This is a genomic window from Acinetobacter sp. YH12218 (assembly GCF_013417925.1).
Taxonomy (GTDB): domain Bacteria; phylum Pseudomonadota; class Gammaproteobacteria; order Pseudomonadales; family Moraxellaceae; genus Acinetobacter; species Acinetobacter amyesii.
In genome coordinates this window covers 1-54219 of the sequence record NZ_VPDB01000017.1, presented here as the reverse complement: position 1 = coordinate 54219, position 54219 = coordinate 1, and the positions used below count along the sequence as shown (strand labels likewise).

Below are 54219 nucleotides of genomic sequence, written 5' to 3'. Positions count from 1 at the left end.
GTGCTGACATGGCGAGTACAGCGTGGTACAGATGAGCAGAATATAAGAATTCGGGCATTTCTCACCCGAATTTCAGGTAGGCAACAGAAAAGGGGAAAATTAGAAAGTGCCCCTGCCATACTGGCAGTGCTTTCAATACTATTGAACACTCTTCAGTTGTTGTCAGAGTATTCGTCTGATGAGCTGAATGCGATTGCTCAGATCGCATTCAATTTATAAAAAATGTGTAGATACCTATGCTTAAAAGGAGAGGGAACGATTTAGTGTTTAAGCCAATTCATCATCTTGTGGGCGAGGGGTTTTTCCTTCAGGCAGTGGCTTTTCGGAATGCTTGTCTCGAATAACCGAAGGGTAAGTCCAAGAGGCATAGCGCACAATCAAAATGGCCACAGCAAGAATGAGGATCGAACCTGTAGTAATGACCAAGCCCATATCTGCTTTATGGTCATGTTGAATGTCCGAAATCAGTAAACGGGTCAGGGCAGTAATGGCAATATAAATCAGGAAGCGTACTGGCATGTGGTTGGTTTTAAAATAAATACCGACCATGGCACCGAGTTCAAGGTAAATAAACAATAATAAAATATCGTCAATCGTGGCGAATTGTTTAACCGTAATAATTTCAAAAATGGTATGACCCGCAGACCATAAAATCATACAGCCGATGATAAACAGCGCAAGATAATGAAAACCTTCTACAGCAATATTGCCAAGTCGGTCGAGGAGGGCTTCGATTTTTTCTACTTTGGGATCACGATGTGTCATATATATTCCTCCTGTGTAAATTGCGTAAATATTCAATGAAGAACGAGTCATTAAATACCAAGCAAATTTCATGCACATGAAGCGCATATGACAAAAATATTTTTTAGGTTCAATAAAGGTTTTAATGTTAAGTTTGAGCTTAAATTTTGTCCTATAAGAATGAAGCGACGATGTATCAACCAACGCATTTTAAACATGATGAACTCCCTGATCTGATTGATCTTATGCGTAAGTATGCTTTGGGGACAGTAATACTGACTGCACCCAATGGTGAGTTGGAAGTGAATCATTTACCACTAGAATATGACGCTGAGTCAGGCGAATTGGGCATATTGCGCGGTCATATTGCCAAGGCCAATCCAATGTTTGAATTGCTAAATCAGTCAGCACAAGCCTATGTGATTTTTCATGCCGACGAAGCATATATTTCGCCAAGCTGGTATGAAGGAAAGCAGGAACATCATCGCGTTGTGCCGACATGGAACTATCGCGTGGTACATGTCAAAGGCACAATTCGTAAAGTTGACGATGAAAAATATTTACGAGGAGTTTTGGCTCGGCTGACTCGACAACATGAAGCTAGCCAACCCGTGCCATGGAAAATGGGCGATGCGCCTCATGATTTTATCGCGGAACAACTGGAAAAAATTATAGCGATTGAAATCGAAATAGACTCAATTTTGGGTAAGTTTAAAGTGAGTCAAAATCGCAGCGTTGTAGATGCAATGAATGTGGCAAAAGCTTTGGAAATGTCGAATGCTGAAATGGTTGAGTCGATCAAAAAATTTTATCCCATGAAATAACAGGCTAAAGAATCATGCCCAATAGGATTGAAACTGAACGTTTATGCCTGAGAAAGTATCAGTTAGGAGATGAAATTTCATTATTTGATACATATTTTTCGAATATAGAAGCAACTCGTTATCTGCAGCGGTTACCACATTTAACGATTCAACAGACGAAGAGTATTTTAGAAAAGTGGGCAGATCATTGTTGGTCGACACATAATCCTGATTTTGCATGGGTGATTAGTGATAAGAATACGCAGTTAGCGATGGGCTTACTGTATTTCTTCAATCAAAAAAACCATGGAGAAATACATTTTGGGTTAGGGGTGAATTTTCATGGTTGTGGTTATATGACTGAGGCCTTAATTGGGGTAATTAAGTATTTAAAGCAGAATCATGTCACGAAGGTTGTTTCATCTTTTTGTGCTGAGGAATATCTAGCATCACAAAATGTCTTAATGAAGGTAGGATTTAAACAAGATAAAGAGAAAATGCATTGGGCTACATTTCCAATGATAGACGATCAGCTCCATCCTTGTTTTACATATCGAATGGAATTAGGAGATTGTGAATAAGTAAGTATGCTTATGATTTTTTGAAAAAGTTGCACTCAGTGTTTATGTAATAAGAGCAGTAAAATAAAAAAATGCCCGATAAATCGGGCATTTTTGATTTTGTACGGCTAATTAAGCTTGGTTGGTAAAGTAATCTTCAGAGAAGTTCATGATCACTTCAGAACCTGCTTTTACTTTAGCAATGCGTAAAGCCAATTCAGGTAAAATACGCTGCGTGAAGTAAAGAGTCAGTGCAAGTTTGTTTTGGTAGAACTCGCCATCTTTGTCTTTTGCTGCATCTGCAATGCGGGCAAACATATAGGCAAAGCTGAGTAGGCCTACAGCATGTAGGTAATCAACTGCTGCTGAGTTCGGGAACTCAATGTTTTCACGAGCAGCTTCAAGTACATATTGAGTCACCGCTTCAACTTCAGCTGCTGCATCTAATGTTGCATCTTTGATGTAGTTCAAGCTGGCATCTAAGTTGTTGGCAAAATCACGAATTTCTTGGATATATTCAGCAATGAATTCACCATTGCACTTAATGGTTTTACGACCAATTAAGTCTTGAGATTGAACGCCGTTGGTCCCTTCGTAAATCTGTGCGATACGCAGGTCACGAATACATTGTTCCATACCCCATTCACGAATAAAGCCGTGACCACCGAAGACCATTTGGGCATCTAGCGTTGCTTGGAAAGCTGTATCTGTCAAATACGCTTTCGCAATAGGTGTTAACAGCGCAACACGGTTATTGGCTGCTTTGACTGCTTCTGGGTCAGTAGAGAACTTAGTAATGTCCAGTTGTTGACCAACATAAACCGCAAATGCACGAGACGCTTCATTGTTGGCACGTGCGTTCAGCAACATACGACGTACATCACCATGAACTAAGATGCTGTCTGCAGGTTTTGCAGGCGATTGAACGCCAGAAGCGCTGCGACCTTGTAAACGATCAGTCGCATATTGCGCTGCATTTTGATAAGCAAATTCAGAAGCACCTAGGCCTTGAATACCCATAGACAGACGTTCGTAGTTCATCATGACGAACATCGCTGCAAGGCCTTCATTTTCTTTACCAACCAGGTAGCCTTTCGCGCCATCAAAGTTCATCACACATGTTGCAGACGCTTTGATCCCCATTTTATGTTCAATAGAACCAGGGCCTACAGCATTACGCTCTCCCAATGAACCATCTGCATTCACCAAGAATTTAGGTACGATGAATAGTGAAATACCGCGTGAGCCCGCAGGCGCATCCGGCGTTTTCGCTAAAACTAAGTGAATGATATTTTCAGAAAGGTCGTGGTCACCGCCAGTGATGAAAATTTTCGTACCTGTAATGTTATAAGTACCGTCTTCATTACGTTCAGCTTTAGTTTTGATAATACCTAAATCTGTACCTGCATGCGGCTCAGTTAAGCACATGGTGCCTGACCATTCGCCTGTATACATTTTTGGCAAATAAGTTTCTTTTTGCTCTTGTGATGCATAGCTGTTTAAGGCCATGCCTGCACCTACAGAAAGAAGCGGGTAGAGCATGAAGGATGGGTTGGTTGCAAACAGCATTTCGTCAGACAGAACAGTCAGCATTTTTGGCATGCCTTGACCGCCCCATTCTTCGTCTGCGCCTAGACCAATCCAACCGCCTTCTGCATATTGTTTGAATGCTTCTTTGAAACCAGCAGGAGTCGTGACATTGCCATTGCTATAGGTTGCGCCCTCTTCATCACCTGTGCGGTTTAAAGGATGAGTGACGTTTTGCGCAAATTTTGCCATTTCTTCAAGAATGGCTTCTGCAGTTGCAGCATCAACGTGAGCAAGATTTTCGTTGTTTTGCCAGAATTGTTCTGCTTTAAAAACATCATTTAAGATGAATTTCATATCTGCAAGCGGCGCATTATAAATTGGCATGTTCGTTCACCTGTTTATTGTTTGAATCTGTGGACTTGGGGCAATTTGTATCGACACAAAGCGTGGAGAAAATTGACCAAAGTAAAATTATGGGACTATTTATAAAGAAAAAGGACTGCCAATGCTATGACCGTCCTTTCTCTATTTCTGCACTCAAGAGTACAATTTTTTGAATATGTTTTAGATATTCACATTAGAATGCAAAGTGTTCTGCATCCAATGCCATAAGAGGATCTAGGCCACCTGCGATCACTTCTACATGAGAGCGAACGCGCGGTAAGATTTTCTTGAAGTAGAAGCGAGCAGTCGTTACTTTCGCATTGTAGAAATCAACATCTGTTGTTCCTGCAGCTAAAGTTTCTTGTGCAACTAACGCCATACGAGCCCATAGGTAAGCAAGCGTTACATAACCAGAGAAGTATAGGTAATCGACTGCAGCAGCACCCACTTCTTCAGGGTTTTGCATTGCTTTCATACCAATCTGCATGGTTAAGTCGCCCCATTCTTTGTTTAGCGCAGCAAGCGGCTCAACAAATTCTTTCATGGCAGCGTTGTCTTTGTTAGCTTCAACAAATTTATGGATGATCTTGGTGAAGTCTTTCAACATTGCACCTTGAGTACCCAATACTTTACGGCCTAACAAGTCAATTGCTTGAATTTCAGTCGTACCTTCGTACAAGCAAGAGATACGTGTATCACGTACAATTTGTTCCATACCGTGTTCTGAAATGAAGCCGTGGCCACCAAATACTTGAACACCGTGTTTTGCAGATTCAGAACCTGTTTCAGTCAAGAATGCTTTAGCAATTGGAGTTAATAATGACAAGATATTGTCAGAGAACTTACGTTCTTCTTCAGTTGCACCTTGTTCCACGATATCGGCATGGAAAGACAATAAGTAAACCAGAGCACGACCAGCTTCAGCAAATGATTTTTGCGTAAGCAGCATGTTGCGTACTGCAGGGTGAACGATAATTGGATCTGCTTCTTTTTCAGGTGCTTTAGGGCCTGAAAGTGAACGCATTGCCAAACGGTCTTTTGCGTAAGCAAGTGCACCTTGGAAAGCGCCTTCAGAAGCTGAAAGACCTTGTACAGCAGTACCGATACGTGCAGTGTTCATGAATGTGAACATGCAGTTTAGACCGCGGTTTTCAGGGCCAATCAAGAAGCCTTTTGCGTTATCAAAGTTGATGACACAAGTCGCGTTACCATGGATACCCATTTTGTGTTCAATCGAACCACAACGTACCGCATTGCGCTCACCAATTGAGCCATCAGCATTTACATTGAATTTAGGTACGATGAATAATGAAATACCTTTCGTGCCTTTTGGTGCACCTGGAAGACGAGCAAGGACGATATGGATGATATTTTCAGCCATGTCGTGTTCACCAGCAGAGATAAAGATTTTCTCGCCAGAAATTGCATAGCTACCGTCTGCTTGTGGTTCAGCTTTAGAGCGGATAATACCTAAGTCAGAACCTGCATGAGATTCTGTTAAGCACATCGTACCAGTCCATTCACCTGAAACAAGTTTAGGAAGGTAAGTATCTTTTTGCTCTTGAGAACCGTGATGTTCTAATGTACGGACAGCACCATGAGATAGACCAGGGTACATACCCCATGCCCAGTTCGAAGTACCCACCATTTCTGAAATGATGTTGCCTAAAGAAACCGGTAAGCCTTGACCGCCGTATTGTTCTTCAGCAGATAAAGATGGGAAACCGAGTTCGATATATTTTTGATACGCTTCTTTAAAACCAGTTGGTGTTGTTACAACGCCATCATTCCAAGTACAACCTTCACGGTCGCCGACTTGGTTAAGAGGAGAAAGTTCATTTTCACAGAAGTCAGCAGCAGCTTCTAGATATTGGTCAACCAACTCACGGCTTACGGTGTCTGAAAATGCAGGCAGTTGTGCATAGTGATCTTCTGCTTTTAAAAGTTCATGCAGAACAAATTGCATATCACGTAAGGGCGCTTTGTATTGTGGCATATCGTTTTCCTCAATACTGGTTTCTACCAGCGTTAGTAATCCTAAATAAACATTTGAACGTGTCTTCAATGACACGTATTGGAATGGTTCTAATCGTGCAACATCTTCTTATTGGGTACAAGCATTTCAGGGCGATTTGTTGGTGACTGTAAAGTCAAAGAAATATCCCTTGAAAATGCTAAGTGCATTGAGTGTAAACACTTTTGGCTGAAAATGAATGACACAAATAGTCAAAAAGCGTAAAAAGATATGTCCAATAAAAAAGGCACTCCTGGGAGTGCCTTTTTTTACGCAATGATATTGCGATCTAAGTTTGGATTATTTTACTGGTGCTGGCGTTGGGGCAACAGGGGCTTTAGGTTGGAAACGCACTTCACATTTACCATTGATTTGCTGTTCGCCAACTTTAATGGCAACCGCACTGCCATCAGTCTTGCCTTGACATGCTTTCATAATCGCTTGTTGCTTCGCTTGGCGTTCTGCTAAACGTTGATCAAACTGTTTAGTCAGTTCTGCACGTTTTGCATCAGTCAGTGGCTCACCGCGTTGCATCTGACCACGCATATCGCCACGCATTGGACGGTGTTCACCGCGCATTGGTTTGTGTTCACCACGTGCTTTTTTCATGTCTTGGCGGTCTGCTTTGAACACCATGGTACATGTACCATCAATGCTATTATCGCCAGCTTTTACTTGAACTGTTGAACCTGTAGTCTTGCCATCACAGGCTTTTTGCATATCAGCAAACACTTGACGTTGCTCGGCACGCATTTGTTTAAAATGTTCACGTTGCTCAGGTGACATACGACGATCTTGATCACCATGATGTTGTTTCATCATACGGCCATGATCGTTATCTTTTGGTGCGGTTGTCGATTGACAAGCCGTCAATGCACCCATGCTCAATACGCTTGCACCGATTAAAGCCATTTTGGTCATTTGTTTCATAGTCTATACCCCACCAGATTAGATATTTTTTCAATGGTTAAAGATTAAATAATAAAGATGTAGAAACAATGGAGAGTTTTTTAGTAGCGTGTTCGCTACAATAATGAATATAGAAGAAAAATGAGAGTTCTCTTTTGAAAATACGTCGTATCCCGATTGCCTTACGCTTGTTTCTGACTGTGCTGTTGACGACGCTCGTCATCACAACGGTAAGTCTTGGCGTGTTGCATTGGAATATGCAGCGTAATTTCACCAAATATGTGGCCGATGTCGAGATGCAAAAGCTTGACCATGTCATTGAAAATTTAGCCGATGTGTATACGGTTTATCATGATTGGGGCAATGCGATTCAGGCGCAAATTTTGCAAATTGAAGGGCAGGCTGCGCCAGATGACTATGATCGTCTCTCTCGGTGGTGGCTGCGTCGTCAATATGACATTGCATTGCAGCAGCGCTATTTCCAAGATCATAGTTTGAATGCAGCATCGATGTTGGCAACGCCACAGCAAACGGCAGAACAAAAAACTGAAGAGCTAAAATGGCTTGAACAAAACTTACCGTCTGAGTTTCAACCTTTTGAAGGTTTAAAATTTCCTTTAAGCGCGAATCAAAATGTGTTCCGCCCCAAAGAGTCGAATGCGGATGAAAAAGATAAAGATGCCGGTCAATCCTCTCAAAACAATACCAACAATGGTGGTAAAAAACAGTTTATTCAAATGCCTGACCGCTTGGGCTTGAGTTCACGTTTATCTTTATATGATGCACAGCGCCAATTTGTGGTGGGTGAGCCGACAGATGAACAGATTTCTTATCGTCCGATTATGGTAAATAATCAAATCGTGGGGTATTTGGGGCTCAAACCTGTCCTCGAGCAAGATGATGCGATCAGTATTAACTTCTTTAGTAAGCAAAAACGTTATTTGTTATTGGTTTATGTGCTGACATTTATTGCAAGTTTAATTGCTGCACTGTTATTGGCGACCTACTTTAAAAAACCGATTCAGCGTTTGTTAATGGGAACACGTGAGTTAACAAAGGGCAATTATCAACATCAAGTCGCGGTGAACCGTAATGATGAGCTTGGTGATTTATCGAATGAATTGAACCAGTTGGCTGTGATTCTTGATCAGCATGAAACGTCACGTCGTCAATGGGTGGCCGATACTTCACATGAATTAAAAACCCCATTGGCGGTGTTGCAGGCTCAAATTGAGGCGATGCAGGACGGTATTCGTAAGCCAACGCCAGAGCATTTTGCCTCAATGCTCAATCAAGTGAGTAGTTTGAAAAAATTGACCAAAGATTTGGCGGATTTGGCGCAAGCCGATGCACAACAACTGAATTGTTATTTGACCACGCTCAATCCGTGGGATGTAGTGATGCAAGAAGTTGAAAGCTTTAAGCCGAAGTTTGAGCAAGCAGATTTGAAAATTACCGCAACGGGCGAAGGGACTTCATTACAATTAGATATAGACCGTTTTAAACAGATTATGGTCAACTTATTGGGCAACAGTATTCGTTATACGGAAGCTGGTGGTGAAGTGCATGTACATACTGAGCAGGATGAAACCCAGTGGACCGTGTATGTCGATGACAGCCCATTTGGTTTAACTGATGAACAGTTGGCACGTTTAGGTGAGCGTTTCTATCGTGTGGATGATTCACGTACGCGTGCAACTGGTGGTACAGGACTAGGATTGGCGTTATCCGTAAAAATAGCTAGAGCATTGGGTGGAGAGTTGAGTTTTGATCATTCTCCATTGGGCGGTTTGCGTTGCAAATTGACATTTCCCAAACAGATGAAATATTAAAAGGAAGCATGCATGAAACATATCATGTTGGTTGAAGATGAAGTGGAACTTGCACAGCTAGTGCGTGATTATCTAGAGGCTGCAGGCTTTGAAGTCAGCATGTTTCATGATGGTCAAGAAGCCTATGACAGCTTCACGCAGCGTAAGCCGAGTCTAATGATTTTGGACCTAATGGTGCCACGTATGGATGGCTTAACCATTTGCCGTAAAGTCCGTGAGCAGTCTGATCTGCCAATTATTATGGTGACTGCACGAACTGAAGAAATTGACCGTGTATTGGGGCTCAATATGGGTGCTGACGATTATGTCTGCAAACCGTTTAGTCCGAAAGAATTGGTGGCACGTGTGCAAGCGGTATTACGTCGTTTAGAACGTAAAGCAGAGCCAGAGGTGAATGATTTATTCCGTATGGACAAAGCACAGCAACGCATTTGGTATCAACAAAAAGCGTTGAGCTTAACGCCAACTGAGTTTCGTTTACTTGAGTTGTTTTTAGAGCATGTAGGGCAGGTGTATTCACGTGCGCAATTGCTTGATCATATTAACCCAGACAGTTTTGAAGTGGCTGACCGTGTGATTGATAGTCATATTAAAAATTTACGTCGTAAGATTTCAGATGCAGCGGAAACCGGCAACCGTCATGAGTGGATTCAAGCCGTGTATGGCGTCGGCTACCGTTTTGAATATCCAGAGGATTAATGTTACTTTTTGTTCTTGAATCTTTTTTTAAAAGCCTTTAATTTTTAAAGGCTTTTTTATTTGTATTTTTAAGAGGGAAAAACATAATGATTTTAAAAAAAACCTTATTAGCAATAAGCTGTTCTGTAATTTTAACTGCATGTGGCGGTGGTGGCGGCGGGTCTTCTAGTAGCGGTGGGACTTCAGATAATGGCGGTTCAAATGGGGAAACAGCTAACCCATCAAATCCAGCAACAGATTTAGAGAAAGCTAAAGTATTAATCAAAACTACGAACAATATTATTGCCTATTTTGACAGTTTTAAAGGTTTGCAGTCTCAGTATGAGCCTGCATTTGATGCTGTAAGTAATGCAGGAAATGATATTAGTAATGCTTCTGATCTCATCATTACTTTAGCTTCATTGGCGCAGAAAGATGCTCAAGGTTCCACAAAAGACTATACCGCTGCAGAATTAGAGGCACTTTTAGAGGATGATGCGACCTATGGGGGGATATATTATCCAGATTATATTTTGAGCAAAAATGGTCTTAAAATCAGCGTAACACCGACTTCAGTTTCTGTTAATGGAAGTGTATCGGCTAAATATTGGATGGACTATATTTGGGATAGCAGTACTTTTACTGGAAAAGATGTTTTTAGCGATGCGGTTTTGATTACTGTAAGCAATTTAAAGTTGGATGCGCCATTCACAGCATCTGCAAAACAGCATGATTTTAAAATAGTTTCAGGCGGTAAAATCACAGCTAAAAATGCGGATGGATTAGAATCAAGCTTAGGGTTTAATAGCAACAGTACCGCTCAAGTTGTTTATGATACAGCTATCAAGCTGGAAGACTCAGAAAGTGAAAATGCTCCGGTTACGGCACAATTTAAATTTTTAAATGTTTTGTTAACAACTCAGAACGCGAAGCTGAATTTAACTGAACTTTCAAGCAAAGCTGCTCGAGTTAAATTCAAAAATGGTACTGAAACATTTAATCAAATTATTCCATATGAAATTATTTTGAAAGGTGAAGCTTTAAGCGGAGCAGAAAACTTAGGCTTAGATGCAAATATTAAGCTAAAAAATGATCTGACTAAAACCTTTGATATTACCCAAGGCGAATCTGCGGCTGCATTTATTAATGCAGATTTGACAGTTAATCTCTCTGGTAACGTAAAAGGTGGGGGGGCTGCTGTGAAGCCATTCAGTTTACTGCTTAACGCTAAAAGGAATGATTACCAAAAAGGGATAGCAAATCTTAAAGTTACAGTTGATCAAAATACATTAAATATAGATGTAAAAACTGACAATCTGATCGCGCAATCTCCAATTATCTGGTCAAGAGTATCTCATGCGAATGGTGCATTTGTAGAAATTCCAGATTTAGATCAATTCAGTTCTGCTGATATTAAAGTCGGTACTGTTAGCTACGGTACGATCAATAGAGTATCGAATAGCATTTATTCTGCGAAATTTACCGATAACACTGTGCTAATGATTGCACCATAATAATGAATTAAGGAGAGGGGGTAACGATGTTCCCCCTTTTTTCTATGTTGAAAAAAAAATTAGTATTATTGGGATTATCGCTCCCGTTTTATAGCTATGCACAAGAGGCTATCTATTATCAAGTGCAAGCAGATGTTTATAGTGAACCGTTAGCGATTCATGCATTTACAGATGATTGGGATGATTCTAAGTTTAAATCAGGAAAAAATGCATTTGCTCATGGTTTAATGCAATTGGGCGTAAAGCAGGGTAATTGGGATTTTAGCTGGATCTGGCGATATGACTATGCGCTCAATTTCAGTGAGGATACAGCAAAGCTTTATTATCAAATACAAAATGAACTGCCTATCGATGCAAACTCAACGTATGACTTGAGGCTTGAAGCACAGCATATTGATACTGTTGGGTCTCGGGCTGCCTATACATGGCCCATTAGTTCGAATTGGAATTTAGAAACGGGTATAACCGCGTTAATTGGGCGTCATTATATTGATGGTCATATTAATGCGCTAGGGGTAACGACAGATCAGCAAGAGCTTATGGACCGCGTCAAATGGCTGAATGGGAGCATAGATTACAGTTATGATCATCCTGCTTTGAAAGAAGATAAAATGGGCTGGAATGAGCAGGCGCATAGCGGGTATGGCTATGCCCTAGATGCGACTTTAAGAGGTGCTATTGCAAAAAATTGGAATTTAAAAATTAATATTCAGGATGCATTGGCATATTTATATTGGCAAGATGCTCCATACACACGATATAACATCAGCTATGATCAAGATAAGCGTCCACGGTTTGATATTCAGGGAGAGTTTGATAAAGATAAGACCTATGCGCAAAAGCTGCCATTTAAAATTTATTCGGATTTAAATTATGACTCAGAGCAGGCTTGGAGTTTAGGACTCAGTTCAATCTCAAATGAGTATATAAGTCTTTGGCAGCTCAATGCATATTGGAATACAGGGCTAATGTGGGGAATCCATTTTGAACCCCAAACCAATTCGTTTGGCCTTTCCGTCAAACATGAAAACTTTGGTTTTAAATACATAGCAGATTCATTCAATACCAACCAAGCAAAACGTATGGGCGCGCAAATATATGCGCAATATCTATGGTAAGTGCTGTTGGACCAGCGACTGTAAACAGATTAGCTTCTTTAGAATGTGTAAAGTTTTAAGCAGTTGTTTTATTTAACCGTATTGATATGTATTAAAAAAAGCTTTGCATTGTCATAATGGAATTTAAATTGTTCGGTTATGGATAAGTTTGAATTTATCTATAACCTTTTTTATTTATATCGTAAATTTTTTATTTTTTAAAGTTTTTATCAGTATTAGATATTTATTAGTATTCCATTTTTGAAGGAATGGGCATCCCTTAACAGCAAAACAATGGCAATTGGATGAATGATAAAAATCACATAAAAATGCGAAATTTGCGCATTTAATGAAAATTGGTTATTATTTTGCTGGAATATTCACCAGTATGTTTGAGCTGGCAAAGTTCAATGTAGACATAACAATTTTTAAAAATGGAACAGCCAGAGGGCAGAACAGATGAAAAATAGCGCTTTTGTAAAAATAATAATGGTCACGGGTGTCTTGGGTTTAACGGCATGTGGGGGTAGTGATCGTGATGAGACAGGGAGTGTACCGCCAGAGCCAGTTGCCGATGCTATGGTACAAAAAAGTGTAGAAGAGCTGACGCTGTTGGATGTGAATAATCTTGCTTTAAATGCTGCGTCGATTCAGATTTTAAGTGATGAAGAATGGCAGAAGGTACAAGCAGGCAGTCTGAAAATAGCAACGAATACAATTACAGCAGATGATTCTGAGCAGTTCTTTCCACCGATTAATAGTTTACCGACAGCGACTCATTTTAAAGGTCAAAGTTATCTTGCCAATGCCCAAGGCATCGTTAAACTGCCTAAATTGGCTGCAGGCACATATTATGTTTTGGTCACTAAAAATGGACAGTCTGCAGTTTCGGCATTCTTGATCCACCCTAAAAATACTAATAAAAGCATTGTGTTGAATGTGGTGCTCAACTGTTTAGATCAAGACTGTCAGACTCTAAGTGATGCGCCAGTCAATGATGCCGTGGTCGGAACATTGTCTGGCCAAGTGATTTTTAAAGGGAAGCCTTTAGCGAATGCGCAAGTCGCATTATCTGGCGGTGCTGCGACCAATGGTGCATTTGTTAGTGCTTTGACCGATGCAAATGGTTATTTCAGTTTGTCATTTAATGTGAGCAATGATCTGCTTGAAGCATTAAAAAATGCCACGCTCACCATTAGCGGTGCAGGAATTAATACCATTACGAAAAAAGTTACGGTCATTGCTTCTTCTGCATCGGGCTATCAATTTGAAGTGTTGCCTGAAACGACATCTGCAGATGCCATATGGCGTGAAACTTTTGAAGCGGACTCTGCTACTCGCAATGCATGGACAAGGTCGCAGCCAAGTGTGGCCAATGTCGATTGGCAGTTGCTCAACAAAGGTCACAACATTCGTAATAACCAAGTAAATCAACGTGTGCGCTTAGCGCCGAATGACCAAAGTCAAGGCAAGGTGCCTGAGCCACTGCAAGGCAATACAGCATATTGGTATGGTGACAAAGTAAATGGCAACTTTATTGGCGCTTTAAGTGATTCTTCGACTGCACTAGAGTTTGATGGCGGTACGTCGCAGTATGACAATACGGGAGAATTGATTTCACCTGTGATTAATCTGAGCCAATATCAAGCGCCTTTGAGTTTAAGCTTTAAAACATGGTGGGAAATTGAGTCGGTCAATCCAAATAATCAAGGGTTCGATTTGATGAATATTTTAGTTTCTACCGACGGCGGCAAGAGCTTTAAGACCTTGGCTCGATTAAACCCGCTGGCAGATCCATCTTCTGCATATGAGCGCGCACCGATTCCATACAGTAATTTAGGTTTTAACCTCGCGCCGGCTGCTGTTCAGCAAGAAGCAATTTCATTAGATGAATATGCAGGCAAGGCCAATGTCCAACTGAAATTCCAATTCAAAACGGTCGATCAACTTTATAACGGTTTCCGCGGATGGATGATTGATGATGTGGTGATTCAGAAAAAAGCCGGAACTTTCCCATTATTTGATGGAGCGAGTTTTGATGAAAATTCAGATAGTTTCTCTCAGGTCTATAGTGGCGTCGCTGCAAAACAAGCGGGCACTGTGCTGAAAAGCACGAAGAGTTATGCACGCTGGGCTGAAGTGCCACAGCGTAAATAAAGATTTACATGACACCGCAGTATGAATGAATAAGTTTAGACGTACTGCATTTACTATCAATCATCCATCAAGTGAAGTGAATGCTAAAAAGCAGCTCTCTATTGAGGGTTGTTTATATTTAAAGGGACAATGTATTCAGCCATTTCAGTATGCTGGCAGCTAAAGCGTCCGGCTGTTCTAGTGGAATCATATGGCCCGTATTTTCAATCATATCAAGTTGACTGTGTGCTATAGATTGATGCAGCTCCTGCGCTTCATCTAGTGAACGCAGCCGATCTTGAGCAGCCGAAATAATCAGTGTTGGGCACTGAATGGCACCGCTGCGAATATGGCTACGGTCTAATAATGACTGCGCTTTAAAGCTTTCAAATCCAAGATTTTTGCCCATATCTTGAATACGTTGAATCAGCTTCCGATTGTCCGCCTGGTTTGGGTGTAGTGATTTGGCAATCGCTGTTTTGCTCAAACCATGAAACGTGCCTGCTGATGCAGCTTGAATGGCCGCGATTTTTAACTGCTTCTGTATTTCACTATCAGGGCGTAAAGAGCTTGCCACTAAAATGAGTGCAGAAATACGTTCAGGATATTTCTGCGCTATGGTTCTGGCAATATAACCGCCTAATGAAAAACCAACCAAGACAAAGCGTGGCGGGGCATTGAGTAGGATATGTTCCGCAATTTCATCAATCGTTTGACCGTGTTTTAAACTTGCCCTAAAGAAATTCCATGTGTGCGGAAGTTGTGGGATGAGCTCATCCCATAAGGATTCATCCAGCATAAATCCAGGAATGAAGACCATTGATAAGTGTTGCTGATTCATAGATGCAGTTAACGGTATGGGCAGATTTGAAGCCTGATTTTATCAGCATCATTTGCTGCTCATACAGCAATTGTCTATGAATATTTGGCTGCAAAGAGCTGCACAGGCTACAATCCACTTTTTTATAAGATGAGAACGTGTTGTGAGCAGCGAAATGCCTCAACTGCAGCGCCGATTAAAGAACCGCCATATTCAGCTGATTGCAATGGGTGGCGCAATAGGTACAGGACTATTTTTAGGTTCTGCGCATATTATTGAGTCGGCTGGGCCATCGATTATTTTGGGCTATTTGATTGGCGGCTTGATTGCTTTTCTGATTATGCGCCAGTTGGGCGAGATGATTGTACAAGAGCCAGTCACAGGTTCATTCAGTCATTTTGCCTTTAAATATTGGGGCAAGTTTGCGGGCTTTTTAACGGGCTGGAACTACTGGATTCTGTATATTTTAGTAGTGATGACCGAGCTGACCGCGATAGGCAAATATGTCCATTACTGGTGGCCGCATGTGCCTGCATGGGTGTCTGTATTGGTGTTTTTTATGGTGATTACCCTTGCCAATTTAGCCAATGTAAAACTGTATGCAGAGTCTGAATTTTGGCTGTCGATGATTAAGGTTGTGGCGATTGTTGCCATGATTGCTTTTGGTGTGTATCTGCTACTTACAGCAGGCGCAGACTCTACCGCTTCGATTAGCAATTTATGGGTACATGGCGGCTTTTTTCCGCATGGTTTTGAAGGCTTATTTTACATGCTGGCCTTTATGATGTTTGCTTTTGGTGGCATTGAGCTGATCAGCATGGCGGCGGCTGAAACTGAAAATCCAGATCAAAACATTCCCAAAGCCGTAAATCAAACGGTGATCCGCGTGTTCTTATTTTATATCTGTTCTTTGGCGGTACTGCTGTCGCTAGTACCGTGGAATCAGTTGAAACTTGGTGGTTTGGATCATAGTCCTTTTGTGATGATTTTTAATCAGATGGGGATTGATTGGGCAGCGCATTTGCTGAATTTTATTATTTTGACGGCATCCGTTTCGGTCTGTAATAGCGGTATGTATGCCAATAGCCGTATGCTGTTGGGCTTGGCAGAACAGGGCAATGCGCCAAAAGCATTTAAGCAGGTGAATAAACACGGTACGCCGATTGCTGCGGTTTTATTTTCTGCGTTGCTGATTTTTGGCTGTGTGTTGCTGAATTATTTCTTGCCTGAAAAAGCATTGAGTTATCTGATTTATATCGTGGTGAGTGCTGCGGTGCTGAATTGGATGTTAATCAGCTTGATTCATTTGAAGTTTAGAAAAGCGATGCAGCAGCAGGGCATACAAACTAAGTTTCCTGCTTTATTTGCGCCGTTCACTAATTACGTTGTATTAGCATTCATGCTGATGATTTTGTACATCATGTGGAATCAGGGTTTTATGTTGTCGGTGCTGATGCAGCCGCTATGGATATTATTGCTGTTTGTGCTGTTTAAAGTGATGCAATCGAAGAAGGTTTAATACCATGAAGGCTTAGGGACGAGCCTTTGTTCACTGTTACTAAAGAATGATTTTGAAAAGTTCTAACAAAGTACGAAAATTGAGAGAACATTCATATAAAGACCGCTCTAGTGCATTAAATTCTAGAGCGGTTTTTTATAAGGTAATGATTTGTATTGGATAAAAAAGAAGAATTTCGTATAACGTGTATTATGTTAATTTTAGGAAAATTTAACTATTCTAATTTTTTGGAATCTTAATATTTATAAGAGTCAAATAATGCTAATAAAAGGATATTGGATTCTTTCCATGTATGCACTGTTACTTATTGGGTGTACATCAAAGGATATTCCTCAAGAGGGGGAAATAGTGACATGGAAACAAAATCCACAACTTATTGTAAAAGCTAAACTTGGACCACGCAGAAAACATATACCGGATCAATTTGATTATGAGTTTTATAGACCCGCTCGAGAACATTATTTAGGGCAATTTCCCATAAATTATGTTCCTGAAAAATTTCCAACAATTATGCAAGGAGAAGCGAACAGTTTGCCTATGCCTGATTCGAATCGACAATTACAGTTTGATTTAAAATTAAGCAATTCGGATTTTCAAGCAACCGATGGTTATTTACCTGATCATGATGATCAAGTGAGAGTTCGGATAGAAGGTCTTACCATGGATATGCGAAAGCAAAATTTAGATACCTATAAGACATTTTCGCAACGAAAAGAATTTTTTAAAGAAAATTCAAAATTTGAAAAATATGGTTTGACCTGTTACAAAAAAAAAGTAGCTGATAATTTCTATGGTTGTTATGGAAAATCCAAAAAATATGATGTTACCGGTATTTTATTAGATGTAATTGCTTTAGAAAATACGGCAGATAATCGATTTATTCAAATTCGAGGAGAAAGTTATGAGCCCAATAAATATGGAGGTATCTGGGTTCAATGGGAAATGAACTTGAATAATTGGGATAGATGGCAAGAAATAGATAGTGCAATTTGGCGCTTATTAGGCACATGGAACTCTGCTCCACCGTCTCAAGAAAGTAACTGATTTTAGTTTCATTTAACATAATGGCGATTATTTGAAATTCGCATGTAAGCCCAAAGTAGAAATGTCCGGTTTCTCCAAAGTAAAAATGTCCGCTTTTAGAATATGCGCTTTTGCGATTATCGAAGCGGACGGTTTGATATGTTGGTGTCTATGTCGGATAAAGAACTTAAACGATTGTCGGTCTTGCAGGAAATCTGCGATCAACGCATAACTCAACCTCAGGCTGCTCAGCTACTTCATATCTCAGAACGTCAAATCAGACGATTACTGTAGAAATATAAAGCTCAAGGCCCAGCTGCATTAGCACATGCTGCACGTGGCCAAACCAGCAACTCCAGGCTTCCTGAAGAAATCAGGCTCAAGTGCCTCAATCTTGTTGCTGAGCAATTCCACGGTTTTGGACCCACTTTAGCGCATGAAAAGCTCACCACTGTTCATGGATTTGATATTTCAGTGGAAATACTACGTTCTTGGATGATTGCAGCTAATTTATGGATTCCTCGCGCCAAGCGTCTGAAACGACCGTATCAGCCTCGTTATAACCGAGATTGCGTCGGTGAACTGATCCAGATTGATGGCTCATATCATGACTGGTTTGAAGGCCGTTCTGCCAAGTGCTGCCTACTGGTATTTATCGATGATGCCACAGGAAAATTACAGCATTTACGCTTCTGTGAATCAGAATCAGCCTTTGACTATATGATTTCAACACGCTTATATGTCGAACAGCACGGTAAGCCTTTAGCATTTTACAGCGACAAACATTCAGTCTTCAGGGTGAATCAAAGCAGCAATAAAGACACCAAGATCACGCAATTTGGACGTGTGCTCAGTACCCTCAATATCGATATCATCTTCGCCAACTCACCACAAGCTAAAGGCCGTGTAGAACGAGCCAATAGAACGCTTCAAGACCGTCTGATTAAAGAAATGCGTCTGGAAGGCATTAGTTCGATTGAGCAAGCCAATGCATGGTTGCCCTGCTTTATTGAGCAATTTAATCGTAAATTTGCCAAGATGGCCATTAATCCCAAGGATCTACACCGGACTGTCAGTGAAACCGCTGACGAGTTAAATGATATTTTTACCTGGCGTGAACCTCGCAAAGTTACAAACAGCCTGACGATTACATATGATAAATGCGTATATATCCTGAAAAAAACAGAAGAAAATCAAAGATTGATCGGCAAGTATATTGAATTTCTGGAATACCCGGATGGTACGGTAGCCATTGAACACCAAGGTAGAAAAATCAATTACAGTATCTTCGATAAATTAAGTCAGCTCAACCAGCGAGAGATCGTTGAGAATAAACGTTTGGGTTCTGTACTAGCGCATATTCAACAACAGCATGAAGAATTAGAACAGCAAAACAAACGGAGTCGTTCTCAATCCATGCCACGTAGACGTGCACAGAAAACAGCAATTCAACAACGCAATTGAATCCTGTGCTTGACTTGGAAATGCCTGTATAGGACATTTCTATTTGGTTTTAAGGTAGGACATTTCTACTTAGGAATAACATCGCAAAATCAACCAGATCGTAAGAGAAGTGTAATCTAAACACTTCTCAGCAACTCAATCCTTTGCCGCAGTCCCTTATTTAGCTTCGACACCACCAATTCATAAGAATTCAGTACCAAATCTTGCAGCAGTTCTTCTTCCAATGCGTCATCTGTAAAAACAGAAATCCAATGCTGTTTATTCATATGCCAGGCCGCACGAATAAAAGGATAAATATCCTTCAGCATCGTGCCATTATCAGGCAGCACTTTTAGATTGATAGCTGCTTTGCCTTCTAAATGAAAACTCAGCATAAAAACCTTATCCATCACCTTAAACACATCACAGCCTTCACCAAAAGGCTGGCTGCATGTAGTTTCAGGCAGGGCTAAGGCCGTCTTAGCAGCTACAGCGTGTAATGCAATCATAGGGGATAACCTAAAAATAAGCTTGAACGTTAAAGCCTAAGGATGAATATGAATAACGGTATCATTATTTACCAATTGCCAAATTTCATCCATATCAATATTGCGCACTGCAATACAGCCCCAAGTCCAATCTTTTTGTGGGAAATAAGTCATCAGTTGTGGTGCAGCTTTCATTTGTAAACTGGTCGCAGAACCATGAATCATAATATCTCCGCCTGCAGAAACCCCTAAATCTTTAGCTTTCTGTTTATCGGTCGCATTGGGGTAAGAGATATGCAAAGACTTATAAAATGAACTTTGCGGATTGCGCCAATCAATCATATAGCTGCCTTCAGGCGTTTTGCCATCACCTTCTTGAACTTTATGTCCTAGCGGTTGAAAACCCAGACGCATCGGGTAACGCCGAATGACTTGATCCTGATGTTTTAATTCCAAATAACGCTGAGCTTTATGTACCTGAATATTGTCGATCGGCGTTTCTTTGCGAATTTTTTGAATTTGCAAATCACTTAATTCAGGTGGAAAGACCAGTGCATTGGCAGGTGTAGGTAGATATTTTTCAAATTTTTGATAGGCAAAGTAGGCTACCGCAATACAGAAGAGGGTAGCGAAACTTAAGATCGTGATATTTTTTCTTGTCATTATTTTTTAGAGGATGAAGTGCTTTCACAGTCCATCGATTTCTGAATTGTGGATAATGTTTAAATTATCCACAATTATGACCCGAGTGAAATGTGGATTTGTGGATAAATGTTTAAGACGAGCAGCTAACCATCACTTCAGGCACATCACTTGGTAAAGGTCCTAAATCTTCTGTTGTTTCCAGTTCAGGCTGTTTGCTAAAGGGCCGACTGAGCAATGTAAACAAACGCTCTACTTCAGAAAAATCATTACGTTCAGCAAGTTCAATCGCCTTTTGAACCATATGGTTGCGCAAGATATATTGCGGGTTGGCTTGTGCCATTTCAGCATCTAAAGCATGGGTGTCCTGATGCCCACGGATGCTTTCATATTGTGCCAAGAAACCTTCAAAGGCGCGGCGGTCTAAGCAGTCATCTTTAATGGCTTCATATTCATGATTTTGCAGACGGATAAAGCTTTGTGTGTAATCCAGTTGCTCACTTTGTAGAATACGCAAAAAGGCCATAGCGCAGTCGAAGCTGCCTTTATGAAAACTCGGCAGGCCCATTTTCTGAGCTAAGCCCAATTTATAATGTTCCAAGAAGGTCAGTTCAAAATGCTCTAAGCATTTGGCTAGATCGTCTTTCCACTGTTCTTTGTCATAATCTGAAGGGCAGAGCGGAACGAGATTATTCAGCCATTGCCATAAATTCCAATGCCCGATACTTGGCTGCTGTTGATAGGTATAGCGGCCTTGGTAGTCCGAATGGTTGTTGATCCAGTTTGGACGGAAGCGCTCCATAAAGCCATAAGGGCCGAAGTCCAAAGTTGAACCGGTAATATTCAGATTGTCAGTATTCATCACGCCATGTGCAAAACCAATCAGCTGCCATTTGGCAATCATCACTGCGGTACGCTGAATAACTTGAGTGGCAAAAGCCAAAATGGGCTGTTCAGCATCCAAGCATTCAGGGTAGTGCCACTCAATACATTTTTGCGTGAATTCAGGTAGTAAATCACCCTGATATTGATTGATCCATTCAAAATGTCCCAATCGGATATGACAGTCAGATGTACGCAGCATCATCGCGCCGAGCTCGAGTTTTTCGCGCTTTACACCTTGCTCAGAACTGGTAAAACCCACCGCATTGCTGGATGCAACGCCTAGGTTGTTCAGCGCATGTCCTGCCAAATATTCACGAATGGTCGAGCGCAGCACTGCACGTCCATCGCCCATGCGTGAATAAGGCGTAGAGCCGGCGCCTTTAAGGTGCAGGTCAATGGTTTGCCCATGTTTATCGATGATTTGCGCAATCAATAAGCCGCGTCCATCGCCCAATTGGCCGGCCCATTGTCCAAACTGGTGACCTGCATAGACCATGGCTAAAGGTTCAAATTCAGCAAAGGTTTTTTGACCGCTGCAGATTTCAACCCACGCAGCTTGATCTTCTGCCGACCATTGCAGCTCATCTGCAAGAGCCGCATTAAAATGCCCAGCTTTTGCGCCTTTTAGAGGAACAGGTTGCTGATGATGGTACAGGCGAGGTGGCAGGGTGTTATAGCGGGCATTGAACAGCATAATGATCTTTAAAAATTCAAATTATGTTTAAACTATAGCAAAGACCAGATAGAAAAACTGTAGCTTAAAATCAATAAAGCCTCCACAAGGGAGGCTTTATCATTTGAGAGGCTTAAAAGAATTAAGCGGTTTTCTTTTTCAAGTTACGCATCAATTGATTCAGTGTTTCACGGTGCTGTGACAAACGCTGTTCAACTTGTAGGAATTCAAGTTTGAGTTTGTCATCCATTTGATGAATTTTTTCAGCAACTGCTGTTTTCTTCGCTTGAATTTCCTGTTCTTTTAATTTTGCCCAGTCATTCAAAGTTTGCGAAAACGCATCATATTCTTGAGAAATACGTTGTTTTGCTGTTGCAATGTCATCGGTCATGTTGAGACCATAGATCGCAAGGTCTTGTTCCGCATACTTGAACTTCATAGCCAACTCAGCTTTTTTAATATTAAAGCTAGGAATACGGCGTAAATTTTTGGCAAGGCCTAATTTAGAGCAGCTCCAAATTAACCATTTTGTTGGATCGTATTGCCACCATTTCACACCATTACGGTAGTCGTATTGGAAAATGTGGTGATAGTTATGATAACCCTCACCCCAAGTAGCAATAGCGAGCCAGAAGTTATCACGAGCGGTATTTTCGTCAGTATACGGACGTTTACCCCACATGTGGCACAGTGAGTTAATAAAGAACGTCACATGATGGCTCAAGATTAGACGCATTAAACCGCCCAATAATAGAACGCCCCACATGTCGCCAACAGCCCAACCAATTGGCACTAAAATCGCTGCATGCACAGCAATCACCAGTGGAATGTAGTATTTATCTTGGAACAAAACGACTTTATCTTTTAAAAGATCTGGCGCGTTTTTGTAGTTCGGTTCTGCTGCTGGATAATCACGAAGCATCCACCCGATATGGGCATACCAGAAACCACGATTAATCGAGTATGGATCTTGGTCAATATCGTCTACATGACGGTGATGTGTACGGTGACCTGAAGCCCAGAACAAAATACTGTTCTGAACAGCAAAAGTACCCATGAGCATTAAAATGATTTTTAAAGGCAAGGTTGCTTCATAAGCACGGTGTGCCCATAAGCGGTGATAACCTGCGGTAATACCTAAACTGCTGACACCCAGTAAAACAAACATACTGATCCAAGCAGCGGCACTAAAATCATGATTAATGGCATATAACGGAATTGCAATAACTGCGACAATAGGTAAAAACACCAATGCAAAAATAGCAATCCAGTTCATTGGGGCTTTGGGTAGGGGAGCATTCATCTCCAACAGCACTCCTGAAACCTTGGGAGGTATAGATAGGACGAATCCCATTAATTTTTTAAGGGATTTTAAACGTACAGAATAGTAGCACGGGAAAACCCGTTTTCACCACTGTTATTGTACAGTTGTATTGTTCTAAACAGTAACATAATACGACTGAAGTTATTTGACTTTTTGTGGGGTAAAAAAGATGCTAAAAAAACAGCAAAATCGTCAAAATAATCCGCAATTTTTTGTCAAACACTGTATCTGTGGCGGCTTTCTGATCAGTTGTCTAGGACTCATGGCCTGTCAAAGTTCTCCAACGCAGAAGGTGACTACAAAGTCACAAGGGAAGTCACATGGCAACAGTGTTGAACAGCCATTAAAAGTTATTCGCGTGAACGATGGGATACAAGATATTCCATGGACGATTGTGAAAATCGCTGGACAAAAAGCAAAGTTCTTTCATCATCAACCTTATCTTCAGTTCAATTCGCAGTTTCGACAAATTCAGGGAAATACGGGATGTAACAATATCAGTGGCACTTATGTGATCGATACCTTAAAACACAGCATTGATCTGAATGCCCGAGCAGGTTATTTCAGCTGTGATTCGGCTTTGGCTCAAGAGGCTGAACTTTCAGATGCCTTGCAAGCCGCAACACAATTCCAAATAAAAGGGAAACACATGACGATGCAAAACAGTCGGGGACAAAATGTATTGGTTTTAGAAAGAAAATAGACCGATTGAAATATCGACGTGTTGATCGAGAAGTGAATTACACAAATCTAGGTGAATAAAGCAGCATTAAAAATGCTGCATCATTAATTTAGGATAGTCGGTAATTAAGCCGTTAATGCCCCAATCTTTAAGCTGTTTAGCACGATCAACGTCGTTGACAGTCCATACGCTCACATTTAATTTTGCCTGCTGCGTGGCCTGAATAATGTCTGAATTGGCGAGTTGGTTCATCCAACCAATTTGGATACAATCCAATTCGAGTGCTTGTTCAATCGCTTTAAATTTTACGTCCGTTTCAACCAGTAGCCCGCGTTTGAAACCGGATTTTTTTTGTTGCAAAGCAAGATGAATTTTAGGATCAAAACTGGTAATCACAGCGGAATGTTCAAAGCCTTGAAGCTGTTGTTCCAAGGTTCCAGTCAACGCTTCAGCTTCAGCTTGTGTCTTCACCGCTTTCACTTCAACTTCAATATGATCGAAGTTATGAATAATTTTAAGCGTTTGTTCGAGCAGTGGCGTCGGTTCAACTTTATTCCATTCTGACCAAGTAACGGCATGGTTATAGGGTTCTAACTCTTGTGAACTACATTCATATAGATGTTTATCTTGACCTGCCGTTCGCATAAATTGGTCATCATGCATAATCACTAGGGCACGATCTTTCAGTTGCCGAACGTCAAATTCGACAGCACGAATCCCTAAATCTTGAATATATTGAAAACCGCCAAGGGTGTTCTCAGGTGCTTCGCCACGAGCGCCACGGTGTCCGATTATGCGCATAAAGGGCCTGCAAAATTGAAAGATAAAAACATAGTGTCCTGTAAGCATGACAGGGAGATGACACTATTATTTTGAGCCGATCATTCTGAAATACAAGAATGATCGGACGAAATGTTTCGATTTATTTCAATGTAAAATAGACTTTTAATTGGTCAAAGGATTTGAGCAATGTTTTGATCCAATACTTATTGATCAATCGTGTCGTTAATATTCTTTTGCCAAAGCACTTCAGAACCGCCTTCGGCACGTTGTAATGTACGTGATGCGACAAATAACCAGTCTGAAAGTCGGTTCAAAAGCTGCAATGACGGCGCTTGAATGTTTTGGTCGCGGTTATGTACCGCCATTAAACGGCGTTCTGCGCGGCGGCAAACTGCACGAGCTTGATGGGCAAGGCTGCATACTAAAGTGCCTGAAGGCAAAATAAAGTCTTTCAGCATTGGCAGCGCTTCATTCATACGGTCAATGCCATTTTCCAAAAACTCAATAGACACAGGCTGTACCAAGTTGAAGTTTGGAATACAGACTTCACCACCAAGATCGAATAACCAATGCTGAATCAGGCTGAGCGATTTGTCCCAAGTCGCTTTGTCTTCAATGCTGCTAAGGGCAATATGTGAACGTAGAATACCAATACTTGAATTGAGCTCATCGACATCGCCTAAAGCTTCAATGCGTAAATCATCCTTTGCTACACGTGATCCGTCACCTAAACCTGTCGTGCCTGAATCGCCTGTGCGAGTATAAATTTTGCTTAAACGGTGGCCCATTTTAATTGTCCATTTTTTGATTAAAAGTTGAATAAAGAGTTGTGCATTAATATTTAACAGTGACACCGATAGAGGCTAAACGCCCGCCATTCATATAATACAAACCTGAACCATACGATGAGGTTTTGTATTCGACATCACCAATATTTTGTAAATTGGTAAAGACTTTGAGGTTGGGATTGATATTCCAAAAAGCGCTCATATCAATGGTGGCATAACCGGGATTACGTGCCTGATAATCCACGGCATCTGACTTAGCATTTAAAGTTGCATTCATGCCATAAATGTCATTGCTCCAGCCTGTAGTCAAGCTTAAGTTCTGACGTGGTCGGCGCTGTAAATCTTGTTTTTTCTCATCATCTTGTGCTTTCACATAATGATAGCTGAGTTTGCTTAACCATCCGCCATTTTGCCATTGCAGATAGGTTTCCACACCTTGATACAGCGCTGTATTAAGGTTTTCTAAGGTGTAATTAGGGCCATTCACAATCAAATGATCGACTTTGGTGTGGTAAACGGACAGACCAGTACTTAGCCCATGATTCAGCTTTTGATCGACACCAACCTCATAAGAAATGCTTTCTTCGGGCTTTAAGTTTGGATTGCCTGACCAACTGTTATAGCGTTCGTCTAAGGTTGGTGATTTAAACGCTGTACCAATATTGGCATAGATGCTGGTGAGTGGCAGTGCTTGCAGACGAATTGCAGCTTGACCAATGGTATGGCTACCATATTTTGCATCGTCTTCTAGGCGAATTCCGAGCTGTGTATTAAGACCATCTTGATGATATTGATGCTGTAAGTAATAACCTGTGCTGCGGTTATCATCTTGATAAGCCGTGCCATAAGACACAATATCACCGCTGATTTTACGGTGTGTGATCCCACTTAAAAGCGTTTGCTTTGGCGTCAGATCAAATTTGGAATAGATTTCCGCCTCTTGGGTTTTATTGTGGGTAAAATCAGCTGTTGTGACCTGATCTAGCTCATCTTTGAATTGAGAAAGTCGAGCATGTAATTCTAAAGCAGGTAATAGACGCACTTCACCACGTAGGTTGATCATTTCATTGTTAAAGTCTTGCGCGACATTGCTGTAGGTTAGGCAGTTATAGTCTTTATCTTCATTGCTACAACTGACATAAAAGCTGCGACCATCGTTATGACTGTAGTCCAATGAATATGCATGATTTTCTTGTTTTGATCCGACTTTCGCACTCCAGCCTTTTTGGTCATAGCTTGCTGTGCTCAGTTCATCTAGGTCAAAAACTTTGGTGGCATCTGATTCTAAGCGTTGCCCTCGAATCTGTGCGTAATAACCATTTTTTGCGGCATCTGCGCCAATAATGCTTTTATAGGTTTTGTGTTCACCCACTTCCGTACTGGCAAAGGCTGTATTCTCCGTTGGTGTCTTGGAAATAATTTGTACCACACCGCCAATCGCATCTGAGCCATACAATACAGAAGCAGGGCCTTTTAAAACTTCAATTTGCTGAATATCGGTAGTATCTAAAAACTGTAATGGCGCCATGCCTGATGTTGCTGAGTTCAAGCGCACGCCATCGCGCAGTACTAAGGTATGGTCAGATTCTGTGCCTCGCACAAAAATGGAAGCTACTTGTCCTAAACCGCCGTTTTGCACCATATTGATAGACGCATCGTTACGCAGCAAATCACTCATTTGGGAAATAGGAGATTGTGCAACTGTTGCAGGTTCAATAATGGCTATACGTGCAGGTACATTTTCTAATTTTTCAGCAGAACGTGTTGCTGTGACGACAATGGTGTCCATTCTAGGTTGTGCAATGGAATCTGCTGCAACAGACAGTTGGGAGCTAAAAATACAAAGGGCAGATATGCCAGCTGCAAGCGCAGTCGGCTGAAAAGGAAAAGGCATACAAAGCTCCATGCATTTACCCCACGTAAATGATTGAGTGATAGAACACGGTCGGCAGGTATCGGACTGGCAAGGTTTCGCTTGCGCACCGTTGCGGGGGCAGTGTTGTAGAGACTTCCCATGCCAACTGTTGTGAATGGCTTAAGTATAGAGAACTCCGATTTATCGAACAATCGAATCTGTCGGGCATTTTAAGATAGCTGCATATACAGCTTGACTTGCTGTGGAGCAGAAATTAATCTGCCTGCGCTTCAGGTGCTTTCTTAATTGAAAAGTGAAACTGGGAAGTCAGTCCAAAAGACTATGCCTATTGTCATCTGACACTGCCCCCGCAACGGTGAATCGTTATTCAATAACGTAAGTCCGGAGACCGGCCTGATGCAGACCTATTCATAATGCGGCGGGCGTTATAGCGGGATTGCATGCTTCTGTCTGAAAAATGGCAAGCCATCGCTTACCCAAAAACCTCCACGCGTTAACCACTTTTATTTCGCACGGGCGGTGCGATCGGGGAATACAGCATGCATTCTTTCTCTAAGACTCTACTCGGGTCACTTTTTGTTTTATCTCCACTTTCTGCTGCGATGGCAGCAGACCAAGTTCATCAACTTCCAGTCATTACCAATACGGTTGCTAGCATTGTTGAGCAAGACTCGCAAAAAACCTTGGCGGCAGTCACCGTAATCAACCGTGAAGAAATTGAACGTAAGCAGTTTACTTCTTTGCAAGAATTACTACGCACTGTGCCAGGCGTAACGTATACCAACTCTGGTGGTTTAGGTCAGCCAACCAGTATTTCAATTCGTGGTACAGGCTCTACTGCGGTATTGGTATTGGTGGATGGTCAAAAACTGGGTTCGGCAACTTCAGGCCAAACTTCTTTTGAGCATTTACCGATTGATCAAATTGAACGTGTAGAAGTTGTAAAAGGCCCGCGTTCAAGTTTATATGGTTCTGAAGCTGTAGGCGGTGTGATTCAAATCTTTACCCGTAAAGGGACGCAAAATGGCGTAAAACCATTTGCTTCACTTAAGTATGGTTCACATGAAACCTATGATGCCAATGTCGGTGTGAATATTCGTCAGGATAATTCTTGGGCGACGCTAAGTTTGGCAGGCTTGAAAACACAAGGCATGGATGTAACAACTTTGCCGACTGAAACAGATAAAGATGGCTATGATAACTATTCTGCGTCAATTAAAGCGGGTCATCAGTTTAATGATCAATTTTCAGCAGACCTGAACGTATTGTATGTCAACGGTGAAACAAATTACGATAGTCCATATAACGTAAATCCTTATAACAAGGTTGAGCAAAATGTGTATGGCGTTGGCTTTAGCTATTCTCCTATAGACCTTTGGAAAACGCAGCTGAAATTTGGCCGGTCAGAAGATAAATACGAAACCTTTAGTGCAGATAAATCGACAGGTGTATTTGATACCACAAAAGACAGCATTAGCTGGTTAAACACATTATCTTTTAATGCAAATAACACACTATTGGTAGGTGTGGATTACTTAAATGATCAAGTCGATAGCACCACCAAATACGATGAAAAAGAGCGTGATAATGTCGGTTACTATGCGCAGTATCTTGGTGATTTTGGTCGAGTGAACCTGCAAGCAGCCATTCGCCTAGATGATAATGAGCAGTTTGGTGATCACACTACAGGCAATGCCGCTGTTGGTTACTCGTTTAATGACAACTACAGCACTTATGTTTCATACGGCACCGCTTTCCGTTCGCCGACATTTAATGACTTGTATTATCCGGGTTGGTCAAATCCAAACCTAGTCCCTGAAGAGTCTGAAAATATTGAAATTGGATTCAAAGGGTCGCAATGGCTGAACTGGTCTGTTTCTGCCTTCCATAATGAAATTGATAATATGATTTCAGGCGGAACCAATATTGCAAAAGCAAAAATTAAGGGTGTGGAAGCTGAGTTCGGACAGTCACTGGATAACTTCACGTTGAACTTAAACTATACTTATCAAGAGCCTGAATATAATTCGGGGGCGACCAAAGGCAATCAAATTGCGGGTCGTGCAGGTCAATTATTGAATGTATCTGCAGATTATACGATGGATAAATGGACGCTAGGTGGCTCTGTACACGCAGAAGACCAGCGTTATAAGGATGCCGCTAATACAACAAGCTTTGGCAGTTTTGCGACAGCAGATGTACGTTTAACCTATCAAGCGACCCCTGAATTTTCTGTACAAGCCAAACTTGCCAATATGTTTGATAAAGAATATTACACCGTGTATGACTCATTTGATGACTATTACTACCGTCAAGACGGCCGTACTGCTTGGCTAACCTTACGTTATGCAATGAAATAATTGATTCAATTATTTAAAAAGCCCTGATCATTCAGGGCTTTTTATTTTTGCGCAGTAATCATGCTGAAAATCCACGCAATGCATGAAAATTGCATTACAATGATTCGCCTTCATATTCATAGATAGGCTATGAATAGGGCGGAGTCAGAGCCAAAACAACATGCGAACCCGTGCCAAAATCTGCGGAATTACACGTACTCAAGATATTCAATCTGTCGTCCAAGCTGGCGCAGATGCGATTGGATTTGTATTCTTTGCGCCCAGCCCGCGCAGTGTAACGCCAGTGCAGGCCGCTGAACTGATTCAGCATGTGCCGCCCTATGTGCAGACCGTGGGTTTATTCGTGAATGCATCGGCTGCAGACATACAGGATATTTTAAAAATTTCACCTGTAGACATCCTGCAGTTTCATGGCGATGAAAGCCCTGAACAGTGCCAAACGATTGCACAAACTGTTGGGCGACGCTGGTATAAAGCCATTCAGATGAAACCTGAACTGGATGTGATTGCAGAAATCCAAGCTTTTCAGCAGGCAGGGGCAAGCGCGGTACTGTTAGACGCATGGCATCCCGAATTAAAAGGTGGAACAGGGCACAGCTTTGACTGGTCACAATTCCCTAAACTCGATATTCCTTTAATATTGGCAGGTGGTTTAAAGCCTGACAATATTGAAGAAGCGATTCAAACCACAGGCGCTTATGCCGTAGATGTGAGCGGTGGTGTAGAATTGGCAAAAGGTATTAAAGACCAACAACTCATAGAACGCTTTATGCAAGGAGTCCATCGTGGATCAGCAAAATAAGATTGACTATACCCAATTCCCTGACGCACAAGGGCATTTCGGTATTCATGGCGGGCGTTTTGTGTCAGAAACTCTAATGGCAGCACTTGAGGACTTAGAAAAACTCTATTTCCGCATGAAAGATGATGCACAGTTTTTGGCAGAATTCGACCGTGACTTGGCGTATTACGTCGGTCGTCCTAGTCCATTGTATTATGCTGAGCGATGGTCGAAAGAGTTGGGTGGTGCGCAAATTTACTTAAAACGTGAAGACCTGAACCATACAGGTTCACATAAAGTGAATAACACCATTGGTCAGGCTTTACTGGCTAAGCTTTCAGGTAAAAAACGTATTATTGCCGAAACAGGTGCGGGTCAGCACGGTGTAGCAACGGCAACGATTGCAGCGCGTTTAGGCCTTGAGTGTGTGGTGTTTATGGGTGCGGAAGACGTAAAACGTCAAGCCATGAACGTGTACCGTATGCGTTTATTGGGTGCGACTGTTGTACCTGTGGAAAGCGGTTCAAAAACATTGAAAGATGCGATGAACGAAGCAATGCGTGACTGGGTAACCAATGTTGATTCAACTTATTACGTGATTGGTACAGTTGCAGGTCCACATCCATATCCGCAATTGGTACGTGATTTCCAATCGATCATTGGCCGTGAAGCGCGTAAACAGATTCAAGAACAAGCAGGCCGTTTACCGGATGCGCTTGTTGCATGTGTGGGCGGCGGTTCAAATGCGATGGGCTTGTTCTATCCATTCTTAAATGATGAAGATGTGAAAATGTACGGTGTCGAAGCTGCAGGCTATGGCATTGAAACAGGCAAACACTCTGCACCACTCAATGCAGGTCATGTGGGTGTACTTCACGGTAACCGTACTTACCTGATGTCGGATGATCAAGGTCAAATCATTGAAACACATTCAATCTCTGCAGGACTGGACTACCCAGGCGTAGGCCCTGAACATAGCTTCCTCAAAGATATGCATCGTGTGAACTATGTGCCAATCAATGACACTGAAGCGCTGCAAGGTTTCCGTGATTTAACCCAAATTGAAGGTATTATCCCTGCGCTAGAAAGCTCACATGCGATGGCTTATGTGACGAAACTTGCACCGACCATGGACAAAGACCAAATTATTATTGCGACTGTATCAGGCCGTGGTGATAAAGACTTAATGACCGTTGCCCGCATTGATGGCGTGGAAATGGTTGAGATGTAAACTCCTTTAAGCCTCTCCCTTTGGGATGAGAATCTCGGAATATATTCTGAGTTCGCAAGTGGAGAGGGTGAATTAAAAATCGCGCAGAAGCAATTCCGCGCGATTTTTTTGGGCTGAAAATTTTATTGAGGCAAATCACTACAAAACAGATGCAGAATAAAAGTGTGAAATAAATCACAATACTGCGCAAATTTTATTGCTTTAGAAAGACTTTATAACAATGACGTTTACTCAATTGGTTCGTGCAGAATCCTTTCCAACCCATATTTATTGGCAATGGCGTGATACTTTTGCGCTGTGTATTCTTCCGCTGATCTTGTTCAACAGTTATGTCTTAGACCAATTTTTTGGTGTTTCAGCTCAGGTTGCTTTGGGTGATTCGATCTTTCGCGGCATTTTATTTATTGCCGTGTGCTGGCTCTATAAAACGATGCTATATACGCACTGGCAAAAGTATAAACAGGCCTTTTGGCGTTCAAGCCTGTTGGTGGTTGTTGGTGCAGTCGCTTTACAAGTGGTGATTTCTTTTACACGCAGTCTGTTGCCCGTTGGTGAGAGCATTGAAAAAGAATCGACCATTGATCCTATACGATTGCGTTTTTTAGCTTGCTGATCATCAGCCTTGGGCCATTATTTACCGCTTTGCTTGAAGATATTATTTTCCGCTATACCTTGCTGCAAAAGCTGTTTGTACAGCCGTGGCTATGGCGAGTGATTTTGGTCTTACTGAACTCAATCTTATTTGGCTTGATTCATTATCATAATTTTGATGGCGATTTGATTGCGACCATTAGTTTTATGGCGGCAGGTCTATTTCTCAATCTGATCTATTTGTGGACGCGTAACATTTGGCATGTCTTACTCATTTATTTCGTTAACAATGCGGTACTATCGCTAGGCGGCGTGATTTTATTGAAATTGCTTCAGCCCTATGTGGGCAGTTGAAGTCAAAAATAGGGGGGAGATTGTGTCCAGTTTATTTATGGTGATGCTCGGCGGACGTCATGCAAGAGCAAATATCGAAGTGCATGACGTCATTCTTGCAGTGGGTAACGCATTAGAAGAGGTTTATCCACAACTGAGAACGGCATGGTTTGGTGAGCAAAAAGGCTTACATATTGATGCTTGGGCACAAGTACATACAGTCAGTACTGAAAATCGACATTATCGCATCCAATTTTGTGATGCCGCGCCACGTGCTGAAGATGAAAAATTATGGCTGATTAATCTCGGGGGATATGATGCCCGCGAATTTGGTGAATTACATCGTTATGTTTTGGTGACAGGACAAAACGCTAGTGTCGCGAAACAACGGGGCAAGGCTTTTTTTGAGTCACATTGGCAAAAACAACATACCGATCGAACTCTAGATGTTGATGATTGTATTGCGATTGATCATGTCTATGGGCGCTATATCGAATTGATTGAAACGCCGCATAGTCAGCAAAATTCATGGAAAAATGATTACATCTTAATAAATGAACATTTGTGATGATTAAGAGCTGAAATGTCAGCTTTTATATTTTTTTGTGATATTCGCCTGAAATCAGATGGATTGTCTTTTCAGGAGTTAAATAATAGGCATAATAACATTCAGGATTTAGACCTTAAACCTCAATGGAATGGCGTATATGGATTTAATACGGCCGAATGGACAGCCGCATTATGGGCGTTTTAGTGAACTTCCCAATCGAATCGATTTAAGTAAGTATGAATATAAGACACCGTATGGAAAACGACTTGAAGGTTGGCGTAAGCGTTTAAAATATAAAAAATTTAAATTTTGTTGTATTCAGCATGAACATTATACGATTGGTCTAGCGATCGCCGATATCGCGTGGGCGGGGCACGGTTTTGTCTATGTGTATGATCATATTACGAATGAAGTGTTGGAATGGAATTCGATTAATTTCCTGTCACGCAATACCGTTTTAGATGAACAACCTTTATTTAATCAAAGTCATTTTATCAAGTCAGGGATTCAACTGGACATTCAGCATGCCAATGGTGTGCGCTACATTCAAATGTCGAAACATGGCGAACTCAAACTGAGCGCTCGAGTGTTTTGTGCGGGGACTGATCCGCTGAGTATGTGTAGCCCTACAGGGATTAATGGTTGGACCTATACTCAAAAACTAACGACGTTAGGCTGTGAAGGCTTCTTTATCAATAAGCAAGGCAAGACCATTCAATTCCATGACCGGACATTGGTGTCTTTAGATGATACCTGTGGTTTTCTTCGTCCTGAAACCGCATGGTTTTGGTTGTCGTGTAACTTTTGGGATAGTCAAAATCGACGCGTTGGGATCAATCTTGCCTCTGGTGTAAATGAAAGCTTTGGCAATGAAAATTGTCTGTGGGTCAATGGACATCTGTATGCCATGTCTGATGTGCTGTTCCAGCAACAAGGCGATAATCAATGGAATATTAGTTCATTAGACAACAGCTTAAATTTGATCGTCACCACAGGTTGGCGGCGCTATGAAAACTTGAACTTAAGATTGGTTGGTAGTCAGTTCAGTCAATGGCAGGCAAAAATTAGCGGCACAATTCAACGTGATGGCGAAGAAATTGTATTCTTAAATGAATATGGTTTACTTGAGCAGCACTATGCCAAATGGTGAGTCTAAGCCTATAAAAAAGCCGCAATCGATGCGGCTTTTTTTATTCAGTGTTTATTTTGCAGCTTGCCAAAACACTTCTGCAGCTTGAATTGGATCATTGGTTTCTTCATAAGTTTTTAACCAAAGATCATAATTTTGCACAATGGGATGCTGACTCGGATGGAAGTCTTTTTTAAACCAATCTCGATATGGCTTGCTCATTCGGGTGAGGGTGCCATTTTTACCAAAGAACCACGGTAAGCCTTTCATATTTAATTTTAAACGTTCCGTGAAACTGAAGCCGTCATGTTTTAGCATCACATTGGCACGGTATAAGGTAAAGCCGAGCATCAATCCACTGGTCCAGACCAGAGTGAATTTCTTTAAATTTTCATCGACCTTAGCCACATCTTTCATCACATCAAAAGCTACATCGCGATGTTCCATTTCTTCTATCGCATGCCAAATAAATAATGCACGGACATAAGGATGCGCAGATTCTAGTACGGACTTTTGGCTACAGAACGTTTCAGCCATCAGCGCAGTCAAATGCTCGGCAGAAGCCGTCATGGCAATGTTGTATTCAGGTGAGCGCTTGCTCAGTTCAAATTTAAAAATTTTATTTAAGCGTTTAATGAAAGCATCGACAGGCATGCCTTGTTGTTTCATCAACATATTCATTTTGTCATGCGCCATACCGTGCTGCGCTTCTTGACGAATAAAGTCAGCCACACGCTGCTGTAAATCAGGGTCTTGAATTTGACTGCGGAACAGACGTACAGATTCAATAAAATAGCGCTCGCCATCTGGAAAGGTTAGGCTCAAGGCATCAAACATACGTGTTAAAAAGGGGTCTCCGCCAAACCAATAGCGCGGGATTTCTTCTAACTTAAAATTCAGCTTTGTGCGAACAATGGGTTCGACTTGATATTTGACGATAGCATTCATGATATTTTTTCTGTGCGAGTCGTATTGATTGCAGTATGTCGGAGAAATTGCACTTTGTTTTGACAGATATTGCCAATTTTTATACATTTTACGCCATGATGAAAATATAAAATGTCAGAATTGGCAGGTCAGAAAGAGGGGCGAGATGGCTGAAATTCAGATCCCAAATGGTTACTTTCAACTATGGAATATGGTCTTAATTGAGCGTGAATTAAACTATACACAGCTTGAATGGATTGCGCCGTATGCTGCGCAAATTCAGCATGTGCTGTCTTTGCCGATCGACTCTCAATCGCCGAATTCTTTTTTTAACAGCATCATGCAACTGACTCAGCAGCATCTGGATTGCCCGCAATTGGTTTTTGAAATGGCCAAGTATATTCGTGCGGAGCATTTTGGGGTGTTAGGCTATATGGCGACACTGAGTAATAGCGTAGCAGATGCTTTGCAATATGTGATGCGGTTTAGTCGTTTGGTGATTGATGGCGCGCAAATTGTGCCGATGAATATGAGCCATCAAGATCATCAAATTATACTGTCTTGGCCACAGCATGATGATGAATATGCGTTGGTGAATGAATTGACCATGGCCTGTATGGCACATTTGGCCAAGCAAATTTTTCCAGATTCTTTAAAGTTACTCCGTATTCATTTTGCACATGTGCCGCGGATGGCACGTTATCACTATGAAAAGTTTTATGGTTGCCAAATGGAATTTTCGACCCTTAAATATTCATTTGTGATTCATGCCGATAGTTTGGATTTAAAGTCAGAACTTGCAGATCCATCGCTGATGCAATTGTTATTACGTCAAGCCGAAGAGGCGATAGCTGCTCGTTCGCAACATTCAGATCCAATTCAACAGATGCAACAATGCATAGCAGATTATCTCAAATTACAGCAGCAAGCCCCTAAAATAGAATGGTTAGCAGAGGAGTTACACCTGTCAGTCAGAACCCTGCAACGACAGTTAAAGGAGAAAGACACCTCATTTAAGCGGCTTTTGGAGCTGGAACGGATGAAACGCTGTGAATATCTACTTTCACAACAAACCCATTTGACGGATATCGCTTTACAGCTAGGTTATTCAGATCAGTCGGCTTTGGCACGTGCTTTTAAGGCATATAGCGGAGAGACATTATTAGCGCGAAAAAAAGCCTTGAAATTAGAATAAAACGTGCAGATTGCTCGTCAAGAAAAGCCATTCATACAGCATTAAAAAAAGCGGTCAAACGACCGCTCTTTCTTTTAAACCAAGCTTATGCCGCAGCTTTTAATTTTGGATAACGCAGTAAAATGGCAAGGATGGCAAAGATCGCCAAGACCCAACAGTAATACACACTACCAATCAGTTCCACAGGCGAAAGTTTTGCGATCGAACAAGCCAGTAACAGCTGTGCGCCATAAGGAATGAGACCTTGGACTACGCAAGAGAAAATATCCAAGAGCGCAGCAGCACGTTTAGGGTCTACACCATATTCTTTGGCGACTTCACGTGCCATGTCACCAGATAAAATAATTGCGACAGTGTTGTTTGCTACAAATAGGTTAGAGAAAATCACCAAGAAACTGATACCAATTTCACCTGCGCGTTCAGCACCAACTTTAAAGCAGCGTGTAATGCTGTAAATACGTTGAATCAGCCATTCTAAACCGCCTTCTTTTTGCATAATGGCAGAAATACCACCCAAGAAAATAGAAAGCAGGGCAACTTCAAACATGCCGGTAAAGCCGTCATAAATAGAATTATTTAAGCTTAAGAAGTTAAATTCAGGTTGAATCACCAACCCAATAAAACCAGATAACAAGACACCAATGGTCAGTACAGCAAGCACGTGCAAACGTGAAAAGGCCAAAATAAATACGGCTAAATACGGCAAGATCAGCCACGCATTATAGGCTTTGTGTTCAATCGCTTGTGAGCCTTGACTCATGAATAAATAGATACAGATGCTGACAATCGATGCAGGAACAGCAATCCAAACATTGACTCTAAATTTATCGCGAAGCTGAACTTTTTGACTGTTCGTTGCAGCAATGGTGGTATCTGAAATCATCGACAGATTATCACCAAACATAGCACCGCCGACCACAGCACCAATGGCATACACCACTTCAATTTCGGTGACTTGAGCAAAACCAAAGGCAATTGGTGCACAGGCTGCAATAGTGCCCATGGAGGTTCCCATCGCTGTGGCAATAAAGGCCGCAATAATAAACAGCATGGGCAGCACGAACTCAGGCGCAATCATCGATAGTCCCAACTGCACTGTTGCATCGACACTACCGATGGCACTGCTGACACTGGCAAAAGCACCAGCGAGCATAAAGACCATGAACATTAAGATCAAATTCGGGTGGCTAGCACCTTTCATAAAGGTATCAATCGCGTCATTGATCTTGCCGCGATAGAGCAAAATTGCCAATACAATTGCAGGAAGAGCAGCGACTGGGGCTTTCACTTGATAGAACGCAAACTCAGTTCCAATGATGGAATGGTAAATACCACTGCCCAAAAAAATGGTCAGAAAAACAATAAGCGGGAGCAGTGCAAATGCCCGAGCAGGCACTTTCACTTGTGAATCGGAGGACATAGGAGATAAAAAAATAAAAGTATGCGGCTAGTATAAAGCAGGTTTTGCAATTTAAGGAAAATTAAAATGTAAATGCTAAGCCTGTTATTTTTAACATTTTTTTGATGATAAAATTAAGTTAATCTAAAACCTTATAATTTTGCCAGATCCTAAAATTAGGCATCTTTGATCATTGTGAAAAAAACTGAAATATCGGTAAATGATGCTTTCGGGTTGTTCTGGAAAATTATGTTTGCATGAGAAATGCCGACGGAGGATTGTATACCCTGTTCAATGGGTAAAAAATAGCGTTACAATGCGATGTCTTGTATTTCGACAAAACCCACATCATAGTTTTGATTCATTCAAGGAAAGTATAACCCTATGTCACGTTTAGCCACTCGATTTGGAACGCTTAAATCTCAACAGCGTAAGGCCTTGGTTTCTTATGTTATGGCTGGTGACCCTCATCCACAAGTAACGGTACCTTTGTTACATCAAATGGTTGAGGCAGGTGTAGATGTGATCGAATTGGGTCTTCCATTTTCAGACCCAATGGCGGATGGTCCTGTTATTGCACTTGCCGCTGAGCGTGCGCTTGCTGCAGGAACCAATACTCTAGATGCCTTGAACATGGTGAAAGAGTTCCGTAAAAACGATACAGAAACACCAGTAGTACTGATGGGCTATTTAAACCCTGTTGAAGTAATCGGCTATGAAAAGTTTGTTGCCTATGCACATGAATGCGGTGTAGATGGCGTGCTCTTGGTGGACCTTCCACCAGAAGAAGCAAAAGATCTAGATGCAGTATTGAAAAAATACGACATGGATCAAATCTTCTTACTTGCGCCAACATCCACTGACGAACGTATTCAGCATGTGGTGAAACAAGCTAGTGGATTTATCTACTATGTTTCTTTGAAAGGTGTGACAGGTGCAGCGACTTTAGACGTTGCTGAAGCTGCGGCACGTATTCAAAAAATCAAATCGTATACTCAGGTACCTGTCGGCGTTGGCTTTGGTATCAGTGATGCAGCATCGGCGAAAGCCATGGGTGTTGCTGCGGATGCGGTGATTGTAGGTAGTGCTTTTGTTAAACAATTTGCAAACTTAGCGCCAGAACAAGCTGTAATCGAAACAGTGAATAAAGTGAAGGAGCTTCGAGCTGCGCTCGATGAGTTAGTATGAGTCAAGACGCAAAAACAGGCAAAATTCTGAGTGCATCTACGCCATGGACAGAGCGTGCGGTACCAGGTATTCATGTACCTGATGAACAGCAAGCATTAAAGGCGACATTTACTGAGCCGACGATTGAATGTCCTGAGTGTCATGCACTTGTGACTCGTACTGCAATGTCATTTAATGCCTACGTTTGTCCGCAGTGTGATGAACACTTGCGAATGAAAGCGCGTGATCGTTTGAACTGGTTCTTTGACCAAGTACAAAAAGAATTGGGTCAAGAATTTAAAGCCAAAGATCCACTTAAATTTGTAGATAGCAAAGCGTATCCAGACCGTATGTCTGAAGCGCAGAAAAAAACCGGTGAAACAGAAGCTTTAGTGGTGATGCAAGGAACGCTGAAAGGCATTCCAATGATTGCGACCGCTTTCGAATTTGATTTCATGGGCGGTTCAATGGGCACTGTGGTTGGTGACCGTTTTGTTCAAGCGGCTGAACTTGCAATTAAATTCAAACAACCACTTATTTGCTTCGCTGCCTCTGGTGGTGCGCGTATGCAAGAAGGCATGTTGTCACTCATGCAAATGGCGCGTACTTCTGCTGCCATCCAAAAAATGAAAGATGCAGGCTTGCCTTATCTAGTGGTATTGACACATCCAGTTTACGGCGGTGTAACGGCATCTCTTGCAATGTTAGGTGATGTGCATTTGGCTGAACCAAAAGCAATGATTGGTTTCGCAGGTAAACGCGTTATTGAGCAAACTGTGCGTGAAAAATTGGAAGAACCGTTCCAACGTGCAGAATACTTGCTTGATCATGGTGTAGTCGATCAAATTGTCCACCGTCATGCATTACGTGATACAGTTTATCGTATTGTAGCGAAATTGATGAACTTGCCTTGAACACAGCACCATTTGCATCTGATTCTTTAAGTACATGGCTCGATTATTGGAGCCATGTTCATGTTACGGGTATTGATTTGGGTCTGGAACGGGTGATTCCTGTTGCGGAACGACTCGGTGTAACCCAGCCTGATGCGAAAGTGCTGACGGTCGCGGGAACAAACGGTAAAGGTTCAACCACGACCACTTTGGCTGCGATTTTAAATGCCCAAGGGTATAACGTGGGGCTATACCAATCACCGCATATCTATCGATTCAATGAACGTGTAAAGCTTCAAGGTGTTGAAGTGGCCGACCAAATCCTGATTGATGCTTTTGTAGCCGTTGATCAGGCGCGTCGTGAATGTGAATTAAGTTTATCTTTTTTTGAAGCGACCACTTTGGCCGCTTTTGTTATTTTTAAACAGCAACATTGCGATGTATGGGTACTTGAAGTAGGCCTAGGTGGTCGACTTGATGTGGTCAATGTTGTCGATCCAGATGTTGCAGTGATTACCAATATTGGTTTAGACCATACCGATTGGTTGGGCGACACCATTGAAAAAATTGCTTTTGAGAAAGCAGGGATTATTCGTCCGAATATTCCCGTAATTTTTGGTGGGCAGCAAGTTTTGCCTGAAGCCATTCGTCAAAAAGCAGAAGATTGCCAAGCCGCTTTACATGTACTCAATCGTGATTATTTTTATCAGTACAGTGATGACGGACAATCTTGGATGTTTGCCTCATCAGGTTCAACCTTAAAACTCCCCGTGGGTTCTTTGGCACTCGAAAATATCTCTACGGCTGTAGCAGCAATATTGGCCAGTGGTTTGGTGGTCTCTCAGCAGTCGATCGCTCAGGGGATTATCAATGCCAAGTTACAAGGTCGTTTTGAAGTTAGAGAAATTGCAGGAAAAACGGTGATTTTCGATGCGGGACATAACCCGCATGGTGTTGAATTTTTGTTAAAGCAATTGCGAAATTTCCTCCAGTACAATAAACAATACACAGAAGTGATCAGCGTTTTCTCCATGCTGACTGATAAAGACATAAATTCTGTCGTTAACTTATTGAAAGATACGGTAAGAATGTGGAAAATTGCACAATTAAATGTGCCACGTGCGGCATCTATCACACAATTGGATAGCGCACTGCAGCATCAAGTCGTAGAACATTATGACAATGTGCAATTAGCTTTTAAGTCCGCGCTGGAAGAAACAAAGAATAATCAGCTGATTCTGGTATGTGGTTCATTTCATACCTTAGAAGCGGTATGGGAGTATCTGGAAGAATGTCAATGAATAACAAACAACGCTGGATGGGTGGTGTTGTTTTATTAGGTGGTGGTGTACTGCTGGCTGCACTTTTACTTAAAGGCAAAGAAGAAATACATCAAAATCAAAGCCAAACCCCTGAAATGGCTCAAGTTGAGCAACAAGGTCAGGGTGCGGGTAAAATGTCATCATTGACTGTTGATGTTGAAACTGAAAAGCGTTTGCTCGAAGAACAACGACGTACCCGTGAAAAATCGGTTGCGGAGCAAGAAGCACGTGCAGCAGAATTTTTAGCGATGCAACAACAAGCGGAAGCGGATGCAGCACGTAAAGCAGCAGAAGAATATGCAGCTTTAAACGCACATCGTTCAGCTCAACAAAGTTCGGATAATATTCCGCCCGAATTGGTTGAAGATGAAAAAGCCAAGCAAAAGCGTTTAGCTGAGGATAAGTTGGCGGCTCAAAAAAAGTTAGAGACTCAGTCGGCGCAGCAAAAGGCTGATCAGGCACGTATCGCAGCAGATAAACAAAAAGCCGAAGCAAAACGTAAAGCGGATGCTCAAAAAGAAGCTGAACGTAAAGCACATGCTGAAGCTGAGAAAAAAGCAGCAGATAAGAAAGCAGCCGAAGCGAAGCAACAAGCTGAAGAAAAGCGTAAAGCCGAAGAAAAACACAAGGCAGAAGAAAAGCGTAAAGCCGAAGAAAAACACAAGGCAGAAGAAAAGCGTAAAGCCGAAGCCAAGAAAAAAGCTGAAGCTGAAAAAGCACGTGATCTGTTGGAAAATGGCGATAAGCAATGGATGGTACAAGTTGCTCTAGCTGCCAATGAAGCCAATGCAGATGCCGTCGCTGCAAAATTACGTGCAAAAGGCTATAAAGTGACGAAGAGTCCTACATCTAAAGGCATTCGTATTATGGTTGGCCCTTCGAAGGACCGTGATGCTGCGGACGCAACACGTAAAAAGATCAATTCAGATGCAAGTTTGAATATGAAATCGGCTTGGGTGATTGATTGGGTACCTCTCGATAAACGCTAAGTTTATTTGAGAAATGACCTTTAATAAGATGGATTCAGTAGTTGCTGCTGAATCCATTTTACATTTTCAGGGCTGAATAATCGGTCTATATTTTTCCAAATAGGGTGGAAGCCATAGCCACCTTGTTTCATTTCACGCTTTGCTTCCTCAATGGACCAATGCTGAAAAATAATACGGTACATTGCCACACTCGCGCCTGTAAGGTCTGAGCCGTGGTAGCAATGGATTAACACTTTTTGCTGCTGTTGTTTAGCCACTTTTATAGTTTTCATCACCGCCAGTAAATCTTCACGATCGATTTGCCACGTGTGTATCGGAATATGTACAAAATTAATCTTTTGCATATCAATAGCATTTTTTAAGCGTTCTGGGTCATGGTGCCGTGAACGTAAATTTATGATCACACCGATTTGCTGTTCTCGTAGAACAGGGGCGAGATCTGTATCAGGTTGTTCACTGCGAAATAGCGTTGGGCTGATTTGATAAAAATTATGCTGTTGATGAACGACTTTCCCCCAATGCTGAGGACGTTCATTTAACGGTAATGGATTTGATGTCATGCAACCCGTGAAGCTAGCACTGAGTAGGATCATTGGCAGGATTTTAGCGGTCATAGTTTGTGTTCTGATATCGAGCGAGTTCGAAAGGGTCATGTGCGCAGATGAGATCGATGTCCGGATGCTGCGCTAACTGCTGAATCTTATGAAGTGTGTGCAGTCGCTGTGTATTGTCGGTGGCAAATAAATGCTCAAGCTGATTTAAGGCCCGCGAATGAAAATTTGGATTTAATTGATGCTGTGAGTAATAAGCATCGCCACAATATAACAACCAGCGCTGGTTATTTTTAATCGCAATACCGGCATGACCCGCGGTATGTCCCAAAAGTGGGAGCATTAAAATATCCTCTTGAAAAATAGATAGTCCCGTAGTGTGCTCTAAGTTAAACCATGCTTGCGTCCCGATGTTTTCGATAAAGTTCCAATAACGATGCTGTTGGAACTGCTGTGGTCGATAGCGCAGTCGTGATTTAAGGTTGTGAAGATTTTGAGTGGCGTTATATTCACTGGCTAAGACATGCACGGTCGCCTGCGGAAAATCTGATATCCCGCCAGCATGATCAAAATCTAGGTGTGACAACAAAATGTGTTGAACATCTTGAGCCCTATAGCCTAATTTTTGAATTTGATGAATCGCACTTAGTTGCGGATTAAATTTGATCTGCGCTGTGCGTGAAATAAACCGACCTAAACGATTTTGTGGATGTATATAATCTTGTAAGCCCAGTCCTGTATCGACTAAGACGAGCCCTTTATCTGTTTCAATGAGCAGGCAATGACAGACCAAATGTGCGCGAAAGCCTTTCTGTCCAAATAAAGGGGCACACGTTGGACAAAAACTACCACAATGTAAATGATGAATTTGATGAATCACGGTTTGTTGTTTTCAAGTTTTTCTTAGTTATAACGGAATTGTGATGTTTAACCAATCTAATCCCAGAGAGGAATTTGTAATCAAAAAAAAGCTCATCCGAAGATGAGCAGGTTGGAGAATGCCAGAACGGGCTCATCATTCGTTCTGAGGGGAAAACTATATTAACTATGGTTATGATTCTGAGTTGGGTCAGGTGCTGCACTTAAAAATAGTTAAATTTGTACCTTCGCTTTGGTCACTCACAGCAGAGCTTCTTATCTTGCGCTCGGACAGCGTAATGCTCCGTTTTATCCTCACTTAGGTTGAGGCGTTAAACGAAGGTAAGGCGTAACTGCGTTATATCCTTGAGGAAAGCGTTGTTTGATTTCCTCTTCATCTTTTAATGACGGCACAATCACCACATCTTCACCTTGTTGCCAGTTGGCCGGTGTTGCAACTTTATGGTTGTCTGTCAGTTGCAAAGAATCAATGACACGTAAAATTTCATGGAAGTTACGCCCTGTAGATGCAGGATAAGTAATGATTAAACGGACTTTTTTATTTGGATCGATGATCACCAAAGAGCGAACAGTTAATGTTTCGCTGGCATTGGGGTGAATGAAATCATAGAGGGTGGACACTTTACGGTCTTTGTCTGCAATGATCGGGAAGTTCACCGTGGTATTTTGAGTATTATTAATGTCATTAATCCAACCATGATGCGACTCAACATCATCAACAGACAGGGCAATGGCCTTGACACCACGTTTGCTAAATTCATCTTTTAGTTTTGCGGTAAATCCAAGTTCTGTGGTGCAGACTGGGGTGTAATCGGCTGGATGCGAAAATAAAATGCCCCAACTGTCACCTAAAAAGTCATAAAAATGAATGCTGCCTTCGCTTGAGTCTTGAGTAAAGTCTGGTGCAGTATCACCTAAACGAATCGTCATGGAATATCCCCGTATTTATTGAATTTGTTTAACTCAAAAATAAATATGAAGGATTTTTTTTATGATTAAAAATAGTGTTTTTTCATTTCTTTATGAATATATTTCATATAAAACAGTTTTATTGGGGGATAAATGCGAAATATCTCACGACAGAGTCACTATGTTGTCTGCAGAAAATTTGTTACATTAGCTTGCCTTAAGTCTCCGGGGCTAGAACCCGAGCGCAGAATATTTAAGGGGATTTTTGTGCAAAACCCTTGTACTTCGAATTTCTAGCACCATAATAACGACTAAGAAAATATATTCATTTGACAAGCAAGATTTAGAGAGTCTATTCATGTTGGCAAGTCTGATCGGAGGAATCTTCGGTACCAAAAATGAGCGCGAACTCAAACGCATGCGTAAAATCGTAGAGAAGATAAATGCGCTCGAGCCGACGATATCTGTTCTAAGCGATGCAGACTTATCTGCAAAAACTGAAGAATTCAAAGAACGTTATAAAAAAGGCGACAGCCTTGATAAATTATTACCTGAAGCGTTTGCTGTTTGTCGTGAAGCTGCAAAGCGTGTCATGGGCATGCGTCATTATGACGTACAGCTGATTGGTGGTATTACTTTACATGAAGGTAAGATCGCAGAGATGCGTACCGGTGAAGGTAAAACCCTCATGGGAACGCTTGCTTGTTACCTCAATGCGATTAGTGGTGAAGGTGTTCACGTGATTACGGTGAACGACTATCTCGCACAGCGTGATGCTGAATTAAACCGTCCATTATTCGAATTTTTAGGTTTAAGCATTGGGATTATTTACTCAATGCAAGACCCAACTGAAAAAGCTCAAGCGTATCGAGCTGACATTACTTACGGTACCAACAACGAATTCGGTTTCGATTACTTGCGTGACAACATGGTGTTTTCTGCTGCTGAGAAAAAACAGCGCAGCTTAACCTATGCCATCATCGATGAGGTCGATTCGATCCTGATTGATGAAGCGCGTACACCGTTGATCATTTCTGGTCAATCAGAAGACTCATCTCAGTTGTATGCTGCAATTAACAGCATCCCACCAAAACTTCATGCACAAAAAGAAGAGAAGGTACCAGATGGTGGTCACTTCTGGATTGACGAAAAACAGCGCTCTGTAGAAATGACCGAAGTCGGTTATGAAACTGTTGAAGCTGAATTGATTCAAATGGGCTTGCTTGCTGAAGGTGAAAGTTTATATTCATCTGCTAATTTAAACTTGGTACACCATGTTTCTGCGGCCATTCGTGCGCATTACCTATACCAACGCAACGTGCATTACATCATCCACGAAGGTGAAGTGATCATTGTCGATGAAAACACTGGTCGTACCATGCCGGGTCGCCGTTGGTCAGAAGGTTTGCATCAAGCAGTGGAAGCAAAAGAAGGTTTGGAAATTCAACCTGAAAACCAAACTTTAGCAACTACAACATTCCAGAACTATTTCCGTCTATACAAAAAATTATCAGGGATGACGGGTACTGCAGATACTGAAGCTGCAGAGATGAAAGAAATTTATGGCTTGGATGTTGTACTTATTCCAACCCATCGCCCGATGATTCGTAATGACCAAAACGATTTAATTTATTTAAATCGTGAAGGTAAATACAACGCCATCATTCAAGAAATTCAACGTGTTCATGAAGCGGGTGTTGCACCGATCCTGATTGGTACAGCAACCATTGAAGCCTCTGAAATTTTATCAGATAAGCTGAAAGAAGCTGGTATTCAACATGAAGTACTCAATGCGAAACAACATGAGCGTGAAGCGGATATTATTGCGCAAGCGGGTTCACCTCGTGCAGTAACCATTGCGACTAACATGGCTGGTCGTGGTACTGATATTCTGTTAGGTGGTAACTGGAAAGCGTTGCTGGCGAAGATTGAAGAGCCGACTGAAGCAGATGAAGCACGTTTGAAAGCAGAGTGGGAACAAAATCATGAAATGGTGCTGAACTCTGGTGGTTTACACATCATTGGTTCAGAACGTCATGAATCTCGTCGTATCGATAACCAGTTACGTGGTCGTGCGGGCCGTCAAGGTGACCCAGGTGTATCACGTTTCTACTTGTCGCTTGAAGATGACTTGATGCGTATCTTCGCGGGTGATCGCGTAGTTGCAATGATGCGTGCCATGGGTCTGAAAGAAGATGAAGCCATTGAGCATAAAATGGTGTCACGCTCGATTGAAAATGCACAACGTAAAGTTGAAGCACGTAACTTCGATATTCGTAAAAATCTATTGAAATACGATGACGTAAACAACGAACAACGTAAGATTATTTACTCTCAACGTGATGAAATTCTTGAAGAAGCATCATTGCAAGATTACATCGAAACGATGATTCACGATGTGACTAAAGGCATGATCGAAGTATATATTCCACCCGAGTCTATTCACGATCAGTGGGATATTGAAGGTCTTGAAAAAGCACTTCGTGAAGATCTATCGATTGAACTGCCAATTTCACAGTGGCTAGAGCAAGATCGTCGTTTAGATGAAGAAGCTTTGGTTGAACGTATTACTGATGAAGTTCTTCAGCACTACCGCTCACGTCGTACGCAAATGGGTGACGAAACAGCTGCAATGCTAGAACGTCACTTTATGCTGAATTCATTGGACCGCCATTGGAAAGAGCATTTGGCAGCGATGGATTACTTACGTCAAGGGATTCATTTACGTGGTTATGCGCAGAAAAATCCTGAGCAAGAATACAAAAAAGAAGCCTTTAACTTATTTGTAAACATGCTTGCGGTGATTAAGTCAGATGTCGTGACAGATTTATCTCGTATTCATGTACCAACAGCCGAAGAACTTGCAGAAATGGAAGCTCAAAAACAGGCTCAAGCAGAATCAATGAATCTTCAATTGTCACACAATGACTTTGATAATTTATTGGCTGAAGCTAATGGTGATGACATTATCGATGCGCAATATACACCTGCAGAGCAAGTGATTGTGCCACCGGAAAGCCGTAACTCACCGTGCCCATGTGGTTCAGGTCTGAAATATAAACAGTGTCACGGTAAAATCTAAACGACATTGCTTAATTTCAAATAAATCAGAGCCTTCGCGCTCTGATTTTTAATTTACACTGCTGATCTGACCTGAATAGTATTTGCAGTTCAGCAGATTAAATGTTATTTAGTTTCTATCAATAACCGTAAGACGGAAAAGACAATGAAAAAAGTACTAAAACCGTTCATGATTGCTGCTTTGGCTTTGCCAACTTTTGCCTTTGCAAACGCTCCTCAGACGACTTCTGTCGAGAAAGTTCAACAAGCAGTTGGTCCAACAACAACTCAAGTACAGGTTGGTACTGACGGTCAAGTGACTGTAGCAAGCCCGCGTACGGGTATTCGCTATACCTTTGCCAATCCAAATCGTCCGATCGTATTGCAAACTGCGAAAATTGCAGCAGCCAATGCGGCGAATGCTGACCGTATTGTGGCTGAAAACCCAGCACTTTCTGCTGCGAGTCAACAAAAAGCGAAACAAGTGCTTCTTGATGAAGCAACTCAGCTGGCGCGTAACTAATTTACGACGAACAGTGGTAAAGACCAGTCGGAAGACTGGTTTTTTTATGTGCAAAAGAAATCCACAATAAAATTACAGCAAAACCGTGCTTCTGCTCGATTTTTTATAGTTTTTGCACTAAGCTGTATTTTTTATAACTCATATAGTTGGACGTTGAAAAATGGCAGTTGGTGACGTATCTATGCCACAGATGCATGTGGTGAAAGGTGTAAAAATCGGTTCGGCTGAAGCGTATGTGCGCTATCAGAACCGACGTGACCTTGTCATTTTTGAATTTGCTGAAGGTTCTAATGTTGCAGGCGTTTTTACTCAAAATGCATTTTGTGCAGCGCCGGTTCATATTTCGAAAGCGCACTTATTAGCAGGTAATCCACGTTATTTAGTGATTAACACCGGAAATGCCAATGCAGGTACTGGCAAAATCGGTATGGCAAATGCTGAAGCGACATGTGCGAAACTGGCGGAACTGGCAGGTGTTCAAAATACAGAAGTCCTTCCTTTTTCAACGGGTGTAATTGGCGAGCAATTACCTATTGATCGTTTGGTTCAAGGCTTGCAACCCGCATTAGATAGTTTACAAGAAGATGCTTGGTTGGATGCGGCAACAGGCATTATGACCACAGATACCACACCTAAAGGTGCATCTGAGCAGTTTGAGCTAGATGGGGTTCTGTATACCATGACTGGTATTTCTAAAGGTGCAGGCATGATTCGTCCAAATATGGCGACCATGTTGAGTTATGTAGCAACTGATGCACCCATTAGTCGTGAGTTAGTGCAACAACTTTTGAAAACCACAGTTAACCTGTCGTTTAACCGTATTACGGTGGATGGTGATACCTCAACGAATGACTCATGTATTTTGATTGCAACGGGTCAAGCTGGTGGCGTAGAAATTACTTCAGAAACAGATTCACGTTATGCTGCTGTTTTAGACGTGTTAACACGTGTGATGAAACGTCTTGCACAGCTCATTGTTCGTGATGGTGAAGGTGCGACGAAGTTTATTACTGTGGCGGTAGAAGGCGGTGCAGATACTCAAGAATGTTGTGATATTGCTTATAGCATTGCACATTCACCGTTGGTTAAAACTGCAATCTTCGCATCAGATCCAAACTGGGGTCGTATTTTGGCAGCAATTGGTTATGCCGGTGTGCCAAACTTAGATGTTGAAAAAATTCAGGTCTGGTTGGGTGATGTTCAAATCTGTAAAGATGGTGGCGCAGCAGCAGATTATACCGAAGCAGCAGGGGCTGCGGAGATGGAAAAATCTGAAATCACGATCCGTGTAGATTTAGGGCGTGGCAGTGCTCAAGATACTGTGTATACCTGTGATCTGTCGTATGACTATGTCAAGATTAATGCAGATTATCGTTCATAAGATATTTGATGTTTTTGAAAAGCCTCCGTTGTGAGGCTTTTTTATAAGTGGAACTTTTTAATGACCGGTAAAAAATAGCCAAGTGCCATATTTATGGGTCAGTTGTGAAGCACCTGTGTAGTAGCAGGCATTAAGGGTAGAGAAGACGTTGTGATGAATAATGCAAACAACTTAATTGCAAATGAAGCAAAATCAATTGTACAAGCGCATTTGGATCGTTTGGGCGATGTTAAAGAGCATCACTTAACGGAAGCTGCAAAGCTTGAAAAGTTTGAATTAATTAAAGCGGAACTCAAAAAACGTAACGCTGTCCTTGTTGCACACTATTACTGTGATCCTGAAGTGCAGGAACTAGCAGAACTGACAGGTGGGTGCGTTTCGGATTCACTTGAAATGGCACGTTTTGGTCGGGATCATGAAGCAACGACGTTGGTGGTTGCAGGGGTGAAATTCATGGGGGAGACCTCGAAGATTTTATCTCCTGAAAAAACCGTACTGATGCCTACTCTAGAGGCAACATGCTCACTTGATTTGGGCTGTCCGGTCGATGAATTTACTAAATTTTGCGATGCACATCCGGATTATACAGTTGTAGTATATGCCAATACCTCGGCAGCAGTGAAAGCGCGTGCAGATTGGGTGGTCACCTCGAGCTGTGCAGTTGAAATTGTTGAGCATTTAGATAGTTTAGGTGAAAAAATTATTTGGGCACCCGATCAGCATCTCGGTCGTTATATTCAAAAGAAAACCGGTGCAGACATGTTGCTATGGGATGGGGCATGTATTGTTCATGAAGAATTCCGTGCGCGTGGTATTGCCAATATGAAAGCGTTGTATCCTGATGCAGCAGTTTTGGTGCATCCAGAGTCACCAGAATCTGTGGTGGATATTGCAGATGCCGTCGGTAGCACCTCGCAATTGATCAAGGCTGCACAAACCTTGCCACACGAACGTTTAATCGTGGCAACAGATCGTGGTATTTTTTATAAAATGCAGCAAGCTGTACCAAATAAAATTCTCATCGAAGCACCGACGGCAGGTGAGGGAGCGACTTGTCGTTCATGTGCGCATTGCCCTTGGATGGCGATGAATGAATTGGATGGCATTCTGGAAGTTTTACAAAAAGGCGATCAGGAAATTTTTGTAGATCCGGCATTGGCTGAGCGTGCTAAATTGCCTTTAGATCGGATGTTGAATTTCAGTGCCAGTTTAAAACGTTAATTTTTGCTTGAAAAATGATTAAAGTGCTTGATAAATAATCGCTTGAAATGATTTTTTATGTTTTTTTGAAGATAGGTGTTGACGTTAATCAACGTCACGCCTAGAATGCACACCGTACCGCACGATATGCGATACAGCGAAAGCTGAGATGAAACGGAGCATAGCACAGCCTGGTAGTGCACCTGGTTTGGGACCAGGGGGTCGTAGGTTCGAATCCTACTGCTCCGACCAATTTCTCAAGGCAAAAATCGCGTGATAGTCTATGTCATCGGTAATGCGCCTGTAGCTCAGTTGGATAGAGCATCCGCCTTCTAAGCGGATGGTCACAGGTTCGAATCCTGTCAGGCGCGCCATTATAATGGTGTTCTGATACTAGAATCTGAAACTTGTTGTGATGGTGGATGTAGCTCAGTTGGTAGAGCCCCGGATTGTGATTCCGGTTGTCGTGGGTTCGAATCCCATCATTCACCCCAATTCGGAGCATAGCACAGCCTGGTAGTGCACCTGGTTTGGGACCAGGGGGTCGTAGGTTCGAATCCTACTGCTCCGACCATTTTCTCAAAGAAAACGGTCGATAAAAGATACCGCATACAGCGGTTTTTTTATGCCTGTAATTTAAAATGCGTTATATTGGTTATTCACAAGCAAGAACATGATGGTGGATGTAGCTCAGTTGGTAGAGCCCCGGATTGTGATTCCGGTTGTCGTGGGTTCGAATCCCATCATTCACCCCAACTTTTAAAGTTGAAAGCGGAGCATAGCACAGCCTGGTAGTGCACCTGGTTTGGGACCAGGGGGTCGTAGGTTCGAATCCTACTGCTCCGACCATTTATCTCAAAAGCAATACTATGAAAAAGATGCCGCATTTAGCGGTTTTTTTATGCCTGAAATTTATAAAAAATAAAAAAGCCACCTGAAGGTGGCTTTTCCAAATTCCGCTATTTAGGGGATGATGGTGACATTTACACGACGGTTGATGGCACGATTTGTTTCGGTGTCATTGGAAACCATCGGCTGTTCAGCACCACGGCCAATAATTTGAATATTTGAACTGTTATAACCTTGCTTTAAAAAGACGTTTGCGACGCTTTGCGCACGTTTTTCTGACAGTTGTTGGTTGTAATTGGCTTGTCCAACATTATCCGTATGACCAATAAACTTAATTTTATTTAGGTCATATTTAATCAGTTGAGTGGCGAGTGTATTTAACTTGCCTTGTTGGTGAGGTTGTATTTGATAATCATCAAAACCAAATAAAAGTCGTTCTGGTAGGGCAAGTGTCCAACCATCATTGGTCAAGACAAAACCTTCTTTTTTAAGCATACGTGCTTGTTTATAGCTTAAGTTACCTAAACTCATGCAGGCTGTCATAGTGGCCGTGAATGCAAGTATAAATAAAACTTTAAATGCGTTCTTTAACATAGCAAATCCTATGAGTTGGGCGTTGTGGTGCAATGCACCAATGATTATTCGAAAGTTTAGCATCATACATGGCGCGATCCGCATCTGCGATTAGATCTTCTGGCGATTTCGCATTTTGGATCAGTGCCACACCAATATTAGCTTGTAATGCAATATTATGTTGCTCATAAACAAATGTGGAACCATAGCATTCATGTATTTTGTGACAAAAGACTTCGAGTTCTGTCAGGAAATTTAAACGATTGATAATAATTGCAAATTCATCACCACCGAGTCGCGCAACGAAAGCATTATCTGGCAGTGCTTGTTTTAAACAATATGATGAGGCACGCAGTACTGCATCCCCAGCTAAGTGACCATATTGGTCATTCACATGTTTAAAGTTTTCAATATCGACAAAGAACACAGCAGCGTTCGCTTGTAAGTCAAATAGCTCAAACAGCTTTTCATAAAAATAATTGCGATTTGGTAATTGGGTTAATGCATCATGACGTGCTAGATGAATTAGCTTGTCATTTTCTGAAATTAAGTTTTTATTTGACTGTTCAATTTCACTAAGTAAACCATTAAAGGCGGTACTGAGTGCGTGTAATTCTTGAATATCAGAGTTTGAAACCCGCATTTTATAATCTTTCTTAATACTAATGGTTTGAGCTGATTCAACAATAGAGCGAACGGATTGCATTAAGTATTGATAAACAGAGTTCACCGACCAAAACACAGTAGCCAATAAAAGAATAAAACCTAAAAATAAACCCAGCAAAATTTTATGGAAGAAACTAACTAAATCTGAAGAGTTTCCATATACGATCAGTTCGCCATAACTTTTCTGATCATGATGGATATCTAAACGAATCGGTTGGCTAAAAAAGAAATAATCCAAAATCGCTTGGCTGGAAAATGTTGAAATTTCTTGTTGCTCGGCATGAGCAAGCGATGCATTTTGATGGTTTGTAATTTCAATAGAGCGAATAGGATACAGTTGGGTGTATTCATTTAAAATTTGACGCATCGTTGTTTGGTCATTAAAGACCACAGCAGGTTGAACGCGTTCGTTTATCGCGTTCGATAAAATCGTTAAGCTGTTTTTTGCATATGTATGCATGGTATAGGTGGAAATCACCAAAAAAATCGCAGAACAAATCGTAAAAGTTAAAGCAAAGATGGTGAGCTGCGAACGTGTAAATAATTGGTGTAATGTAATTGGGTTATAGAGTTGTTTCATTCAGCTGACTCCGATGACTTCGCCAGTAATAAAACGCGTGGATCAATATGTATTTGTGACTGCGTTAGACTTTCCATATTAATTTTAAACGAATAACTCTGATTTTTTTTATACAAACAGAATGCACTGCCGGACTCACACTCACTATTGTTACTGCTTAGAGAGAGGGCGGGGAAATTGACATGGCTGTTTAAAATGTTTTGTTCTTCTTTTGCTGTTAGGTTGGAAAAAAATAAAACTTGGCAATGACTGGATTTGATGTCATTCACATTGATGGCTGTAATTTTATAAGTGCTGTGGGTTGGCGCAAGTTTTTTAAAATCATTGACTAAACTTGAATTATTAATCACGCAAAATTTTGGTGAAGTGGTTTCCCACTTGGCATAACTCAAAATAGAGAAAGTGGTTGTGAAAATATTTGCTGTGGGAGCTGCATATAATAAGGGTGAAATGGAGCACGCCATTATTAAATAGGCAGTTTTTTTAAAAACAACCATACGAAATCAAAAATGTCTTAAATTAAATGGAATGAAAATTGGGTGCATATACGTTTTATTATATGAAATAGGGCGTATATAGCCCAATAATAATACAAAAGAATGTTTATGTGTTTAAAAAAGCGACATGCGTAAAATAAATCATAAAAAGGGTGTTGCAACGAATGTGAAATGCTGTAGAATGCACATCCATCGGCGGTGATGAAGATTAAAACTTCTGATAAAACAATGACTTGGTTGAATTGATTAAGTTGGGTTTTAGAAAAAAAGTTTAAAAATAATTTGAATTACCGGTTGACTCTTTAGAAATAAAGAGTAATATAGCCGACCTAGCTTGTTGGTGACGAACCAGCAAGAAGATCATTAAGAGATTATGAAGAACAACTTGTGTGGATTTTTACTGATTGATTGATCGAAATTATTTTCATTGATTGATGGTAGAAATTACTCGAAGTTTATTTGAGCAAATTTTTGTCAGTAATTGATGAGCCAAGATTGGTACACTATATGTACTATTGATTTTAAACTGAAGAGTTT

General features: G+C 41.5%; 44 protein-coding genes, 6 tRNA genes, 3 pseudogenes and 1 riboswitch. Of the genes and pseudogenes, 33 read left to right on the top strand and 20 right to left on the bottom strand.

Going from position 1 to position 54219, the window contains the following annotated elements; all coding sequences use genetic code 11:
• A pseudogene (locus tag FTV03_RS17775) lies at positions 1–219 on the top strand (transposase); the annotation flags it as partial.
• Between the two features lie 48 nt (positions 220–267).
• On the opposite strand, the gene FTV03_RS06990 reads toward FTV03_RS17775, so the two are convergent.
• Positions 268–765 (bottom strand): phosphate-starvation-inducible protein PsiE, encoded by a 498-nt coding sequence (locus FTV03_RS06990; RefSeq protein ID WP_111885365.1) that lies wholly within the window; start codon positions 763–765, stop codon positions 268–270.
• 170 nt (positions 766–935) lie between these two features.
• Between FTV03_RS06990 and FTV03_RS06985 the strand changes: the two genes are divergently transcribed.
• Together FTV03_RS06985 and FTV03_RS06980 are read left to right on the top strand one after the other, a co-directional pair.
• Positions 936–1568 carry an FMN-binding negative transcriptional regulator gene (locus FTV03_RS06985; RefSeq protein ID WP_111885366.1) on the top strand — a complete coding sequence of 211 codons (633 nt, stop codon included), beginning with the start codon at positions 936–938 and terminating at the stop codon, positions 1566–1568.
• Between the two features lie 14 nt (positions 1569–1582).
• The gene (locus tag FTV03_RS06980; protein WP_180040675.1) at positions 1583–2128 is read left to right on the top strand and encodes a GNAT family N-acetyltransferase; all 546 of its coding nucleotides are present in this window, start codon (positions 1583–1585) and stop codon (positions 2126–2128) included.
• Positions 2129–2239: 111 nt separating this feature from the next.
• On the opposite strand, the gene FTV03_RS06975 is transcribed toward FTV03_RS06980, so the two are convergent.
• From FTV03_RS06975 to FTV03_RS06965, 3 genes are all read right to left on the bottom strand, one after another.
• On the bottom strand, positions 2240–4021 hold the full coding sequence (locus FTV03_RS06975; RefSeq protein WP_078194153.1) for an acyl-CoA dehydrogenase C-terminal domain-containing protein: 1782 nt from the start codon (positions 4019–4021) through the stop codon (positions 2240–2242).
• Between the two features lie 193 nt (positions 4022–4214).
• Positions 4215–6017, bottom strand: a complete 1803-nt coding sequence (locus FTV03_RS06970; RefSeq protein WP_078194152.1) for an acyl-CoA dehydrogenase C-terminal domain-containing protein — start codon at positions 6015–6017, stop codon at positions 4215–4217.
• A 318-nt stretch (positions 6018–6335) separates the two neighbouring features.
• The gene (locus FTV03_RS06965) at positions 6336–6965 is read right to left on the bottom strand and encodes a hypothetical protein (RefSeq protein ID WP_180040673.1); all 630 of its coding nucleotides are present in this window, start codon (positions 6963–6965) and stop codon (positions 6336–6338) included.
• Positions 6966–7099: 134 nt separating this feature from the next.
• Between FTV03_RS06965 and baeS the strand changes: the two genes are divergently transcribed.
• The 5 genes from baeS (at position 7100) to FTV03_RS06940 (ending at position 14222) form a co-directional block, all read left to right on the top strand.
• Positions 7100–8776 (top strand): sensor histidine kinase efflux regulator BaeS, encoded by a 1677-nt coding sequence (baeS, locus tag FTV03_RS06960; protein ID WP_180040671.1) that lies wholly within the window; start codon positions 7100–7102, stop codon positions 8774–8776.
• A 12-nt stretch (positions 8777–8788) separates the two neighbouring features.
• Entirely contained in the window at positions 8789–9475 is a 687-nt protein-coding gene (locus tag FTV03_RS06955) for a response regulator (RefSeq protein ID WP_078191240.1), read from the top strand.
• Between the two features lie 86 nt (positions 9476–9561).
• Complete coding sequence (locus FTV03_RS06950) at positions 9562–10968, top strand: hypothetical protein (RefSeq protein ID WP_218946169.1); 1407 nt, start codon at positions 9562–9564, stop codon at positions 10966–10968.
• 26 nt (positions 10969–10994) lie between these two features.
• The gene (locus tag FTV03_RS06945; RefSeq protein ID WP_233945001.1) at positions 10995–12086 is read left to right on the top strand and encodes a hypothetical protein; all 1092 of its coding nucleotides are present in this window, start codon (positions 10995–10997) and stop codon (positions 12084–12086) included.
• 438 nt (positions 12087–12524) lie between these two features.
• Positions 12525–14222 (top strand): carboxypeptidase regulatory-like domain-containing protein, encoded by a 1698-nt coding sequence (locus FTV03_RS06940; protein WP_180040669.1) that lies wholly within the window; start codon positions 12525–12527, stop codon positions 14220–14222.
• A 118-nt stretch (positions 14223–14340) separates the two neighbouring features.
• On the opposite strand, the gene FTV03_RS06935 is transcribed toward FTV03_RS06940, so the two are convergent.
• Positions 14341–15042 carry an alpha/beta fold hydrolase gene (locus tag FTV03_RS06935; protein ID WP_180040667.1) on the bottom strand — a complete coding sequence of 234 codons (702 nt, stop codon included), beginning with the start codon at positions 15040–15042 and terminating at the stop codon, positions 14341–14343.
• Positions 15043–15184: 142 nt separating this feature from the next.
• Between FTV03_RS06935 and FTV03_RS06930 the strand changes: the two genes are divergently transcribed.
• The 3 genes and pseudogenes from FTV03_RS06930 to FTV03_RS06920 all read left to right on the top strand — a co-directional run bounded on the left by FTV03_RS06930 (position 15185) and on the right by FTV03_RS06920 (position 19059).
• Entirely contained in the window at positions 15185–16540 is a 1356-nt protein-coding gene (locus FTV03_RS06930) for an amino acid permease (protein WP_180040665.1), read from the top strand.
• Between the two features lie 288 nt (positions 16541–16828).
• Positions 16829–17584, top strand: a complete 756-nt coding sequence (locus FTV03_RS06925) for a hypothetical protein (protein WP_180009091.1) — start codon at positions 16829–16831, stop codon at positions 17582–17584.
• A gap of 150 nt (positions 17585–17734) precedes the next feature.
• Positions 17735–19059, top strand: a pseudogene (locus tag FTV03_RS06920) (ISNCY family transposase).
• 84 nt (positions 19060–19143) lie between these two features.
• Here the strand turns inward: FTV03_RS06920 and FTV03_RS06915 are convergent.
• The 4 genes from FTV03_RS06915 to FTV03_RS06900 form a co-directional block, all read right to left on the bottom strand.
• On the bottom strand, positions 19144–19512 hold the full coding sequence (locus FTV03_RS06915; protein WP_180009103.1) for an MmcQ/YjbR family DNA-binding protein: 369 nt from the start codon (positions 19510–19512) through the stop codon (positions 19144–19146).
• A 39-nt stretch (positions 19513–19551) separates the two neighbouring features.
• Positions 19552–20157 carry a murein L,D-transpeptidase family protein gene (locus FTV03_RS06910; RefSeq protein ID WP_180009088.1) on the bottom strand — a complete coding sequence of 202 codons (606 nt, stop codon included), beginning with the start codon at positions 20155–20157 and terminating at the stop codon, positions 19552–19554.
• 112 nt (positions 20158–20269) lie between these two features.
• Positions 20270–21715 carry a YdiU family protein gene (locus tag FTV03_RS06905; protein WP_180027148.1) on the bottom strand — a complete coding sequence of 482 codons (1446 nt, stop codon included), beginning with the start codon at positions 21713–21715 and terminating at the stop codon, positions 20270–20272.
• Positions 21716–21836: 121 nt separating this feature from the next.
• On the bottom strand, positions 21837–22997 hold the full coding sequence (locus FTV03_RS06900) for an acyl-CoA desaturase (protein ID WP_078191233.1): 1161 nt from the start codon (positions 22995–22997) through the stop codon (positions 21837–21839).
• Between the two features lie 190 nt (positions 22998–23187).
• Here FTV03_RS06900 and FTV03_RS06895 point away from each other — a divergent pair, with 190 nt between their 5' ends.
• Positions 23188–23721, top strand: coding sequence for an META domain-containing protein (locus FTV03_RS06895; RefSeq protein WP_180040663.1), 534 nt, complete (start codon positions 23188–23190; stop codon positions 23719–23721).
• A gap of 66 nt (positions 23722–23787) precedes the next feature.
• Here FTV03_RS06895 and FTV03_RS06890 read toward each other — a convergent pair whose 3' ends face one another.
• From FTV03_RS06890 to FTV03_RS06880, 3 genes are all read right to left on the bottom strand, one after another.
• On the bottom strand, positions 23788–24501 hold the full coding sequence (locus FTV03_RS06890) for a glycerophosphodiester phosphodiesterase (RefSeq protein ID WP_180040661.1): 714 nt from the start codon (positions 24499–24501) through the stop codon (positions 23788–23790).
• Between the two features lie 185 nt (positions 24502–24686).
• Positions 24687–25271, bottom strand: a complete 585-nt coding sequence (locus tag FTV03_RS06885; RefSeq protein ID WP_180040660.1) for a cob(I)yrinic acid a,c-diamide adenosyltransferase — start codon at positions 25269–25271, stop codon at positions 24687–24689.
• Between the two features lie 46 nt (positions 25272–25317).
• Positions 25318–27165 (bottom strand): TonB-dependent receptor plug domain-containing protein, encoded by a 1848-nt coding sequence (locus FTV03_RS06880; protein ID WP_373687953.1) that lies wholly within the window; start codon positions 27163–27165, stop codon positions 25318–25320.
• A 236-nt stretch (positions 27166–27401) separates the two neighbouring features.
• A riboswitch (cobalamin riboswitch) is annotated at positions 27402–27559 on the top strand.
• A 127-nt stretch (positions 27560–27686) separates the two neighbouring features.
• Between FTV03_RS06880 and FTV03_RS06875 the strand changes: the two genes are divergently transcribed.
• The 6 genes and pseudogenes from FTV03_RS06875 (at position 27687) to FTV03_RS06850 (ending at position 34143) form a co-directional block, all read left to right on the top strand.
• Positions 27687–29507: a TonB-dependent receptor domain-containing protein gene (locus tag FTV03_RS06875; protein ID WP_180005545.1), complete on the top strand. Its 1821-nt coding sequence runs from the start codon at positions 27687–27689 to the stop codon at positions 29505–29507.
• Between the two features lie 160 nt (positions 29508–29667).
• On the top strand, positions 29668–30309 hold the full coding sequence (locus tag FTV03_RS06870) for a phosphoribosylanthranilate isomerase (protein ID WP_180040656.1): 642 nt from the start codon (positions 29668–29670) through the stop codon (positions 30307–30309).
• On the top strand, positions 30293–31519 hold the full coding sequence (gene trpB / locus FTV03_RS06865; protein ID WP_111885382.1) for a tryptophan synthase subunit beta: 1227 nt from the start codon (positions 30293–30295) through the stop codon (positions 31517–31519). The genes FTV03_RS06870 and trpB overlap by 17 nt, the downstream gene beginning before the upstream one ends.
• Before the next feature lie 220 nt (positions 31520–31739).
• Positions 31740–32464, top strand: a pseudogene (locus tag FTV03_RS18090) (CPBP family intramembrane glutamic endopeptidase).
• Between the two features lie 22 nt (positions 32465–32486).
• Entirely contained in the window at positions 32487–33011 is a 525-nt protein-coding gene (locus FTV03_RS06855; RefSeq protein WP_180040654.1) for a DUF1543 domain-containing protein, read from the top strand.
• Positions 33012–33150: 139 nt separating this feature from the next.
• Entirely contained in the window at positions 33151–34143 is a 993-nt protein-coding gene (locus FTV03_RS06850) for a DUF2804 domain-containing protein (RefSeq protein ID WP_180040652.1), read from the top strand.
• 51 nt (positions 34144–34194) lie between these two features.
• Here FTV03_RS06850 and FTV03_RS06845 read toward each other — a convergent pair whose 3' ends face one another.
• Positions 34195–35070 carry a metal-dependent hydrolase gene (locus FTV03_RS06845; RefSeq protein WP_078191325.1) on the bottom strand — a complete coding sequence of 292 codons (876 nt, stop codon included), beginning with the start codon at positions 35068–35070 and terminating at the stop codon, positions 34195–34197.
• 145 nt (positions 35071–35215) lie between these two features.
• Between FTV03_RS06845 and FTV03_RS06840 the strand changes: the two genes are divergently transcribed.
• A complete protein-coding gene (locus FTV03_RS06840; protein WP_180009064.1) occupies positions 35216–36244 on the top strand; it encodes an AraC family transcriptional regulator in 1029 nt (342 codons plus the stop codon).
• Positions 36245–36329: 85 nt separating this feature from the next.
• Here the strand turns inward: FTV03_RS06840 and FTV03_RS06835 are convergent, their stop codons facing one another.
• Positions 36330–37664 (bottom strand): Na+/H+ antiporter NhaC family protein, encoded by a 1335-nt coding sequence (locus tag FTV03_RS06835; protein WP_180040650.1) that lies wholly within the window; start codon positions 37662–37664, stop codon positions 36330–36332.
• Between the two features lie 363 nt (positions 37665–38027).
• Between FTV03_RS06835 and trpA the strand changes: the two genes are divergently transcribed.
• From trpA to FTV03_RS06815, 4 genes are read left to right on the top strand one after another with little or no spacing between them, the layout of a single operon-like run.
• A complete protein-coding gene (gene trpA / locus FTV03_RS06830; RefSeq protein WP_078191221.1) occupies positions 38028–38831 on the top strand; it encodes a tryptophan synthase subunit alpha in 804 nt (267 codons plus the stop codon).
• On the top strand, positions 38828–39724 hold the full coding sequence (gene accD, locus FTV03_RS06825; RefSeq protein WP_180040648.1) for an acetyl-CoA carboxylase, carboxyltransferase subunit beta: 897 nt from the start codon (positions 38828–38830) through the stop codon (positions 39722–39724). Before trpA ends, accD begins: the two co-directional genes overlap by 4 nt.
• Positions 39721–41004 carry a bifunctional tetrahydrofolate synthase/dihydrofolate synthase gene (folC, locus tag FTV03_RS06820; protein WP_180040647.1) on the top strand — a complete coding sequence of 428 codons (1284 nt, stop codon included), beginning with the start codon at positions 39721–39723 and terminating at the stop codon, positions 41002–41004. The genes accD and folC overlap by 4 nt, the downstream gene beginning before the upstream one ends.
• Positions 40995–42014 (top strand): SPOR domain-containing protein, encoded by a 1020-nt coding sequence (locus tag FTV03_RS06815; RefSeq protein WP_373683938.1) that lies wholly within the window; start codon positions 40995–40997, stop codon positions 42012–42014. Before folC ends, FTV03_RS06815 begins: the two co-directional genes overlap by 10 nt.
• A gap of 20 nt (positions 42015–42034) precedes the next feature.
• Here FTV03_RS06815 and FTV03_RS06810 read toward each other — a convergent pair whose 3' ends face one another.
• The 3 genes from FTV03_RS06810 to FTV03_RS06800 all read right to left on the bottom strand — a co-directional run bounded on the left by FTV03_RS06810 (position 42035) and on the right by FTV03_RS06800 (position 44374).
• The gene (locus FTV03_RS06810; RefSeq protein WP_180040645.1) at positions 42035–42628 is read right to left on the bottom strand and encodes a dual specificity protein phosphatase family protein; all 594 of its coding nucleotides are present in this window, start codon (positions 42626–42628) and stop codon (positions 42035–42037) included.
• On the bottom strand, positions 42618–43445 hold the full coding sequence (locus tag FTV03_RS06805) for an MBL fold metallo-hydrolase (RefSeq protein WP_180040643.1): 828 nt from the start codon (positions 43443–43445) through the stop codon (positions 42618–42620). The genes FTV03_RS06810 and FTV03_RS06805 overlap by 11 nt, the downstream gene beginning before the upstream one ends.
• A gap of 293 nt (positions 43446–43738) precedes the next feature.
• Positions 43739–44374 (bottom strand): peroxiredoxin, encoded by a 636-nt coding sequence (locus FTV03_RS06800; protein WP_078194127.1) that lies wholly within the window; start codon positions 44372–44374, stop codon positions 43739–43741.
• A 337-nt stretch (positions 44375–44711) separates the two neighbouring features.
• On the opposite strand from FTV03_RS06800, the gene secA reads away from it, so the two are divergent.
• From secA to FTV03_RS06750, 10 genes are all read left to right on the top strand, one after another.
• Positions 44712–47435: a preprotein translocase subunit SecA gene (secA, locus tag FTV03_RS06795; protein ID WP_180040641.1), complete on the top strand. Its 2724-nt coding sequence runs from the start codon at positions 44712–44714 to the stop codon at positions 47433–47435.
• 144 nt (positions 47436–47579) lie between these two features.
• On the top strand, positions 47580–47936 hold the full coding sequence (locus FTV03_RS06790) for a hypothetical protein (protein WP_078191213.1): 357 nt from the start codon (positions 47580–47582) through the stop codon (positions 47934–47936).
• A gap of 160 nt (positions 47937–48096) precedes the next feature.
• Positions 48097–49317: a bifunctional glutamate N-acetyltransferase/amino-acid acetyltransferase ArgJ gene (gene argJ / locus FTV03_RS06785; protein WP_180005408.1), complete on the top strand. Its 1221-nt coding sequence runs from the start codon at positions 48097–48099 to the stop codon at positions 49315–49317.
• A 153-nt stretch (positions 49318–49470) separates the two neighbouring features.
• Positions 49471–50538, top strand: coding sequence for a quinolinate synthase NadA (nadA, locus tag FTV03_RS06780; RefSeq protein ID WP_180040639.1), 1068 nt, complete (start codon positions 49471–49473; stop codon positions 50536–50538).
• Between the two features lie 154 nt (positions 50539–50692).
• Positions 50693–50769, top strand: a tRNA-Pro gene (locus FTV03_RS06775).
• A 45-nt stretch (positions 50770–50814) separates the two neighbouring features.
• Positions 50815–50891, top strand: a tRNA-Arg gene (locus FTV03_RS06770).
• A 44-nt stretch (positions 50892–50935) separates the two neighbouring features.
• A tRNA-His gene (locus FTV03_RS06765) sits at positions 50936–51011 on the top strand.
• A gap of 3 nt (positions 51012–51014) precedes the next feature.
• A tRNA-Pro gene (locus tag FTV03_RS06760) sits at positions 51015–51091 on the top strand.
• Positions 51092–51196: 105 nt separating this feature from the next.
• A tRNA-His gene (locus FTV03_RS06755) sits at positions 51197–51272 on the top strand.
• 17 nt (positions 51273–51289) lie between these two features.
• Positions 51290–51366, top strand: a tRNA-Pro gene (locus FTV03_RS06750).
• Positions 51367–51480: 114 nt separating this feature from the next.
• Here the strand turns inward: FTV03_RS06750 and FTV03_RS06745 are convergent.
• Genes FTV03_RS06745 through FTV03_RS06735 form a run of 3 tightly spaced genes read right to left on the bottom strand, consistent with a single transcriptional unit; the run spans position 51481 to position 53682 of the window.
• Positions 51481–51960 carry an OmpA family protein gene (locus tag FTV03_RS06745; RefSeq protein WP_078191210.1) on the bottom strand — a complete coding sequence of 160 codons (480 nt, stop codon included), beginning with the start codon at positions 51958–51960 and terminating at the stop codon, positions 51481–51483.
• Complete coding sequence (locus FTV03_RS06740; protein ID WP_180040638.1) at positions 51941–53185, bottom strand: diguanylate cyclase domain-containing protein; 1245 nt, start codon at positions 53183–53185, stop codon at positions 51941–51943. Before FTV03_RS06740 ends, FTV03_RS06745 begins: the two co-directional genes overlap by 20 nt.
• Positions 53182–53682 carry a YfiR family protein gene (locus FTV03_RS06735; RefSeq protein WP_180022391.1) on the bottom strand — a complete coding sequence of 167 codons (501 nt, stop codon included), beginning with the start codon at positions 53680–53682 and terminating at the stop codon, positions 53182–53184. Before FTV03_RS06735 ends, FTV03_RS06740 begins: the two co-directional genes overlap by 4 nt.
• Between the last annotated feature and the right edge of the window lie 537 nt (positions 53683–54219).

Excerpts from the sequence above, each read along its gene's own strand:
- FTV03_RS06935 (WP_180040667.1), bottom strand. The coding sequence starts at position 15,042 with ATGAATCAGCAACACTTATCAATGGTCTTCATTCCTGGATTTATGCTG.
- FTV03_RS06870 (WP_180040656.1), top strand. The coding sequence starts at position 29,668 with ATGCGAACCCGTGCCAAAATCTGCGGAATTACACGTACTCAAGATATT.
- FTV03_RS06790 (WP_078191213.1), top strand. The coding sequence starts at position 47,580 with ATGAAAAAAGTACTAAAACCGTTCATGATTGCTGCTTTGGCTTTGCCA.
- FTV03_RS06990 (WP_111885365.1), bottom strand. The coding sequence starts at position 765 with ATGACACATCGTGATCCCAAAGTAGAAAAAATCGAAGCCCTCCTCGAC.
- FTV03_RS06890 (WP_180040661.1), bottom strand. The coding sequence starts at position 24,501 with ATGCGCATAATCGGACACCGTGGCGCTCGTGGCGAAGCACCTGAGAAC.
- FTV03_RS06745 (WP_078191210.1), bottom strand. The coding sequence starts at position 51,960 with ATGTTAAAGAACGCATTTAAAGTTTTATTTATACTTGCATTCACGGCC.
- FTV03_RS06945 (WP_233945001.1), top strand. The coding sequence starts at position 10,995 with ATGTTCCCCCTTTTTTCTATGTTGAAAAAAAAATTAGTATTATTGGGA.
- FTV03_RS06895 (WP_180040663.1), top strand. The coding sequence starts at position 23,188 with ATGCTAAAAAAACAGCAAAATCGTCAAAATAATCCGCAATTTTTTGTC.
- FTV03_RS06800 (WP_078194127.1), bottom strand. The coding sequence starts at position 44,374 with ATGACGATTCGTTTAGGTGATACTGCACCAGACTTTACTCAAGACTCA.
- FTV03_RS06970 (WP_078194152.1), bottom strand. The coding sequence starts at position 6,017 with ATGCCACAATACAAAGCGCCCTTACGTGATATGCAATTTGTTCTGCAT.
- FTV03_RS06840 (WP_180009064.1), top strand. The coding sequence starts at position 35,216 with ATGGCTGAAATTCAGATCCCAAATGGTTACTTTCAACTATGGAATATG.
- FTV03_RS06905 (WP_180027148.1), bottom strand. The coding sequence starts at position 21,715 with ATGCTGTTCAATGCCCGCTATAACACCCTGCCACCTCGCCTGTACCAT.
- FTV03_RS06815 (WP_373683938.1), top strand. The coding sequence starts at position 40,995 with ATGTCAATGAATAACAAACAACGCTGGATGGGTGGTGTTGTTTTATTA.
- FTV03_RS06950 (WP_218946169.1), top strand. The coding sequence starts at position 9,562 with ATGATTTTAAAAAAAACCTTATTAGCAATAAGCTGTTCTGTAATTTTA.
- FTV03_RS06900 (WP_078191233.1), bottom strand. The coding sequence starts at position 22,997 with ATGAATGCTCCCCTACCCAAAGCCCCAATGAACTGGATTGCTATTTTT.
- trpA (WP_078191221.1), top strand. The coding sequence starts at position 38,028 with ATGTCACGTTTAGCCACTCGATTTGGAACGCTTAAATCTCAACAGCGT.
- nadA (WP_180040639.1), top strand. The coding sequence starts at position 49,471 with ATGAATAATGCAAACAACTTAATTGCAAATGAAGCAAAATCAATTGTA.
- FTV03_RS06975 (WP_078194153.1), bottom strand. The coding sequence starts at position 4,021 with ATGCCAATTTATAATGCGCCGCTTGCAGATATGAAATTCATCTTAAAT.
- FTV03_RS06875 (WP_180005545.1), top strand. The coding sequence starts at position 27,687 with ATGCATTCTTTCTCTAAGACTCTACTCGGGTCACTTTTTGTTTTATCT.
- FTV03_RS06845 (WP_078191325.1), bottom strand. The coding sequence starts at position 35,070 with ATGAATGCTATCGTCAAATATCAAGTCGAACCCATTGTTCGCACAAAG.
- FTV03_RS06955 (WP_078191240.1), top strand. The coding sequence starts at position 8,789 with ATGAAACATATCATGTTGGTTGAAGATGAAGTGGAACTTGCACAGCTA.
- FTV03_RS06735 (WP_180022391.1), bottom strand. The coding sequence starts at position 53,682 with ATGGTTGTTTTTAAAAAAACTGCCTATTTAATAATGGCGTGCTCCATT.
- FTV03_RS06980 (WP_180040675.1), top strand. The coding sequence starts at position 1,583 with ATGCCCAATAGGATTGAAACTGAACGTTTATGCCTGAGAAAGTATCAG.
- FTV03_RS06985 (WP_111885366.1), top strand. The coding sequence starts at position 936 with ATGTATCAACCAACGCATTTTAAACATGATGAACTCCCTGATCTGATT.
- FTV03_RS06850 (WP_180040652.1), top strand. The coding sequence starts at position 33,151 with ATGGATTTAATACGGCCGAATGGACAGCCGCATTATGGGCGTTTTAGT.
- FTV03_RS06925 (WP_180009091.1), top strand. The coding sequence starts at position 16,829 with ATGTATGCACTGTTACTTATTGGGTGTACATCAAAGGATATTCCTCAA.
- accD (WP_180040648.1), top strand. The coding sequence starts at position 38,828 with ATGAGTCAAGACGCAAAAACAGGCAAAATTCTGAGTGCATCTACGCCA.
- FTV03_RS06835 (WP_180040650.1), bottom strand. The coding sequence starts at position 37,664 with ATGTCCTCCGATTCACAAGTGAAAGTGCCTGCTCGGGCATTTGCACTG.
- FTV03_RS06910 (WP_180009088.1), bottom strand. The coding sequence starts at position 20,157 with ATGACAAGAAAAAATATCACGATCTTAAGTTTCGCTACCCTCTTCTGT.
- FTV03_RS06940 (WP_180040669.1), top strand. The coding sequence starts at position 12,525 with ATGAAAAATAGCGCTTTTGTAAAAATAATAATGGTCACGGGTGTCTTG.
- FTV03_RS06965 (WP_180040673.1), bottom strand. The coding sequence starts at position 6,965 with ATGAAACAAATGACCAAAATGGCTTTAATCGGTGCAAGCGTATTGAGC.
- FTV03_RS06880 (WP_373687953.1), bottom strand. The coding sequence starts at position 27,165 with ATGCCTTTTCCTTTTCAGCCGACTGCGCTTGCAGCTGGCATATCTGCC.
- secA (WP_180040641.1), top strand. The coding sequence starts at position 44,712 with ATGTTGGCAAGTCTGATCGGAGGAATCTTCGGTACCAAAAATGAGCGC.
- FTV03_RS06885 (WP_180040660.1), bottom strand. The coding sequence starts at position 25,271 with ATGGGCCACCGTTTAAGCAAAATTTATACTCGCACAGGCGATTCAGGC.
- argJ (WP_180005408.1), top strand. The coding sequence starts at position 48,097 with ATGGCAGTTGGTGACGTATCTATGCCACAGATGCATGTGGTGAAAGGT.
- FTV03_RS06740 (WP_180040638.1), bottom strand. The coding sequence starts at position 53,185 with ATGAAACAACTCTATAACCCAATTACATTACACCAATTATTTACACGT.
- FTV03_RS06810 (WP_180040645.1), bottom strand. The coding sequence starts at position 42,628 with ATGACCGCTAAAATCCTGCCAATGATCCTACTCAGTGCTAGCTTCACG.